The sequence below is a fragment of the Paenactinomyces guangxiensis genome, assembly GCF_016055185.1.
GTDB lineage: Bacteria > Bacillota > Bacilli > Thermoactinomycetales > Thermoactinomycetaceae > Paenactinomyces > Paenactinomyces guangxiensis.
The window spans coordinates 1-52,066 of record NZ_JAECVR010000024.1; the positions used below are offsets into that span (position 1 = coordinate 1).

At 47.0% G+C, this 52,066-nt stretch carries 48 protein-coding genes, 1 tRNA gene and 1 other RNA gene; 26 read left to right on the top strand and 24 right to left on the bottom strand.

The features are described from left to right. Window positions 1-154: 154 nt before the first annotated feature. The 4 genes from I8U27_RS17405 to I8U27_RS17420 all read right to left on the bottom strand — a co-directional run bounded on the left by I8U27_RS17405 (window position 155) and on the right by I8U27_RS17420 (window position 4,569). Window positions 155-1,522, bottom strand: coding sequence for a GGDEF domain-containing protein (locus I8U27_RS17405; RefSeq protein ID WP_181754190.1), 1,368 nt, complete (start codon window positions 1,520-1,522; stop codon window positions 155-157). A gap of 39 nt (window positions 1,523-1,561) precedes the next feature. Then, complete coding sequence (locus tag I8U27_RS17410; protein ID WP_181754192.1) at window positions 1,562-2,656, bottom strand: dihydrodipicolinate synthase family protein; 1,095 nt, start codon at window positions 2,654-2,656, stop codon at window positions 1,562-1,564. 2 nt (window positions 2,657-2,658) lie between these two features. Beyond that, window positions 2,659-3,675, bottom strand: a complete 1,017-nt coding sequence (locus tag I8U27_RS17415; RefSeq protein ID WP_181754194.1) for an NAD-dependent epimerase/dehydratase family protein — start codon at window positions 3,673-3,675, stop codon at window positions 2,659-2,661. Between the two features lie 279 nt (window positions 3,676-3,954). Next, window positions 3,955-4,569 carry a DedA family protein gene (locus tag I8U27_RS17420; RefSeq protein ID WP_181754197.1) on the bottom strand — a complete coding sequence of 205 codons (615 nt, stop codon included), beginning with the start codon at window positions 4,567-4,569 and terminating at the stop codon, window positions 3,955-3,957. A gap of 319 nt (window positions 4,570-4,888) precedes the next feature. Between I8U27_RS17420 and tadA the strand changes: the two genes are divergently transcribed. Then, on the top strand, window positions 4,889-5,389 hold the full coding sequence (gene tadA / locus I8U27_RS17425) for a tRNA adenosine(34) deaminase TadA (RefSeq protein ID WP_181754199.1): 501 nt from the start codon (window positions 4,889-4,891) through the stop codon (window positions 5,387-5,389). A 131-nt stretch (window positions 5,390-5,520) separates the two neighbouring features. Further along, window positions 5,521-5,613, top strand: a tRNA-Ser gene (locus tag I8U27_RS17430). Window positions 5,614-5,688: 75 nt separating this feature from the next. On the opposite strand, the gene I8U27_RS17435 is transcribed toward I8U27_RS17430, so the two are convergent. From I8U27_RS17435 to I8U27_RS17455, 5 genes are all read right to left on the bottom strand, one after another. Continuing rightward, window positions 5,689-5,865: a hypothetical protein gene (locus I8U27_RS17435; protein WP_232345618.1), complete on the bottom strand. Its 177-nt coding sequence runs from the start codon at window positions 5,863-5,865 to the stop codon at window positions 5,689-5,691. Between the two features lie 168 nt (window positions 5,866-6,033). Then, complete coding sequence (locus tag I8U27_RS17440; RefSeq protein ID WP_181754201.1) at window positions 6,034-6,705, bottom strand: ABC transporter ATP-binding protein; 672 nt, start codon at window positions 6,703-6,705, stop codon at window positions 6,034-6,036. 17 nt (window positions 6,706-6,722) lie between these two features. Next, on the bottom strand, window positions 6,723-8,165 hold the full coding sequence (locus tag I8U27_RS17445; RefSeq protein WP_181754203.1) for an ABC transporter permease: 1,443 nt from the start codon (window positions 8,163-8,165) through the stop codon (window positions 6,723-6,725). A 118-nt stretch (window positions 8,166-8,283) separates the two neighbouring features. After that, window positions 8,284-9,726, bottom strand: coding sequence for a sensor histidine kinase (locus I8U27_RS17450; protein ID WP_181754205.1), 1,443 nt, complete (start codon window positions 9,724-9,726; stop codon window positions 8,284-8,286). Then, window positions 9,719-10,381, bottom strand: coding sequence for a response regulator transcription factor (locus I8U27_RS17455; protein ID WP_181754208.1), 663 nt, complete (start codon window positions 10,379-10,381; stop codon window positions 9,719-9,721). Before I8U27_RS17455 ends, I8U27_RS17450 begins: the two co-directional genes overlap by 8 nt. Window positions 10,382-10,720: 339 nt before the next feature. Here I8U27_RS17455 and I8U27_RS17460 point away from each other — a divergent pair, with 339 nt between their 5' ends. The 3 genes from I8U27_RS17460 to I8U27_RS17470 are packed head-to-tail and all read left to right on the top strand — an operon-like array spanning window position 10,721 to window position 11,389. Next, the gene (locus I8U27_RS17460) at window positions 10,721-11,104 is read left to right on the top strand and encodes a cytidine deaminase family protein (protein ID WP_181754211.1); all 384 of its coding nucleotides are present in this window, start codon (window positions 10,721-10,723) and stop codon (window positions 11,102-11,104) included. 35 nt (window positions 11,105-11,139) lie between these two features. Next, complete coding sequence (locus I8U27_RS21435; protein ID WP_374057945.1) at window positions 11,140-11,196, top strand: hypothetical protein; 57 nt, start codon at window positions 11,140-11,142, stop codon at window positions 11,194-11,196. Further along, window positions 11,174-11,389: an aminoglycoside 6-adenylyltransferase gene (locus I8U27_RS17470; RefSeq protein ID WP_181754213.1), complete on the top strand. Its 216-nt coding sequence runs from the start codon at window positions 11,174-11,176 to the stop codon at window positions 11,387-11,389. The genes I8U27_RS21435 and I8U27_RS17470 overlap by 23 nt, the downstream gene beginning before the upstream one ends. A gap of 463 nt (window positions 11,390-11,852) precedes the next feature. Here the strand turns inward: I8U27_RS17470 and I8U27_RS17475 are convergent, their stop codons facing one another. Further along, window positions 11,853-11,999, bottom strand: a complete 147-nt coding sequence (locus tag I8U27_RS17475) for a hypothetical protein (RefSeq protein ID WP_181754215.1) — start codon at window positions 11,997-11,999, stop codon at window positions 11,853-11,855. Window positions 12,000-12,254: 255 nt separating this feature from the next. Between I8U27_RS17475 and I8U27_RS17480 the strand changes: the two genes are divergently transcribed. The 4 genes from I8U27_RS17480 to I8U27_RS17495 are packed head-to-tail and all read left to right on the top strand — an operon-like array spanning window position 12,255 to window position 17,630. Then, complete coding sequence (locus tag I8U27_RS17480; RefSeq protein WP_181754217.1) at window positions 12,255-12,998, top strand: SDR family NAD(P)-dependent oxidoreductase; 744 nt, start codon at window positions 12,255-12,257, stop codon at window positions 12,996-12,998. Between the two features lie 21 nt (window positions 12,999-13,019). Further along, window positions 13,020-13,604 carry a TetR family transcriptional regulator gene (locus I8U27_RS17485; protein ID WP_181754219.1) on the top strand — a complete coding sequence of 195 codons (585 nt, stop codon included), beginning with the start codon at window positions 13,020-13,022 and terminating at the stop codon, window positions 13,602-13,604. Beyond that, window positions 13,565-16,291, top strand: coding sequence for a PEP/pyruvate-binding domain-containing protein (locus I8U27_RS17490; RefSeq protein WP_181754221.1), 2,727 nt, complete (start codon window positions 13,565-13,567; stop codon window positions 16,289-16,291). Before I8U27_RS17485 ends, I8U27_RS17490 begins: the two co-directional genes overlap by 40 nt. Then, window positions 16,284-17,630: an MFS transporter gene (locus I8U27_RS17495; protein WP_181754224.1), complete on the top strand. Its 1,347-nt coding sequence runs from the start codon at window positions 16,284-16,286 to the stop codon at window positions 17,628-17,630. Before I8U27_RS17490 ends, I8U27_RS17495 begins: the two co-directional genes overlap by 8 nt. Before the next feature lie 125 nt (window positions 17,631-17,755). Here the strand turns inward: I8U27_RS17495 and I8U27_RS17500 are convergent, their stop codons facing one another. Further along, the gene (locus tag I8U27_RS17500; protein WP_181754226.1) at window positions 17,756-18,022 is read right to left on the bottom strand and encodes a hypothetical protein; all 267 of its coding nucleotides are present in this window, start codon (window positions 18,020-18,022) and stop codon (window positions 17,756-17,758) included. 338 nt (window positions 18,023-18,360) lie between these two features. Between I8U27_RS17500 and I8U27_RS17505 the strand changes: the two genes are divergently transcribed. Further along, a complete protein-coding gene (locus tag I8U27_RS17505; protein WP_181754228.1) occupies window positions 18,361-19,731 on the top strand; it encodes an MATE family efflux transporter in 1,371 nt (456 codons plus the stop codon). Between the two features lie 65 nt (window positions 19,732-19,796). Here I8U27_RS17505 and I8U27_RS17510 read toward each other — a convergent pair whose 3' ends face one another. The 10 genes from I8U27_RS17510 to I8U27_RS17555 form a co-directional block, all read right to left on the bottom strand. Further along, on the bottom strand, window positions 19,797-20,708 hold the full coding sequence (locus I8U27_RS17510; protein WP_181754230.1) for an ROK family protein: 912 nt from the start codon (window positions 20,706-20,708) through the stop codon (window positions 19,797-19,799). 170 nt (window positions 20,709-20,878) lie between these two features. Then, window positions 20,879-21,442, bottom strand: coding sequence for a GNAT family N-acetyltransferase (locus tag I8U27_RS17515; RefSeq protein ID WP_181754232.1), 564 nt, complete (start codon window positions 21,440-21,442; stop codon window positions 20,879-20,881). A gap of 348 nt (window positions 21,443-21,790) precedes the next feature. After that, on the bottom strand, window positions 21,791-22,414 hold the full coding sequence (locus I8U27_RS17520) for an NUDIX hydrolase (protein ID WP_181754234.1): 624 nt from the start codon (window positions 22,412-22,414) through the stop codon (window positions 21,791-21,793). 217 nt (window positions 22,415-22,631) lie between these two features. Continuing rightward, the gene (locus I8U27_RS17525) at window positions 22,632-23,333 is read right to left on the bottom strand and encodes a lytic polysaccharide monooxygenase (RefSeq protein WP_181754236.1); all 702 of its coding nucleotides are present in this window, start codon (window positions 23,331-23,333) and stop codon (window positions 22,632-22,634) included. Window positions 23,334-23,889: 556 nt separating this feature from the next. Beyond that, the gene (locus I8U27_RS17530; RefSeq protein WP_181754238.1) at window positions 23,890-25,698 is read right to left on the bottom strand and encodes an IucA/IucC family protein; all 1,809 of its coding nucleotides are present in this window, start codon (window positions 25,696-25,698) and stop codon (window positions 23,890-23,892) included. A 24-nt stretch (window positions 25,699-25,722) separates the two neighbouring features. Further along, window positions 25,723-27,102 (bottom strand): lysine N(6)-hydroxylase/L-ornithine N(5)-oxygenase family protein, encoded by a 1,380-nt coding sequence (locus tag I8U27_RS17535; RefSeq protein WP_181754239.1) that lies wholly within the window; start codon window positions 27,100-27,102, stop codon window positions 25,723-25,725. Beyond that, complete coding sequence (locus tag I8U27_RS17540; protein ID WP_445164674.1) at window positions 27,086-27,628, bottom strand: GNAT family N-acetyltransferase; 543 nt, start codon at window positions 27,626-27,628, stop codon at window positions 27,086-27,088. Before I8U27_RS17540 ends, I8U27_RS17535 begins: the two co-directional genes overlap by 17 nt. Window positions 27,629-27,671: 43 nt before the next feature. After that, entirely contained in the window at window positions 27,672-29,531 is a 1,860-nt protein-coding gene (locus tag I8U27_RS17545) for an IucA/IucC family protein (protein ID WP_232345620.1), read from the bottom strand. Further along, window positions 29,521-31,023, bottom strand: a complete 1,503-nt coding sequence (locus I8U27_RS17550; protein ID WP_198065898.1) for a pyridoxal phosphate-dependent decarboxylase family protein — start codon at window positions 31,021-31,023, stop codon at window positions 29,521-29,523. The genes I8U27_RS17545 and I8U27_RS17550 overlap by 11 nt, the downstream gene beginning before the upstream one ends. Before the next feature lie 5 nt (window positions 31,024-31,028). Continuing rightward, window positions 31,029-32,417 carry an aspartate aminotransferase family protein gene (locus I8U27_RS17555; RefSeq protein ID WP_181754241.1) on the bottom strand — a complete coding sequence of 463 codons (1,389 nt, stop codon included), beginning with the start codon at window positions 32,415-32,417 and terminating at the stop codon, window positions 31,029-31,031. Window positions 32,418-32,598: 181 nt separating this feature from the next. Here I8U27_RS17555 and I8U27_RS17560 point away from each other — a divergent pair, with 181 nt between their 5' ends. Continuing rightward, on the top strand, window positions 32,599-33,210 hold the full coding sequence (locus tag I8U27_RS17560) for a GNAT family N-acetyltransferase (protein ID WP_181754242.1): 612 nt from the start codon (window positions 32,599-32,601) through the stop codon (window positions 33,208-33,210). Between the two features lie 32 nt (window positions 33,211-33,242). Continuing rightward, on the top strand, window positions 33,243-34,235 hold the full coding sequence (locus I8U27_RS17565; RefSeq protein ID WP_181754243.1) for an alpha/beta hydrolase: 993 nt from the start codon (window positions 33,243-33,245) through the stop codon (window positions 34,233-34,235). Between the two features lie 24 nt (window positions 34,236-34,259). Here the strand turns inward: I8U27_RS17565 and I8U27_RS17570 are convergent, their stop codons facing one another. Further along, a complete protein-coding gene (locus I8U27_RS17570) occupies window positions 34,260-34,829 on the bottom strand; it encodes a nitroreductase family protein (RefSeq protein WP_181754244.1) in 570 nt (189 codons plus the stop codon). Window positions 34,830-35,292: 463 nt separating this feature from the next. Here I8U27_RS17570 and I8U27_RS17575 point away from each other — a divergent pair, with 463 nt between their 5' ends. Further along, entirely contained in the window at window positions 35,293-35,781 is a 489-nt protein-coding gene (locus tag I8U27_RS17575) for a hypothetical protein (protein WP_232345622.1), read from the top strand. A gap of 402 nt (window positions 35,782-36,183) precedes the next feature. On the opposite strand, the gene I8U27_RS17580 is transcribed toward I8U27_RS17575, so the two are convergent. Further along, window positions 36,184-37,554, bottom strand: coding sequence for a YjiH family protein (locus tag I8U27_RS17580; RefSeq protein WP_181754246.1), 1,371 nt, complete (start codon window positions 37,552-37,554; stop codon window positions 36,184-36,186). 440 nt (window positions 37,555-37,994) lie between these two features. Here I8U27_RS17580 and I8U27_RS17585 point away from each other — a divergent pair, with 440 nt between their 5' ends. After that, complete coding sequence (locus I8U27_RS17585; RefSeq protein ID WP_181754269.1) at window positions 37,995-38,741, top strand: ABC transporter ATP-binding protein; 747 nt, start codon at window positions 37,995-37,997, stop codon at window positions 38,739-38,741. A gap of 94 nt (window positions 38,742-38,835) precedes the next feature. Here I8U27_RS17585 and I8U27_RS17590 read toward each other — a convergent pair whose 3' ends face one another. Continuing rightward, entirely contained in the window at window positions 38,836-39,822 is a 987-nt protein-coding gene (locus I8U27_RS17590; protein WP_181754248.1) for a poly-gamma-glutamate hydrolase family protein, read from the bottom strand. A 259-nt stretch (window positions 39,823-40,081) separates the two neighbouring features. On the opposite strand from I8U27_RS17590, the gene I8U27_RS17595 reads away from it, so the two are divergent. The 12 genes from I8U27_RS17595 (at window position 40,082) to I8U27_RS17650 (ending at window position 51,865) form a co-directional block, all read left to right on the top strand. Continuing rightward, window positions 40,082-41,398 carry an ArsB/NhaD family transporter gene (locus I8U27_RS17595; RefSeq protein ID WP_181754250.1) on the top strand — a complete coding sequence of 439 codons (1,317 nt, stop codon included), beginning with the start codon at window positions 40,082-40,084 and terminating at the stop codon, window positions 41,396-41,398. Window positions 41,399-41,561: 163 nt separating this feature from the next. Continuing rightward, complete coding sequence (gene pxpB, locus I8U27_RS17600; RefSeq protein ID WP_181754271.1) at window positions 41,562-42,290, top strand: 5-oxoprolinase subunit PxpB; 729 nt, start codon at window positions 41,562-41,564, stop codon at window positions 42,288-42,290. Then, window positions 42,287-43,288 (top strand): 5-oxoprolinase subunit C family protein, encoded by a 1,002-nt coding sequence (locus I8U27_RS17605; RefSeq protein WP_181754252.1) that lies wholly within the window; start codon window positions 42,287-42,289, stop codon window positions 43,286-43,288. Before pxpB ends, I8U27_RS17605 begins: the two co-directional genes overlap by 4 nt. A 14-nt stretch (window positions 43,289-43,302) precedes the next feature. After that, window positions 43,303-44,067, top strand: coding sequence for a LamB/YcsF family protein (locus tag I8U27_RS17610; RefSeq protein ID WP_181754254.1), 765 nt, complete (start codon window positions 43,303-43,305; stop codon window positions 44,065-44,067). Window positions 44,068-44,367: 300 nt separating this feature from the next. Continuing rightward, complete coding sequence (locus I8U27_RS17615; RefSeq protein WP_181754256.1) at window positions 44,368-45,471, top strand: hypothetical protein; 1,104 nt, start codon at window positions 44,368-44,370, stop codon at window positions 45,469-45,471. Window positions 45,472-45,599: 128 nt separating this feature from the next. Continuing rightward, an RNA gene (ffs, locus tag I8U27_RS17620) (signal recognition particle sRNA large type) lies at window positions 45,600-45,866 on the top strand. Window positions 45,867-46,002: 136 nt separating this feature from the next. Then, on the top strand, window positions 46,003-47,463 hold the full coding sequence (locus I8U27_RS17625) for an ATP-binding protein (protein WP_181754258.1): 1,461 nt from the start codon (window positions 46,003-46,005) through the stop codon (window positions 47,461-47,463). A gap of 238 nt (window positions 47,464-47,701) precedes the next feature. Next, window positions 47,702-49,411 carry a DNA polymerase III subunit gamma/tau gene (dnaX, locus tag I8U27_RS17630; RefSeq protein ID WP_332310910.1) on the top strand — a complete coding sequence of 570 codons (1,710 nt, stop codon included), beginning with the start codon at window positions 47,702-47,704 and terminating at the stop codon, window positions 49,409-49,411. Window positions 49,412-49,425: 14 nt separating this feature from the next. Continuing rightward, the gene (locus I8U27_RS17635) at window positions 49,426-49,737 is read left to right on the top strand and encodes a YbaB/EbfC family nucleoid-associated protein (protein ID WP_181754260.1); all 312 of its coding nucleotides are present in this window, start codon (window positions 49,426-49,428) and stop codon (window positions 49,735-49,737) included. 29 nt (window positions 49,738-49,766) lie between these two features. Continuing rightward, window positions 49,767-50,363 (top strand): recombination mediator RecR, encoded by a 597-nt coding sequence (recR, locus tag I8U27_RS17640; protein WP_181754262.1) that lies wholly within the window; start codon window positions 49,767-49,769, stop codon window positions 50,361-50,363. 131 nt (window positions 50,364-50,494) lie between these two features. Continuing rightward, window positions 50,495-51,493 carry a CPBP family intramembrane glutamic endopeptidase gene (locus I8U27_RS17645; protein ID WP_181754263.1) on the top strand — a complete coding sequence of 333 codons (999 nt, stop codon included), beginning with the start codon at window positions 50,495-50,497 and terminating at the stop codon, window positions 51,491-51,493. Between the two features lie 96 nt (window positions 51,494-51,589). Continuing rightward, complete coding sequence (locus I8U27_RS17650) at window positions 51,590-51,865, top strand: pro-sigmaK processing inhibitor BofA family protein (protein WP_232345624.1); 276 nt, start codon at window positions 51,590-51,592, stop codon at window positions 51,863-51,865. Window positions 51,866-52,066 lie beyond the last annotated feature (201 nt).

Here is a 52,066-nt window from a genome sequence, read left to right on the forward strand (position 1 = left end):
TGGGTTTCTTAAGTTTTGCCTTTTTTAGATAACAGGGGCTTTATAATTTCCAATTTCCCTGTTTCAATGGCTTGACATATTACCGCAGGACTTTTCTGCTTGAGATAGCTTACATCAGGAATCCCGCGGCCTCTCCCCAGACTGACCAATACTTTTATTCCGGGGGTGTCATGTTTTGGTCATAAAAGTTTTCCAGAAAGGTCAACCGGTAGATCTGCCTGGGTCTCCCTTTGGTAGATATTTTTTCAACACCGACAATTTCAACTAATTTCGCGTCCATCCATTGCAGCAAAATCCGATGGGTACTGCGCAGTGTCACGCCAATAATGGAAGCTAACTCCTGGGCTGTGAAATCTGTCTTTCCCTGACGGGCTACCTGAACCATCAGCTTATTGAGATATACGGCACTCATCCCTGCTTTTTCCGCTTTCTCCAACAACTCGGTATCAGTGACCGCCAGTTCATAGACCATGGGAGGGCCCATTTCTACCGGACCGATGACGCTGCGGTCTTCACGCACAATAAAACAGACATGGCCGCCCAATTCCCTGGATTGGCGCAGCGCCAGCCGGGCGTGCGTGCCGGCTTCATTCGCCGACTTCCCAAAACCCATGCCCATGCTTAACGAAATGCCAAATTCTTTTTTTACATCTTTAAGCAGGGGAATGGATTTATATCCTCTTGTTTCCCGTTCAAAAATTCCCCGGGTCGTAAAAAACAAGTATTCGTCCCCGCCCAGTGCTGTCAAATGGCCGTCCAGGCATTGAACGTAATCGAGGAGCATCCGGTGAATATCCAGCTTCAGCTTCTGGATCTCATGTTCGGAGATCAGCCGTTCCATCACCCGGTTCAAATCATCAATGTGAATGATGCCGACCACAATTTGCGATTCCTTGTTTCGTCTCGTCTCTGTAGACAGGAGGGCCCGCTCCAGTGAAACAATGATATCCTGTTGAGTTGGAATGACCCATTCATTGGGGATGTTACAATCTGACAACCGCTCAGACACCGATTTGATGCCGGTTAATACCGCATCACACCCGCCCTCTGTAAATTGGTTTTGATGGAATTGGAAGATTTCTTCAATCGGGGCATGAGAAGAGCCGTCAAAATAGGAGATCTGCACATCCGACTCATCCAGGTCGGCAAAGCTTTGCTCCACCAGTTGCTTGGACAGGCTATCCAGCGATACTTTCTTTACAGACAAACTTTTTTTGAGCCGATACAGGGAACGGATCAGACCGGCTCCTGTCAACGGGATATAGTGCACCGGGATTCGGAAGTCGAGATTGCCTTTGACCTCCCGATAAGCATGATATTCGGCAATCAGCAGAACCTCTGCCTGATCCATCAGTTCCTGCGCAAGGTGACAAACTTCTTCCCTTTGTTGGTACACCTTAAAAACCGGCTGAAAAGAGGGAAACGCTTTGATGGTATCACGTATTTTTTCCACCAGCAGTCCGGGGCCGATGACGCCGATGGCAATCCCTTTGTTACTTAAGATTGACAATGACGGTGACATAAGAATGTTCCCTCCGGTCTTGCCAGCAGTCCAGAAAATCTATGCTTTTTGACCTGCATCCCTGTTTCTTTGCGAAAACCACTGTTCTTTGTTTTGGGCAACAAAGCCATCATCATTTAAATGCGGATAATCGCGGTAAACACGCTCAATTTCTTCCATTTGTCCCGGAGATAACTCTTCCTTAGGATTTAAACACCAGCGTCCTTCCAGCAATCCCTGGCGGCGGAGAACTTCATGGATTCCGGCGATGCAGCCTGCAAAACGATTGGCGGCGTCAAAAAATGCGGCGTTACAATCTGTCACTTCCACTCCCAGTTTCAGCAGGTCCGGCGGAATGGGTTGTTGGTTATCCCTGATCTCTTGAATTTGTTCAAACAACGCTACCGCTTTTTTTGTCCAGACCGCCCAGTGTCCAAGCAAACCGCCTGCGATTTTCTTTTCTACCCATTTTCCGTCCACACGAAAACGATAAGTAGTAAGCAGGTCAGCTACAATATTGTCGTCATTGCCGGTGTAAAGGGCGATTTCCTCACATCGTTTTGAATGGCAGACGGCCCGCACTACATCCAGCGTTTGGTAACGGTTGAAAGGAGCGATTTTAATTGCCATGACTCCCGGAATGTCGGCGAACGCTTTCCAGAAATCAAAACTGAGATTTCTCCCGCCGACGGAAGGCTGAAGGTAAAAGCCGAATACAGGAATAATTTGAGCGATTTTTTCCGCCCGCTGAATCAGATCTTCTTCAGACCAGTGCAGCAACCCTCCCACGCTTACCAAGCCAAGGTCATAACCCAGACTGGCCGCTAATTCCGCTTCCCGAAGGGCCTGTTCGGTCGGTCCGCAGATCCCGGCTACTTTGAGAAACGGCCGTTCCAACCGTGCATGATCTACTTCCTCAGCCGCCAGGCGCAACACCGGTTCCAAAAGTTGATGATCTCTGATCTCAAACTGTGTGGTATGGACAGCCACCGCAATCCCCCCGGCCCCCGCTGCGATATAATAGCGTGTCAAAGCCCGCTGCCTTTGTTCATCCAGCTCTCTTGCCCGGTTCAAAGCGAGCGGGTGAGCCGGAATCACCATTCCTCTGTGCAAAGCGTTCTTCATTTCCGGTTTCCATTTCTTCCAGCCATTCATCGTTAAAACGCTCCCTTTCGTTCCTGAAAGTGTGTCGGCTTATCCAGTGTTTCTCCCCCGGCAGCCACCCAGTCCGCGGTCCATTCGATCATTTGCCTGAGGGTGACTCTGGGGTAGCCGAACAACCGGTGAGACTCAGACGCATTGCTTAACAAAGCAGTCTTTTCTTCAGAGTGAATAAATTCCGGTTCTATTCCAAACTGTTCTCCAAATTTCTTCGCCAGCCAGCGGATGGAAACCGTCTCCGGGCCGGTGACATTTAAAATGCGGGGAGGGCTGTCACATATGGACAGAGAACGCAGTGCATATTCATTGGCATCGCCCTGCCAGATCACATTGACATGTCCCATTCGCAGATCAATCGGCTTTTTTTCAAAGACGGATCTGGCAACTTCCAGGAGCACCCCATACCGCAGATCAATGGCATAGTTCAAGCGGAATTGCACCATCGGAATCCCGTACTTGCGCGAAAAATATTCAAAAACACGTTCCCGTCCCAAACAGGATTGTGCATATTCCCCGACGGGGCCGGTGGGATGATCCTCGGAAGTACCTTGCATAGCTACAGGAGTCAGCGGATACACATTTCCGGTTGAAAAAGAGACCATGCGGGAATGGCGGTACTTTTCGGCAACCCGCCCCGGTAAATAAGCATTCATCGCCCAGCTGAAATATTCCCTTCCTGTTGTGCCAAATTTATTTCCGGCCATATAAATCACATTTTTTACGTCCGGCAATGACTCTAACTGCTCTTCATTCAAAAGATCGGCTGCAATGGTTTCAATCCCGTCTGACTCCAGTATCTGCCGCAAATTTCCGGATGAAAAACGGGAAACACCGATCACCTTTTTTTGTACTCCTGCTTCATTCAGTGCGTTTTTTGCCAATCTTGCCAGACTGGGCCCCATTTTGCCGCCAACGCCGAGAATGAGAATATCCCCGTCTAAGTCAGCCAGGGTCTTCACCAATCCGACTGAAGGTTCAGCCAATTTATTCTCCAGCTCTTGAACACTATTCATCCATTCCACCTGCCCCTCTCTTGTATATTTTCATCTTATTTCCTGCTACAATAAAAGACAAGTCTATAAAGTGTCTTTAATTCATTTAGATTGAATCATACAAATATACGTTATTTTTTCCTCCATAAGCCCTTCCGGGGCTGATGATAGCCGTTGAATCTGTGCAGCTCTGCTGGATGCTGAGGATGCGTACGAAAAAAGGCATCTGGTTCTCTGTCCAACCAGATGCCTCTCTTTTTTGCTTTGGGAGAATGGGGCATAAGAACGACCCGCTGTCTTTTAAGCTTTTAAAGAACGAGCCCGGCGAACATACCAGATTGCGGCCAGGATAACCAGAATACCGATAATCACAATAACAATATCCTGGTAAACGCTCATATATTCCAGCACTTTTGACCACGACTCGCCAAGGGCGGCTCCCACATTGACCAGGATCACGTTCCAAATCAGTGAACCCAGGGTGGTAAACAGCAGGAACAACAGAAAGTTCATTTTTGCCATACCCGCAGGAATCGAGATTAAACTGCGCACAATGGGAACCATTCTGCAAAAAAATACAGTCCAGATGCCGTAACGGTGAAACCAGGCATTTGCCCGATGGACATCTTCTTTTTTTGTTCTCAGCCAACGCCCCCAACGGTCAACAATTCGTTCCAACCGTTCCACACTCAGCAACCTTCCAATATAGTAGAGGGCGATGGCCCCGACAACGGACCCCAGAGTTGAAGCAATCACAACACCCGTAATGGTTAAATCAGACCTTGTCGTCATAAAACCGCCAAAAGATAGAACGATTTCCGACGGGATCGGCGGAAATAAATTTTCTAATGCAATCATCAGAAAAATACCAAAATATCCAAACTCCTCCATAAACTCAGTAATCCAGTTTTCCATATCCATTCCTCTCCCAGATAGCTTGTCCTTGAGTTGTTTTATTGCCGAATCCGGTGTGATCCATTTTACTGGAAACATTCCGGATCATCAGCCGTGTGAACAACCATTTCCCCTTGTTCAATTAACTATGTAATTCTCAACTCATTATGTATCCCTTTTTAGTCTAGCATCATTTACTCATAAAAGTCTGTATAAAAATCAAACTTTTTGCAGGCCTTCTAAAAACTTTTTCATGTGTCAGAGGTATTTTCCCTGAAGGCGGACCGCTTTTTGTTTACCGGGGAAATGGTTATAATGAAGCGAATGGGGGATTGATCAGATGAATCACGAATTTTATATGCATGCAGCCCTTGAAGAAGCCAGATTGGCCGAGGCGATCGGAGAAGTACCGATTGGGGCTGTCATCGTCCATGAAGGAGAAATTATCGGACGGGGCCACAACCTGCGCGAAAGCAATCAAGACCCAACCGCCCATGCAGAAATCATCGCCATTAAGCAGGCAGCCGGACAGATCGGCGGATGGAGGCTCAACCACTGCTCCTTATATGTCACCCTGGAACCCTGCCCCATGTGCGCCGGAGCCATTTTACAATCCCGAATCCAACAGGTGATTTACGGCACGCCAGATCCCAAAGCCGGTTGTGCCGGAACATTGATGAACCTGCTGGACGATGAACGGTTTAACCATCAAACAGAAGTGGTCACCAACGTTCTCAAAGAAGAATGCAGCGCCATTCTCACCAACTTTTTCCGCAGCCTGCGCACTAAAAAGAAGTTGTTGAAACAACAGAGCAAACAACAAAACCCAACCGGACCATAACCACACAGCCCCCTGGATGGGGTCCGTATAAATCTTTAGCCGTGTATGCGAGGATGTTTTTTTCCTTGACTTTTCGGGCTCTTTTCTATATGATTATGTATTGTTCAGATATATTTTTTATATATCGTTGTGGAGAGGTGTCCGAGTGGTTGAAGGAGGCGGTCTCGAAAACCGTTGTACCGGGTTAACCGGTACCGTGGGTTCGAATCCCACCCTCTCCGCCAAAATCAAAGGGTTTCGCGATTGCGGAGTGCTTTGGGAGGCTGAAAAAGGGGTGATTGCAAACAAAATGCAAGCCTTTAGTCAACTAAAGTGTTTTCCGTGATTTTACTCCCGAATAAGAAGTCGTCCAATTTGCGGGCGGCTTCTTTTTGCATATTGGGCATCACATGAGAATAAGTGTCCATGGTGATGGAGATAGATGAATGTCCCAATCGTTCAGAAACTTTAACCATCAAAGCCCTCGATAAAAGCATTTATCGCTCCCGTCATAAACAGGTTGATGAAGAAGACCGAGAGGAAGCGGAGGGGATTTTATGCCTGTCATTCAGGGACAAGGGCGATAAAAAAATCCGCCCCTCGTTCCGGGCGGATGCAACATAGAATCGGGAAAGGTTTGCATGTTACGGGTATCCTCACTTCGGTCAAGCGACGACAAACGTTTTTTTCCTTAACCAGATGGCGGTATCTGACTGGTTGGCAATCTCATTGGAGTGGGTCACGGTAATGATGCATTTGTTCTCCTGATGGGCCAGTTCTTTGAAAATGTTGATGATTTCCAGCGCCGTTTCTTCATCCAGGTTGCCCGTTGGCTCATCGGCGAGGATGAGATCCACGTTGCAAGACAAAGCCCTCGCGATGGCGACGCGCTGTTGCTGTCCGCCGCTTAACCGCAGGACATTGCGTTCCGCCTCTTCTTTGGTCAGGCCCACGCGTTCAAGCAGTTCCAATGCCTTGACCTTTTTATTGGCCACTGTGGTTTTGCGAATCTCCATCGCGGTAACCACATTTTGCAAAGCGCTCATATACGGGAGCAAATTGTAGTTTTGAAACACGATCGCCACTTTTTCATTGCGATACCGCTCCAAGCCCAGTTGCTTGATATCTTGCCCCTCATAGAGGATACGGCCGGAACGGGGAGAATCCAAAGCGGCGGCAAGGGAGAGGGTGGTTGTCTTGCCGGATCCCGACGGGCCGAGGATCGTGTAAAACTTGCCGCGCGCAAAGGCAAAGTCGACCGATTTGAGAATGGTTGCCGAGGCCCTGCCTTGGTCATAAGCATAACTCACCTTGTCAAACTGCAAGATCGCACTCATCTGATTTTCACCTCCTTTTAATCGCTTTTCGTCAAGATCATTTTGGGGTGCAAGCGCATAATCGAGATCGACGGGATCAGTGTGGCGACCATCGCGATCAATAGACCGACGAGGGCGAACTTGCCCATTTCCGCAGGGGTGACACTTACATCGAGCTGGTCGATGGGTTCCGCATCGATGTTTTGTTGCGGTGCGCCTGGACCCATGCGAATCATTCTTTGCATCGGTTGTTGCGCTTCCTGTTCTTTGGCCGTGGCGATTTCCTGTTGCACCAGTTTGTCTCCCGCCGCTTGGGCGATGGCGTTCCCCGTAAAGACGGACAGGCCAAAGGCCAGCATGGCGACAACCAGAATCTCCGTCAGGAATTGGCCGACGAGCTTAATGCGCTTTTCACCAATGGACAGCAGGACACCCATCTCATATCGGCGCTCTTTGATGGAGGACATCACGATCAGCCCCAGGATGACGCTGCCTGCGATGGTGACGAGATAGATGATGAGATTGGAGAAAGAGGCCACGTTTTCAATGGGTCCCATCATTTGCTGATAGACGGAATCATTGGCGTCCAGCATATAGGTGTCAAAATCGACCGATGTTTTTTGGGCGGCTTCTTTAAATGACTCGATATTCTTTGGATCATCGAGATAGTATACGGCGGAGTTGAGATTGAATTGCCCCTCTTCGCCATTCGCTTTAAGCGGACTGACGACCGTGTAGGGAGCATAAATGGTGTTGGAGGGGTTCGTCACGGCCATGCCCGCCATGTCGCTGGTGTTGGTGGTTTGATAAATGCCCACAATATCCAACTCGGCTACGCTCCCCTCACGCGCGCCATCCACCTTGATCTTGTCGCCCACTTTCAGCTCGTTTGCTTCAGCCAGCTGCTTTTCGATCACGGCGACCGATTTGCCGGCATCACTTGGTTGGATGCCGCGGCCCTCCACGATCTTATCGGTTCCGTTGTTGAACCCTTCCAACAAGTCGGTTGTGCGGACTCCGTTTAACATGATGTTGGGCTGAATCCCGATTGCCATGCCGCCTATAACCATTCTGGTTCCCTGTGCCGAGTCGCCCGACGCGGAGTCGTCCGTTTCCACAGGGTTGAATCCGTTGGCGACGGCGGGCGCGTTGGATAGATAATTGTATGCCCGCACATGATCCAGCGAGGTCAGTTGTTGGGCATCTTTTTCAGAGAGCGGCGGCATCTTCAAACGCATGCCTCTTTGCCCCATTTGCCCGTTTGCGGACTGTTGGCTGTTCATGATTTTTTCCATGTCCGGTTGCAAAGTGACGCTGCCGCCCAGCTTTTGGCGCGCCAAATCCCCCGCCTTTTGGGTGGCGGACTGGATGGCAAAACCGGCCAAGACCAGGTTGGCAACGATAAAAAAGATGGCTAAGATGACGAACGCTTTCCCTTTTCGCGTGATGACGCTCAATATCGCACGCTTGACAAAATTCATATGTGTCGTTTCCCTCCTTTGGCTGTATTCATGGTAAAAGTGTTGTGTGGAGTTTGGATGAAGTTGCGGTGTGCTGTGGATGGAATTGTCATGGCAAAAAAAGAAGCCCGGCTGGGCTTCAATCGGGACTTGATGAGGCGGGAAAGCGAATGGTGAACAAGACCCCGCCTTCGTCATTGGTCAGCTGATAAGGAAAACGGTGGACTTCCAAGATGCGCTTCACAATGAACAAGCCCAGCCCGCTTCCTCCGGTGCTGCGGTTCCGCGATTTCTCCAACCGCGTGAATGCTTGGAAGAGGCGTTCTATCTGGCTTTCCTCGATATGTGTCCCCGTATTGTGGACGCGAAGGCAGAACCCATCATCCGTGTCCGTTAGCGACACCGTGACGGTCGCTTCTTCCGGCGCGTATTTGATGGCATTATCGATGACATTGGAGATGGCTTTTTCCAACCATGTGGAATCCGCTTTGACGTTGACGGCGGGTTGGATGTCAGTTTGCAGGTTGATTTGTTTGCTGCTGCTGAAGTAATCGAATCGTTTGATCACCTTTTCCACCAAATCCGACAGGGAAATCGGCTCCAGTTTTAAGGACATCCCGACCATTTCCAACTTGGACAATTCCAAAATCTCGTTAACCAATTCCCGCAACCCTTGCATAATTGCATAAGAGCGTTGCAGGTATTTGTCCCTGTCGCGGTAGGCCCCGATATTATGAATCATGCCCTCCAACTGGCCCATGACCGCGGTGATCGGTGACTTCAGTTCATGGGAGATCGTCGCGAGGAATTCCCGCCGCTTGGCTTCCTGTTCCCGCTCTCGTTGGATGTCATCTTTCAGCTGGGCGTTGGCCTTGGTCAAATCCGACATCGTCGCTTCCAGATTGCGGGACAATTCGTTGAGGCTTCGAGATAGCTCGCCGATTTCATCTTGGGCCCCTTCTTCGCACTTCTCACTGAAGTCGAGTTGCGCCATGCGTTTGGCTACGCGATTGATGCGCAAGAGGGGTTGGGAGATCACTTTGGCGTAAAGCAATGCTCCGCCGAGTGAGATAAGCAAGATAATCAGGACGACATAGGGCATGAACATAAAGATAGCATCAGACGCTTCGTCGATCGGTTGCAGGGTTGCGCTGATGAAGGCGATATAGGTTCCATCCAGAAAGGTGAGCGGTTTTTGGGCCGTATAGATGCGTTCTTTCGTTTCGCCGGAGCGGAAGCGTACTTGCAGGGAGGGAGCCAACAGATCGGCAGGCAACCGTTTGAGTTTGATATAGGCGGGCGGATGATAAATCACGTTTCCTTGCAAATCGACAATCAGCAATCCCACATTGTACTGTTCGGCAAAGGTGTCCAACGTCTCTTGCGCCTCGGTGACCGGGATGGAAGCGACTTGGGCCTTCAGCACATTGAAGCCGTTTTCCAACCGGTTCGTTTTGTATTGATAGTAATAGGAGGGAAGGAGGAAGTAGAAGAGCGAGAAAATGAGTAAGGCCGAGACGAACAATAACAAGCTGGTGATGAGGAATATTTTGCCGGTGATGCCTTGTCTCAGCTTATCCATCAATTTTATATCCAATCCCCTTTACAGTTTGTATATATGGAACCCCCAATTTCTTGCGCAAGTTTTTGATATGCGTATCGACGACACGTGGATCGCCGTAGAAGTCGAAGCCCCAGACCTGATTCAACAGCGCTTCACGGCTTAACACTTTGCCTCGATTGCGCATGAGCGCATGCAGGATTTCAAATTCCTTGGTTGTCAAATCCATTTTTTGCTGATGGACAGTCACTGTATACCCGTCGACATCCAGTTTCAGCTCTTTATAGTGAAGCTGCTTGGGCGGTTGCGTCTGATGCGCGCGCCGCAGCACGGCTTCCACGCGTTTAATCAGCACATTGAAAGAAAACGGTTTGGTGATATAGTCGTCTACGCCCAACTCAAACCCTTTGATTTGATCAGGTTCTTCCCCCAGTGCGGTGAGCATGATAATCGGCACTTGCGACTTGGCGCGGATCATCTTGCAGACGCTGTGCCCATCCAGATTGGGGAGCATCACATCCAACATGACCAAGTCATACGGTTTTTTTTGATGCATGCGAATGCCTTCGAGCCCATCGCTGGCGACATCGACTTCATAATTCTGCGACTGCAGAAATTCCCGTATCAACTCTTGAATATCCTGATCATCTTCGACAACCAAGACAGAATAAGACATTTGTCAGTTTCACCTCTTTATCGCAACAATTATAACGTGTTCGCATGGAGTTTGTGTGAAGGGGCGTCTTCCACTGGTTTACCACGTTTCATACTGATGGAAAACCGGATAGGTTGAATGGTCGACAGGAAGCAATTGGCTTGCGGGTGTTTCGGGCGTGATTGGCGTACGGATTCCATCATCCCGTGAGCCAATTTAGGGAAAAGTGGAGAACAGCTTGATTTTTTTTGGCGCTATTCAAACAAAAACTTTAAATTACGGGGGTTGAAAAAGGAATAAATTCTCCTGATATTGAATTAAAAAAATTAGGTGATTAATGAATAATATGGAGTAAATAATATGACATTTGATGAACTCTATAACAAAGCAAAATCTGTGATAAATCCACGAAAGCTATCGGAATATGCTATTGCCGGAGGAGTTGGAGCTGCTATTCTTTCCGAGAGTGGAAATGTCTATACAGGTGTATGTATTGACACTGCATGCTCCATGGGTTTTTGTGCAGAACATTCTGCTGCGGCTGCTATGGTAGCTCAAGGCGAAAGCCGTGTGTTAAAAATGATTGCCGTTGGCGGTAAAGGCAATATTATACCGCCATGTGGTCGGTGCCGTGAATTTATAAGCCAGATTCATAACGATAATCTGGAGACAGAAGTAATGGTTGATGAAGGTGTGATTGTTACCATTAAACAACTGATGCCATATGATTGGCGTAAAGCGTAGATTCTAGGTGAATAGCAATGAGAAGCGATAAAGAAATGATTGATTTGATATTAGGAGTAGCCCAAAAAGATGAACGAATTCGTGCAGTATAAAGAAACCTATTCCGACGGCAACTATGATAATGTGTGGAATTCTATATTTGTCACCTGTGAATTGTTTCGGACTTTAGCTAAAGATGTAGCAGAGTATTTTATGTATACTTATCCAATTGATGATGATACAAACATGACGGAATATCTTAAACATGTAAGAAAATTACCCGTTGATGCAAAGGAAATATATTAAAAGAACTATAGATGCTAATATTCAACTAGGGTATCTCCTGGGTTCTCTTTACTTGTGAACTCAGATAAATTAAGTTCGATTACGCCATCTAATTCCTGTAAACAATTGCCGAATCTATACCTGGCAATAGGTCCGATGGTTTCAATCAGTTCAAATTCAAGACAAATAGCCAATATATTACCCCGGCTATTTTCAAAAAATCCTGAAAATGGAGGGCTGATTAGAATTTTAACCTAAATACGCACTTATCGTTAATGAGCGGCCGGATTAAGGGGATCACTTACAAAGTAGCCGAAATTGGTGAGGTCATCATTTTACGCGGCGTTTTCAAATCGGCAAGAATCAGTGTTAAAGACCTATTAAAAGTTCATTAATCAACATCCGATCCGTTGCCCTGGATGCTTCGGAGGGGGGCGTTTTTTATCCCATATCTTGTGCCGGTTGTTCAAAAAAGGTGAACTCATTAGAGATCCTGTACCCCTAATTCCGTCTGCTTCATTTCCCCTCTGGTGAGCAACTCCACTTGTTTCGGCGTCAGTTTAATCCGTTTGCCATTGATCACCAGGGTTACCGTTTGCTGATCCATCCCGTGTTCCCCTTTCTTTTTCACCCTCCTTTCTATGCTAAATCGGAAACATTAAGTTCTCTTATACGTTTCGTAACGTCTTTGTAAAATCTTTTTTGAATATAGTGAGGAATAATTCCGTAAACGGGATTATTGGATTTCAGATTCTCATACAAATACAAATACGTTCGTCTTGATATGAGACTTGATCTACTGTTGAAGGGTTTTATATACTCATTTTAAACAGTCATTTAAAATGAATATTTATAATGAATACATAATTAAAAGGAGCGAAAAAGGATGAATGGAAAAGTTGCCATCGTAACAGGGGCAAGCCGGGGGATTGGAGCAGCTACGGCAAAAATACTGGCGGAACGCGGAGCAAAAGTGGTTGTGAATTATGCCAGGAATGCAGGGGCAGCAGAAGCAGTGCTGGCATCGATCCGGGAAAAAGGCGGAGAAGCAATAGCCATACAGGCAGATGCCAGAAATAGGGAGCAAATGAATCACCTTGTGGAAGAGGCGGTAAAAGCATTTGGAACCGTGGACATCCTCGTTCATAATGCCGGCATGAACTTTGTAAAGAAATCATTTGAGGATATGACATGGGATGAATTTATTCAAAAAACGAATGATGAACTTCAGGCTGCTTTTGTGTCTACAAAGGCGGTATTGCCTTATATGAAGGAGCAGAAATATGGAAGGCTGGTTTATGTATCCAGTGGTTTAAGTAACCATCCGGGACCTGATTTCATTTCACATGGCACATCAAAAGGGGCCCTGAACAGTTTTGTCAGATATATTGCCCAGGAGCTGGGGCGTCAAGGCATAACAGCAAATATCGTCTCTCCGGGATTGGTTGAAACAGATGCGACTGCTTCTATACCTGAACAATTTAAACAACAACAAGCGGCTTCCCTCCCGCTGGGCCGAATTGGCCAGCCTGAGGATATTGCAAAAGCCATAGCTTTTTATGCCAGCGATGATAGTGCCTACCTGACAGGAAGTTACCTGCCCGTCAGTGGTGGAGGGGAAATGAGATAGTCTGTAGAGGATTGATGGCAAATGGGCAAAAGACATGTGGATCCAAAAATGAAAATATTGATTGCCGCCAAAAAAATGTTTGCTAAAAACGGTTTTGAAGGAACGACGGTGTATCAGATTTGTAAAGAGGCAGGCGTGAATGTAGCCAACGTTTCTTACTACTTTGGCGGGAAGGAAAATCTCTTTTTCGCGCTTTTTGATGTTTTTTATCCCAAAGATGACATGCTGCGACCCGAAGAACAATGGCAGGACCCCCTGGAAGAGCTGTGCCTCATTATTGAAAAGGTTATTCGGTTTAAATGGGAAGAGCCGGAATTGGCAGCCATCGTCCAGCAGGAAATGACATTGCAAAGTCCAAGGCTGGAAGGAATTTTGCAGTACACAAAACCGGTTTGGGATCAGGTGCGCCGGATTTTGGAGCTTGGGGAGCAAAAAGGAAAGTTTCGGTTCGGCTCGCTTGATTATACGCTTTTAATGGTCATGGGAGTGGTCTTGTTTCCAAAGGCTTATCCGTCTCATCAGCTTTTGGTCACAACGGAGTCTAAATCTGTGGAAGAAGTCATAGAATGTACCTTGGCTTTCATTATGGAAGGTTTGAAAGCATAGGAGCTGTCCGACCGGTTCCTTCCGGGCAAAGCGGAGTAGATGAAGGGAAACACGCCACAAATGAGCAGTCCGTGACAAGTCTGGCCCATGTTGTGATGTCATCTGAATTTGACCGATACTGCCCGGTTGGAAAGAGGAAGTTCGCTCCGCAAAAAGACAGAGAAAAGGGAGAGATGATGATGTTCACGATCCCGTTTCAGATCGCCTGGCAACATGAAAAAGCGGTGGGGTCCAAAGCGAAGAACTTGTCCTTCCTGATGAGCCGCCAATTGCCGGTGCCTGATGGATTTGTAATAACCATGGAGGCGCTGTTGCGCACGCTCGATGCCGGTCGGCTCCATTTGGATGATGGGCTGGGGTTGGCGGAGAAGTTGAAGAAGGCAGAGATTCCGGATGAGGTGAAAAAGGAAATCAAGGCCCGGTTTGACCGATTGGGGGAATCGTTTGCCGCGGTTGCCGTCCGCTCCTCTTCTGCGGCAGAAGACATGGAGGGCGCCTCGTTTGCCGGACAATATGAGAGTTACCTCAATGTGACAAGCTTTGCAGACTTGCTTGCGAAAATAAGGTTGTGCTGGGCGTCCATGTTTACGGAGCAAGTACTTGTGTACCTGGACAAGATGGAAATCGCCGTCACTGATTTGTCCATGGGGGTTGTGGTACAGGGACTGGTTTATTCCGACGTTTCCGGCGTGATTTTCAGCGCCAATCCGATCACCAAAAACCCGCATGAAGTGGTGATCAATGCCAGCTATGGCCTGGGTGAGGCGATTGTGTCTGGAATGACCACGCCCGATCTGTACATTGTTGATAAAAAGAGCGGGGAATTACGGAAAGAGCGCGGTTTGAAAGAGGTGAAAATCATCGCCGGCACCACGGGCACCCAAACGGTGGAAACGGCAGCTGAGGAACAACGGCGGTTTTGCCTGACCGACAGCCAGGTGCGGGAGTTGGAGTCTGTTGCCCGGAAGGTGGAGAAAATTTACGGGCATTCGGTTGATCTGGAATTCGGTATGCAACAAGGCAGGATCTATTTGTTGCAGGCCCGTCCGATTACCACGGCGGTGTCAGAATTCCAATGGTCGATCCTGTTGAATGAGGAGGATAAAAAAGACCCGTTTTGGTTTCATGATGAAACCCATCTGCCCGGTCCCAAAAGCCCCCTGTTTGCCTCGTTTATGATTCCCGCCTTTGTACACGGTTTCAACACGGCGTTTGGCCGGTTGCAAATTCCGGTGGGGGAAACCCGGATCAAATTATATTTAAATCATATATACCAATCAATGCAGCCATACCGGGGGGACATGGAGGAGTGTCTGGTGAAACATCAGGAGATCGTGCGTCCGTTGTTCCCGGTTATCAAAAAGCGGATGATGGAAGCAGTTGAACGGGAATTAATGCCGGTTTACGACCGGTTGGACCAGGACCGCCTTACTGAACTGTCCCTGGCTGAGGCGCGCGCAAAAGTGGAAGAACTGTTCCGGTTCTACCAAAAGGCATGGGAAGTACACTTTGATGTGGTCGGTCCTTACGGCGCCGTTTTTAAACTGTTGGAGCGTCTGCACGAGCAGTTGACGGGAAAAAAGGACCGCCTGTTTGTTCAAGAGTTGTTGGTTGGTGTGATGAACAAATCGCTGGAAACGGACCGGGAGCTTTGGAAATTGGCGGAGCGGGCCAAACAGCAGCCGGAAGTGTTGGCTGCTTTCCGGGAGGAATCGGCGGACCGGCTGGCCGACCGGTTGGGCGAAAGCGATAGCGGGCAAACCTTTTTGTCCGAAGTGCGCCGGATGTTGGACACTTACGGGTACCGCAAGAAAAACACGCATGAATTCCTGGGTGAAACCTGGATCGAAGATGTCTCGATCCCGCTCAGTCATATTCAAACCTTTCTGTATACTGAATATGACTTTGACCGGGAGCATGCCCGCGTTGTGCTGGAGCGTGATCAAAAATACCGGTCTTTTCTTGACGGCCTGCCGGATTGTGAGTTGAAACGCCAATTTATGCAAGTGTATGAGTGGGCGCTTGATGCGGCATGTGTGGGGGATGACCACCACTTTTACATCGATGCCATGATTTCTGCCAAATCGCGCTTGTTCCTGTTAAACGTGGGCAACACGCTGGTGAAGCACGGAGTTATGAAAGAGAATGAGGACCTTTTCTTCCTTTACTATGACGAGCTGTTGCAAGCGCTGGAACACCCGCGGGACTTAAGGAGACTGATTGCGGAGCGGAAGGAGGAATTTACAGGCAACCAGAACCGGGACATTACCCCCTGTTTCGGTAAACCTTCTCCTGAGTTAATGGAAAATCCGCAATTTGCCGAAATATTGGGTTCCCTCCGGACTGCGGAAGAGGATGATAAGAGCGGAAGGCTTACTGGGTTTGCCGTGTCGCAAGGCACATACACCGGCAAAGTGAAAGTGATCCGCAGTGAGGAGGAGTTTGGCAAATTGGAAAAGGGGGAAATCCTGGTCTGCAAAACCACAACACCTACATGGACCATTCTTTTTTCGAAAGCGGCCGCTGTTGTCACAGATGCCGGGGGCATGCTTTCCCACTCAGGGATAATTGCCCGCGAATACAGATTGCCAGCCGTCGTCGGCACCAGAATTGCGACGGTAAGGCTGAAAGACGGCGACAAGGTGACTGTGGACGGGACGAACGGAACGGTGACGATTCATGACTAGGGGCAGAGAGCTTCTTTTAATTGTGTCGTTGTTGGTGGGGACGATTTTGGTCCCCATCAATTCCACCATGATCGCAGTTGGATTGTCGGCCATCTCCGCCTATTTTCATGAAAATTTGGCCGCTATTTCCTGGGTGGTGACCATTTACCTTATCGTCATGGCTGTGACGCAGCCGATTGCCGGAAAACTTGGTGATCTTTACGGCAACCGGCGTATCTATATGTGGGGGCTTGCGCTATTATTCCTCTCCTCAATCGCGTGCGCCTTTTCGTTTAACTTGCCCTGGTTGATCGCCTTTCGTTCGGTTCAGGCCATCGGCGGTGCCCTCGTTGCCCCAAATGCCAGTGCGATTATTCGCCACGCCGTATCCAAAGAACGGATGGCCAAAGTATTCGGACTGTTTGGGATGGGGATGGGACTGGGGGCGGCGATCGGGCCGCTGTTGGGTTCCACCTTAATCAGCCTGTGGGGATGGAAATCGATCTTTTGGGTGAATGTGCCCTTTCTCGTGTTCGCCATCGTCACCACCTGGCTGGTGTTGCCCAGGCATGATGAGCAGAAGGAGGCGTCACTCGACTGGCCGGGTTCCGTTTATCTGGCGGTCAGCTTTACCCTGCTGATCTTGTTGACCCATCCGCAAACAATCGTTCGATATATAATCATAGGAGTTTTATTTGTATTCTTCGCGATCCTGTTTGTGTACAGGGAACTTCGTGCCAGTCACCCGCTGATTCAATTTTCGCTGTTCAAAAACAGCACTTTCACCAGTGCCAACTTATCCATTTTGCTGAGCAATTGTGTGATGTATACCACCTTGTTGGCCATGCCGTGGATTCTGGAGTCCGACTTTCGGCTCTCCACCGGGAAGGTAGGGCTGGTCATGTTCGTTTTCTCCATCTCCATGTCTGTCGCCGGGTGGATCGGAGGTCAGTTGGCCGCCCGGTGGGGCAACCGCAAAATGATCACATTATCTTTTTTCGTATCTGTTATCGCGAGTGTCCTTTATTGGTCGCTACATTTATCGATGTCCATCCCTTATCTTCTCTTTGCACTTTTTGTAGGGGGACTGGCAGGAGGGCTTGGCAATTCTGCCATGCAGACAGCGTCCTTGCAATCAGTCAGCAAAGAATTGTCCGGAACGGCATCCGGCATTTTTTCTACATTTCGTTACTTTGGCAGCATGATTTCTTCCACGCTGGTCAGCCTGTTCGTGGGACAAACATCGTTGTTCGTTGTTTTGTTGGTGGTGTCGGCTGCCGGGATACTCGTTGCCAGGGGCGTGAAACCGGAATGGGACATTGAGCAGGCAACACGCCTGGGGGTGAAAAAGGGGAGTTAGCACCAACCACTGGTACCGGCATATGAAAACACGGTTCTGCTAAAGGAGGTGACGGCTTTTTTGAAGAAGGGATGTTCTCAAAAAACGAACCATCTTGCAAGATACAAGGTGGCTTCACATGAATCTTAATTGCCCAGGATTGTTTCAATTTTATCAATCATCACCCGGGCTTTGAAATAATACATATTTCTTCTGAACCTTTCCGGATCAAATTGGTCCATCAGCTCCCCCACCTGTGGATCTATTTGCTTTAATTGATTGCAAATGGGAAGCAATTCTTGTTTATAGGCTCTAAACTTTTTCCGATTGATATTTTTGGCAAGCTCCGGTCTTTCAACCAATGACTTTAACACGCGGTCCATTTTGTCTATGGTTTTGAGGTACTGATTCATGAGGAAGCGAATTCGGTTATTTTGCTTGATAACTATCAATACAGCGGATCTGTACAAGAAACAAACAGGTTCAGGTTCATAGGAACTATACAATATATATGAGGATAAATACCCGGAAGATATTGCAAAAGTTTGTTCACATCAGGTATGATTTCTTATAAATGGACAACTGGCTGACAAACTTCTAATCTTTAGTAGAATAGATTCTGCCTGTTTCAATGATAAACAGGAAGTCGTCCGTGTTTCGGGCGGCTTCTTTGTGTGTTTGGTCAACTTATGAAATGTATCTAGGTCGTGATTGTTTTAAAAGGTTAAATACACCTAAAGGAATGAAAGATATGCATCAAACCTACTCGTTACGGGAAAAGACTCGCCAATTTTTTGTGATCTTGCTGCCGATTCTTGTTACACAGCTCGGTCTGTATGCGATGAGCTTTTTTGATACAATCATGTCGGGTCATGCCGGTTCGCACGACCTGGCGGGTGTCGCGATTGGTGTCAGCATCTGGACTCCGGTATTTACCGGCTTAAGCGGAATCTTGCTTGCTTTGACACCCATCGTGTCTCAGCTGACCGGGGCCCGCCGGAATCACGAGGTCCCTTTTAAAGTGATACAAGCTGTTTATCTGGCACTGGCGATAGCGATTGCAGTTATTCTCTGCGGGGCGTTAGCACTCAATCCCATTCTGGACAGAATGGGATTGGATCACCAGGTCCGCCAGATTGCAAGCCAATTTTTGATTGCCCTTTCCTTTGGGATCATTCCTCTGTTTGTATACAATGTAATCCGTTGCTTTATTGATGCGCTTGGGCAGACAAGAGTTACGATGATGATTACCCTCATTTCCCTGCCAATTAATGTGCTTCTTAATTATCTGCTGATCTTTGGCAAGTTTGGGTTTCCGCGTCTCGGCGGTGTCGGGGCCGGCTATGCATCAGCCATTACCTATTGGTGCATCATGTTGATTGCTATTTACGTTGTTGTTCGCAGAAAACCTTTTTCAGATTATCAGGTGTTTCAGCAATTTTATCGTATTTCATTTGCTGCATGGAAAGAACAGCTTAAAATTGGAGCGCCGATTGGCTTTGCCATTTTCTTTGAAACAAGTATTTTTTCAGCGGTTACATTGCTGATGAGCCAATTTAATACGGCAACCATTGCCGCCCACCAGGCAGCTATGAACTTTGCCTCCTTTCTGTATATGGTGCCAATAAGTATTTCAATGGCGATCACGATTGCCGTTGCCTTTGAAGTTGGTGCAAAAAGATACGATGATGCGGCCAAATACAGCTATCTCGGGATTGGTATTGCAGTGATGATGGGGCTTTTCTGCGCGGTCGGATTATTTATTTTTAATGAACAGGTGGCCTATATGTATACGGCGGATCAAGAAGTGCTTCAGCTTACCAAGCAGTTTTTGTTGTATGCGATCCTGTTCCAGCTGTCTGACGCGGTCGCAGCGCCAATCCAAGGTGCACTCAGGGGTTATAAAGATGTGAACGCAACCTTTATGATGGCATTTGTTTCGTACTGGGTATTGGGATTGCCGACTGGATATATACTGGCAAATGTTACGCCATATGGCGCGTTCGGCTATTGGATTGGATTGATTGCGGGACTCGCTTTTGGGGCTGTTTTTTTGTCGGGCCGCCTGGCAAGAATACAGCGTCGCCATAAAAGCCGAACCGGGCTGACATCTCAGTTATAAACGGTTTCTAATAAAAAACAGGAAGGGATTTGACAACAAATCCTCTTCCTGTAGGTAAAATGATTTTACTCAGCCCGTTGCTGCATATAATGATAAAGTGCACCAAGCAGGTTGGCGTCGTTTTTGAAATGACACACTTCGATTACAGGTCTCACTTTGGCAAATTTCACGCGGGATAACAACAAAGCCAGCCTTCTTTCAATCTGTTCAATAAAGTCGTCCCGAGTGCTGATTGCGCCGCCGAGAATAATTTTTTCCGGGTCATATACATACTGGAGATTGAAAATTCCGTGCGCCAGGGTAAGATAAAACTGGTCAACCGCCTTTTGCGCCCGCACATCTCCATCCTCTGCCATAGCCAAAATTTTTTCGCCGCTCAGTTCGTGGACGCTTAATCCTGTTTCTTTTGCCACACGGCGAACAAGTGCACCGATTGAACCAATTTTGCTCCATGTTTTACATTCAACATTTCCATTTTCACTATGAATATCCATAATCATGTAGCCGAATTCCCCGCCGTGCAAATGTGCTCCTTTATGAATTTTGCGGTTTTTGACAACCGCTCCGCCAATTCCTGACCCTACCACAACAAACAATACATTCTGACTGTGTTTCGCTGCTCCCTTCCAGAGTTCACCAAGGGCCGCGCAGTTTGCATCATTCTCCAACTCCACCGGGAGGCCTGTTTCACCCTCAAATACCTTTTTAAAATTAGGGCCGTGAATGCACGGAAGAGCGCTGCTTCCCCCGATCACACCGCTTTCGGAGTCAACCCCGCCCGGGCAGCTCATGGCAATCCCGGCAATTTCGTATCTTTCTTTAGCCCGGTTGATCACCGCAAGCAGGTCATCTTTAAACTTTGCAAAATCGTTTCGTTCGGATGGAAATTTTCCTTTTTCCAAAAAATCCCCTGATTCATCCATGACGGCGTGTTTGACACTGGAACCGCCAATATCAAATACCATATAGCGATTCATGGTTTTTCACTCCTGACTATGAACGACGCGCTCATTTGTCCCGATATTGCCCTTGGCGTGAAGAAGCGGAACACACATCAACCGTATAACATTCACTTGCCCATGTTCCCGATTATTATACCATTTCAAAATCACTAACCGGTAAAATCAGAACTGCTCATGCCCAACAGTCATTTTATATTGGATTCATGTTCATCCGTTTCATTAATGATGGCGAGCACCTGATGGTCTTCCCATCTTCCGTTTATCTTCACGTTTTTCTTTGCGATGCCTTCTTTATGAAATCCCGCTTTTTCCAATACCCTCATTGACCGTGTGTTATGTGGCATAACCCCTGCCTCGATCCGATGAAGCTTCAATTCATTAAATGCATAAGAGACTGCCAGACGGACAGCTTCTGTCATATATCCTTTGCCGTTATGGTTTTTATCCAGATAATATCCGATAAAACAACTTTGCAAAGGTCCGCGCAATACTTCTGAAAGTGTAATATTTCCGATTAATTCGCCGGTTTCCGCCAGATAAATGCCAAATAAGTAATATTGATCCAGATCTTTCATTTTATTGTTTTTCCTGATTCGTTCCCGTTGACCTTCCAGTGTGTAGAAAGCATCATCACGTAACGGTGTATATGTTTGGAAAAAGTCCCGATTTCTCAATTCCAGACGCAACAACCCTTCTGCATCGGAGTCTTCAAGAATTTTTACAAAGATGTTGGTGCCTTTCATTTTCATCCGGGGTTCCTCCTTTTTGGCTGTTAATAAAAAAACACCACAGGCATTCCCTGTGATGTACACACCATGATATGTAAACCACAGGAAAGCGACCTGTGGCATTCGATCCCGCTTATTCCTGCTGGGATTCTAATCAAAGGATGTCAGGCCGCTTGCAATCCAAATTTGGACAGACTTCTCCCGTGATCAGAATCTTGAAAGAAAACGGCAGTCGAGTACCCAATTCCTTTGGACAAAGATCCTAGTGATCTCTTTTTCATATGAGTACCCTCCTTCCGTTGTTTTTCATTTATAGTCTATCAATTTTGATTCTGATATACAAACGATTTTATGGTTCCCATTCCCCGGTCATTCAATTGTCTTTTTGATCAATTTGATCACAGTCTCAAAATATGTATTTTCATGTGAAACAAAGCTGTTTTTGCCTGCCATCCGATGCAGGGGAATTTTTTCTCCGGCCTGATTCAATTCAAACCCTGCAACCGGAATTTCTTCTTTTTCTCCTGACCATAGTTCACAAAAGGCATTGAATTCAGCTTTTACAATTCCTGAAACTTCTTCTTTTTGGAGTTTGTAATCATTGATTGTTTTTTTATACGGATATAAGAAAACGTTGCATAATTCTTTATCAATAAAGTCCTCTTGTATGATACAATCTTTGATCACACCCAAAGGGACCAGCTCGTCATACGATACATCCATGCCCAGTTCTTCTTTCACTTCCCTTATTCCGTCACCGACTGTTTCATGGGCTAATATATGTCCGGCAACTGTAATGTCAAACAGGTTGGGAAAATCTTTTTTTAAATCACTGCGGATTTGAAAATAAATATAATCAATCCCCTTTTCTCTGCTGACAAACCAACAATGGAATGTTTCATGCCAATACCCGATCCTGTGTACTTCCTCACGTGTAGCCACCCCTGTTTGATTGCCATGTTCATCAAAGATTTTAAGTGTTTCATTTTCCATTATTTATTCCCCTTTGTTTTTAGAAGTTTTATCAATTGTAACATGAAGTTTTTTTTCTGATTCATCAAGCAAATGGATATAAGAAGAGAGGTTAACACGGGACAGATCAGGTTTTGACAGCGCTTGCAAAAAAAGAGACATCACTCCAGGATGTCTTATTCGCCGCCAGGGAATGGGGCAAAATCGTATTACGACTTGTTTTCTGCTTCATATTCTATCATTTGATGGAATTGATAGAACTTAACAGATTGATAATGCTTGGCATTTGTAACCCGAAAACCACATTGGGTTGAGCAGCGGGAGCCTGTACATTTGAAATGCTGTTAACCAGATTAACATCAATCGCCTGATAGAAAGCATTGCCGGTATCCGCAATTTCCCAGACGCCCAGAATCACATGGTAACCGGTACGGTCCGTCGGCACGTTACATGTATGAGTTACCGTGTTCGGCGGCCTTTTCCCGCCGTCGTAGTAATAGCAGAACTGTTCAAGATCGGCGCGGGCCAGTGGCTTGTCAGGGTTCCAGCCTTTCTTGGTAATGTAGTATTTCCATTCTTTTGTGCTGTGGGGTGCGGTTAGATACCATTTAAAGGTGTTGCTGCCTCCTTGCATGGTGACTTTATGCCAGCGATCCGCCGTTTGTACGTTAAGCTCCGGGAAACGGCTGGTGCCGGCGATTTGTCCATCCGGCGGACCGGATTGCGGGAATGATCCCGGCCCTTCTACACTCTGCGGTTCCCACTGGATCTGGCCGCAATTCTTGTTTATCCCCTGCTTGCACAAATAAGCGCGGCTTGCCGGTGACTCAATATAACCGTGAGCAGAGGCGCTCTCGGCGAACACCAGCATACCGGCTCCAGCCAGAAGCATCACCCCGCAAGCTGCAACCATTTTGCACCAGATACTTCGCAGTGCCATTGGATCGGCCTCCTTATCTGTAAATATTAAATATTCTATATATTATCATTTTATTATATATTGGTAAAGTTGTCTAGACCTTAATACATAATGAATAGAGATGTGTATGTGGGTTGAAAGATTGATTGAAAAACATACAGAAAGGATGTGCTTTTTTCGTGAAAGTGTGTAACTAAGGGGGGAGGCAGAATTCTGTCTCACTCCTGATCGGCGCCATGCAAGGAAGTGGAGATGGCAGCTCTAAAAGCTGCACAAGGGGCGTAGGCATTAGGGCAGGGAAGCGTGGGCAAGGAAGAGTTGCCTCACTTTTTCCCTTGATCCGTTTTTTCCGCTGGGTCGCTCGCCAAAAGGTCGCTCCCCAGAATTCTGCTTCCCCGGTATGATTTAAGCTTTCATGCCAAGGTTGTGTCACCCCGGTTCTGAGCAAGTCGTGATCTGGTTTTCTGCTTTTTACCAACTGTCTAAAAATGGCGTTGGGCAACCTACTCTTGCTGAACGTGGTTAGAGTGGGTTGCCAATGCTGTTTCGGTTGCAATTCAATCGCCGCTTAAAAACATTACACTTGTTTAAGGGATACTGCTGCCAGCGCGTTATTTACCTGCCCGTATTCAGACGCGTGCGGGCGGTCGTCATCGTCTGAATATCCGTAATCCAACATGCGGTTGCGGTTGAGGCAGAGTTTCGTAAACCTGGGTTTGAGCAAATCAAACAGTTGGTACCGCTCTTTCAATTCCGGAAAGCGCTCCTGATACTGAAGGATCGAAGTACGAACCTTCTGCCAGAATGCAGGTTCCGGATATTGATGATGGATTTCCAACAAGTTGGACAAATAACGCATATGGCATATAAACAGGCCGGTAAAAATAAATTGGCAAAGTCCTTCCGGCGGCTCACTGCGAAGCACCTTTTTCAGATCACCGGGTAATCCGGCCAGCTCCGGTAACGGATGTTTGCTGACGTTGACATCGTCAACAAAATCTTTCATGGCCAGGCGATGGGGGACAAAGTCCTTTAACACAAGGATGGTGTTTTGACCGTGAGGTGAAAAGACGACACCATACCGATATAAATAATGAAGCAGCGGAGGCAGCACTACATCGAATAAGTGGTTCAGCCATTCTTCCAGATCCAATCCCGACTTCTCTGCCAGTGCGGAAACAAATGGCTTTCCGTTTCCGTCTATGTGTAAAAGAGAAGCAAGCGTGATGGGCTTTTCCCCTTCATCTAAGCAGGAATAGATACTTTCACGCCAGATGCACCCTAACATCTCCAGGTACTGATAGGGGGCACCTTCAAGTTTTTCATAGTAGGGATGGTCAACATTGAGGCTGGCAATTTCACCGGGCAGGATCATGCGGCACTCATCCCGCAGGAAAGTGTCTTTTTCCCAAATACCCTTAATGTATTCGGTGATTTTGGGGGCCAGGACGGTTCTTTCTCCGGGCAGTCCCCGATAAACCAGTGTATTTAAAATACTCATGGGCAATTTAACATGGTGTTTGTTTTTGTGACTGGTATTGACAAATGTCCGTATCGATTGTTGCGGCAGATACCAATCTTCTCCTTTGCCAAGGGGAATGATATATTTCCGGGCGAGTTCTTCGGCAAAAAAAGGTACGATATAGTTATTCCATTGCCATTCATGGACCGGGAGCAGGTAATAATCGCCGGCGTTTAACCCCTGGCCGGATAATGTTTGTTTAAAGCGGAGATAAGTTTCGTCACCAAGCTCCCCACGTACCAATTCATCATGATTGATGTTTGGTACGGCGTGAAATTCCGCCCGCTCCTTGTGAACAGCCACCCATGCAAATTGGACCGGCTTTTTTTGCTCGGGAGCATACGCCAGATAATCATCATAACCAAAGCCGATTCTCCCTTTATTGTAGGTAATCCATGGATGTCCTTCCATTTCCCCTTCAAGCTCTGCATAATCCAGTTCTGTCAGGTCAACATCCCGGTTGTGTTTTTTCTCTAAAATATGGGCGTCCGCAATCAACGTTTGATTATACTCCCGGATCAGATGGCCGGCTGTCATGGAAGTCATGCCAATGGTACTCCGGAGATCGAGGAGAAACTGGATCGGATTGACGGCTTTTGCGGATGAGCCGTCTTGATGGCGCCTGATGGTTTCAGGGAAAACCCGGTAACTGTCAAACAGGCGCTTTTTTGCCCGGAATGTATATGCAACCCCGTTTTGCAGCGCCAGCTGGTAAGAATCTGCCTCATCGTTCGTTTCAATCTTTTCGGGAGTAATAATTTCTTCATACATAAATTCCGAAATCATTTTTGTTAACAGATTTAAGGAGACTGTTTCCCATGTCTCTGGGTGAAAAGCGTTGTGAAGGGATAGGGTACTGTTCATGTTCTGTCACTCCTCTGCATTTGCTTAGCGTAAAAGGCTTGTCTGCTGAAGGAAAGCAGCAGGTTCCTGCTCTGATTCCGGTACACCAAATTGCTGGTATACATTGCGGTCATGAACCGGGTAAATATCCCGGCCCGTCAACGTATTGATGATGACCGAATTACGGTATGCTCCCAATCCCAGGTCAGGAGCGCCTACCCCATGAGTGTGCAATTCACCGTTTTGCACAAAAATCATGTTGTCCGTATCTTCGTTTAAAGCGAGCCTGTAATCGGACTGAACCACATATCTGCCCCCGGAATCCCAGCGAATCAAAGAGGATAAGCCGGAGATACATTCGGGTATCCTGTGCTGATACCCTGTAGCCAGGATCACAACCTCGCTGTCATGCGTGAATCGCTTTGCTTGTTCCCGGTGCAGACAATGCAAACGGTATGTGGGATTGCCTTCTGTTTTCAGCGGCTGAATCTCTTGTACTTCCGTTTGAGCCAGCAGACGGGCAGGGATTTCCTGTTCCCCCACTGTCCGCTCATAGAGAAGATCATAAATATCCGCGATTGTTTTTGCGCTGATTCCCTTATATAACAAGTCTTGTTGACGCAAACGGTTATCTCGTTGATGCTGCGGCAGGGAGTAGAAATAGCTTGTGTAATCCGGGGAGAAATGCTCCAATCCCAGCTTTGAATACTCCATCGGGAAAAATCCGTCTGATCTGGTGAACCAGTCCAGCCGATATCCGTATGATATTTGCTCCTGCAACAGGATATAAAATACTTCTGCGGCACTTTGGCCTGAACCAATCACTGTAATGGACTTTGCTTTTCGGCAACGGTCCAGACGGTCTAAAAACCGGGCCGAATGGAATACATCCTCAGCAGGAAGCCCTTTAAAACGCGGGTGTAGATGAGGAACACTTCCCACTCCCAACACCAGATGCCTGGTCCGGTACACCAGAGTTTCCCCGGTATGAGTGTCAGTGGCTTCAACTTGGAAATAGCGCCTCCGCTGGTCATGAATCCACTCAATGTGTGTGACCTTCTGCCCGAAACAGCAGATATCCAGCTGCTCCGAAACCCACTGGCAATAATGGTTATACTCTCTGCGCGGGATATGAAACCGTTCCAGAAAGTAAAAATGGTACAATCGATTCCGTTCTTTTAAGTAGTTTAAAAAACTGTAACGGCTGGTGGGGTCAGCCATGGTAACCAGATCGGCCAAAAAAGGAACCTGCAGGGTGGTGCCCTCGATTAACAGCCCCGGGTGCCAGGCGAAGCGGGGTTTTTGTTCCAGAAATAAAGCTTTGACCTCCGGAGCCCCGGCCAGCATGGCGGCAAGCCCGAGATTGAATGGCCCCAGGCCGACACCGATCAGGTCGAGGATTTCTTTATCACTTTGCGTTGCCATGATTCCAACTCCTTAAAAATGGCTCCCGGTAGCAGTACATCAGAGCGGCACGTTTATCCGGAAGATCAATTGCTTTTTGAAACTCAAATCCGCACTTTTTAAAGATATGGATCATTTTTTCGTTTCTGATGTCAGGTTCGGCCACCACTTTTTCCGTCCTGTTATGGTGGAACAGCCGGCGGGTGATTGTCCTGAGCAGGGGGGAGGCATATCCTTTGCCCAGAAAAGCAGGCGGGCCGATTAGCAAATGGACTCCCTGGTCATCAGGGTGAAAATCATAATATTGGGCCAGAATGTCATCCTTCACCCAGTAGGTCTCCCAGTAACTCATCGGAGTCCCGTCAAGCGAACCGATATAAAGAGTCTGATGCGGGTCCGCCAGGAACTTGCGCAGATGCTCCCGATATTTTGCAAAGGGAATATTTAAGTTCCAGTAGGGGATGACATGGGGCTCATGCATCCATTGGTGAAGCCTTTCCAGATCACGTTCCAAAGTCACCGGACGGAACGAGATCCGCTTCCCGATGGCCGGGTCAAACATTTGAAACCCCTCGGCGGTTTGCGGCGATTCAGGATGTTGCCATTTCATGGGCCGACCTCACCTCTTTTAAGAACGGATTGGGTATATGTACATATACCGATTGGCTTTCCATCGGTCCCGTTAATTCATCCAGATCATACAGGCGGGTCAATAAATTACCTTTGCATGGAAGTGTTTTTTCTTCCAGCAGGCTTGTGATCAGAGCAGAAGGTTCCCTGTTATCCGGTTTCAGTTGTTGCAAGAAGCTTCGCAACACCTCCAGCAAGTCGCTTTCCCTGGCCAGGCCGAATACTCCAAAAGCATTGATCAGCCCCAGCAGATGATTGATAAAGAAGTAATAGCGAAGCCGCTCATCAGCTACTGCGTCAGCACAGCGTGTCTGGCTTTTCTCGTTGATTCCCGGCAGGATGCGCTTCAATTGCGGGAAGGTGGACTCGCAGTAGTAATAGCCCTGGTTATCGCGATAGTAAAATTGCCGGGGATATCCTTCGCAAAGTTGCACCAGACTGTTTTGCTGGTGGGCTTCCAGAGCAATTCCAAACTTTAGATAAAGCCACATCACGGGTTTAAAAGAGAGTTCCAGATACTGGCGGAACCAGTCTTCGCTCACTTCCTGAGTGGTACGGCCTTCCTGACTTGCCAGATCAGTAATCAGATTTGCCAGGCGCGGCTGATAACCGGGCATTGCATCCTGACATAATCCGGCAATGAGTGTCACGTTTTGGCTGTTTTCACCCATAAAGGGATTTTCGCGAAGGACCAGTTCAAAGCCGGACTCTTCCGATCCGGGTACAGCTATTGTGATAAATGCCGGATCTTTGATAATGTGGAAATCCGGAAATCGCTCTTTTAACTCTTTTCCAATCTCACTGTCCAGAATCCGGGCAACCTCGACTCCCCGTTCCAATTCTTTATATTTGTTTAGGCGTACTGAGTTGGTAATCTTTATATTCACAGAGCATTTAAACATAAAGCGGGACTCAGGATGATACAAGGTGCGCAAAGAAGAAGTGGGATAATATTCCCTTCCCTGAATACCCAGATCGACAAGTAATCCCTCTTCCATCAGCTTCCGAATCTCCGGTTTCCGCAGTAAATACTGGGCTTGTACCGGATGAACGGGAAGGATGGAGGTTTCATCCGCCTGGCAGTATTTCTTTTTAAAACTTTCGCTGATTTCCGGATCAGACAGGATTTCCTCTTTGATCAGTTGTGTTGTCTTTTTGGGCAGATTTGACTGCTCCCGGACAATGGAGCGGTGCGCCTGGAAATAATGCAACGGGAAGCTCCCTTTCTGTTCGGGAGAACAGACAGATTGTTCAATATCTGAAAGGCCCTGGCGGCTTTTGGGCGTGGGATGCAAAAGATGCCCGAAGATTAAGGACTGTTCCGTGCCCAGGAAGTCAAAGTGAGTGTCATATAACGCATGCGCCTCCTGTTGCCGGTTGGAAACGTAGGACTCAATATGCCGGCAGCTTTGTATCACACGGAAGATCAACTCATCCGGATACGAAGAAATGCCGCGGGATACTGATAATTCTTTGATGATGAGCGTGACCAGGGTAACATAATCCAACTCGTTCGGTATTTCCGATCCCCCGCTGAAGTAATACAGCGGGAAACAGAATAAATGCCGGTCAGTTAAAGACCAGTATTTAACCGGAGCAATGATTTCCATCCGGTGGTGCGGCAGATCACATACGACAAAATGATCTGCCCGGACAGCAGAAACCTCCGATAAACCGGGCTTTATTTCATATAGTTCTTCTCTGGGCAATAATTCATAGTTGCCTGTTTCCCGGAGATAACAGTTCAAAAAGCTTTGCATGCTGGCCTGTTCGGCGATTTTCTTCGGCATTTTCTCAATGTCTCTCCTTTCATGCTTCATATTGGGAGCCTGCCTGTTTCACTTGATCCAGAATACATTTCACATCTGACAGCGTGATGCGCGGATTGAGCATGGTAAGCTTTAGGCAATACATCCCGTTAACCTTGGTTTGGGCCAGTACAACCTTTCCACTGTGAAGCAATGAGCGGCGAATGGCGCGGTTGATTTGATTTTGCCTGGGAAGCTGTTCAGACCCCTCCGTCTTCTTGCAGGGAAGATAACGGAATACAACCGCATTCAGACTGGGATGGGGATTGATCAGTTGCAAACGCGGGTCATCAGTAATCATCTGCGCGGCTGCCTGAGCGATATCCAGGGTGTGATCAATCATCCCGGCAAATTGTGAATGCCCGATCACCTGCATGGAAACAAACAGTTTCAGCGCATCAAACCGCCGGGTTGTCTGGATCGATTTGCCGACCAGATTGGGGACTCCCAGAAGCTCATCCTCTTCCGGATTTAAATAGTCTGCATGTGATTTCAGTAAATCAAAGCAGGTGGCATCTTTGACCAGGAAAGCACCGCAACTGACCGGCTGGTAAAATAACTTATGAAAATCCACGGTGATCGAATCTGCGGCTTCAATCCCGTCTAATTGATGTTTGTGTTGATCACTTAGGATTAAAGCTCCTCCATAAGCAGCATCTACGTGCAACCACAACCCAAATTGGCGCGCCCGGATTGAACACTCGTGTAACGGGTCAATGCTGCCGAAATCGGTTGTGCCTGCTGTCGCCGCCAGGGCAAAGGGCATCAGTCCCTGTGACCGGAGATAATGCAACTGTTGATCCAGGTGGTGCAGACATATGCGGAAATTCTGGTCTGTACGGATCTTGATGACGGCATTTTCCCCCAGACCTAATAATGCTGCCGCCTGCTTCACGGTAAAATGAGCGGCTTCTGAGCATAAAATGCGCATTTTGTTTGCCTCTGCCGGTAAACCTTTCTCCTTTACATTCCAGCCGAGCCGTTCTTTCAAAAAACGGTCTCTGGCTAACAATAATCCCATCAGATTGGACTGGGTCCCGCCGCTGGTAAATACTCCGTCACCACTCCGGCCGTCGCCATAAAACAGGCGGCACAGCCAGTGAACAATCTTTTCTTCTAACATCGTTGCGGCTGGGCTTTGATCCCAGGAGTCCATCGATTGATTGGCGGCGCTGATCATTGTTTCCGCGGCCAACGCGGCTGTAAGCGGAGGACAGTGAAGATGAGCGGAGCAAGCCGGATGATGGACCGCGACAGAATGTTTCAGAACGGCTTCCCCTATATATTTCAAGACATCTGTCAGATCCTTGCCTTTCTCCGGACAGATTTCTTCCGTTTCCAGGAGAGAGGCCAGTTCTTCAACCTGAATCCCGCTAAAAGGCTGTGGTAAGGTAGCGAAGTTTTTATAGAGTACATCCTGTGCCAGATTTATGGCCTGGCGGTATGAACTCCACGCTTCTGCAGAGCCGTTTAAAAAATGCGCGCAAAATTTGGATTTTTCCATCACGTTCATTCCTGTTTATTAACCCTCCATGATGCGGTCTGAACCATTTTCTTCTCTGCAGCCTGCACAGCTTCTGCAAAGATATGGCAAATCTGATCAACCTGTTCCGGTGTGATAATCAATGGCGGCAAAAAGCGGACAACACTTCCGTGGCGGCCTCCAAGTTCCAGAATTAATCCTCTGTCAAAGCATTCTTGCTGAATTTGGCGGGCCAGCTTCGGATCAGCAGGATAACTTCCAAGTGAGTCAGGCCGGAGCCGGGTATTCACGATTTCCACTCCAATCATTAATCCTCTGCCGCGGACGTCCCCGATCAACCCGTAATCTTTTTGAACCGCTTTGAGATGGGACATCAGCCGTTCCCCCATGCAAGAGGCGTGTTCATCGATCCTGTTGTTACGAATAAAACGAATGGTGGCGAGACCGGCGGCCATGGCCATCTGGTTTCCACGGAATGTGCCGGCATGTGCTCCGGGTGACCATTGATCCAGCGATTCATCGTATATCACTACGGCTAAAGGCAAAGAGCCGCCAATGGCTTTGGATAAGACCAGAACATCGGGAACGATTCCGGAATGCTCAAAGGCAAACAATTTTCCGGTTCTACCCAATCCGGTCTGGACTTCATCCACGATCAGAGGAATCTCACGCCGCCGAGTCATAGTGCGAATATTGCGCACCCACTCATCCGGGGCGGGAATGACTCCGCCTTCGCCTTGCACGATTTCCATAATCATGCCTGCAGGAGTGGTGATCCCGCTTTCCGGATCGTTCAGCACATGCTCAATATACTGGCTGCAGATCTGTTCGCCCGTTTTTCCGCCTTGCCCGAAAGGACAGCGGTAGCTGTATGGATAGGGAAGAAAATGGACATCAGACATCAACCCGGAAACAGGCTCTTTCGGACCCGTATTTCCTGTCAGACTCAGAGATCCGTGTGTCATCCCGTGGTAAGCTCCCTGATAGGAAAGGATACTGCGGCGTCCGGTTGCTGTTTTCACGATTTTGAGCGCCGCTTCTACTGCATCTGCACCGGCGGGCCCGCAAAATTGAATTTTGGCTCTGGACGCAAATTCTTTTGGTAAGCTGTTAAATAATTCTTCCACAAACTCTTCCTTCACAGGAGTGGTGATATCAAGGGTATGCAGAGGAAGTTTCTTGGTCAGGACTTGCTGGATCGCCTCGATAACAACAGGATGGTTATGGCCCAGAGCCAATGTCCCTGCCCCGGACAGACAATCAAAGTAAGTTTTTCCCTCAACATCTTTGACTGTAATGCCCACAGCTTCCTTGATCGCAATCGGAATGCGGCGGGGATAGGAACGGGCGTTAGACTCCCGGCGTTCCTGACTGGAAAGATAATGCTGATTGTTTAATACCTGGGCTGGACTCATTGATTACGCCTCCTGATAGATAATGATAATCATTATCAATATTCGGCACTAATATATCATTGAACGATTAGTCTGTAAACAGTTTTATCAAAAATAACTAAAAAATTAATTGCTATTGATAATCATTTTCATTTATTATATGGGTGTATAAATGTACAGAAAGAGGTGGCATTTAAGCGTAATGAGAGAAACGAATCGTTCCCGGAAAAGCAAAGATCTTCTGTTTTACTCTTATGTCCCCGACCTTCAACAAACAATCTCTGTGAGATATCTGTCATACGAGAAGGATTTGCTCCTTCTCCATGAATGGATGCAGTCTCCCCATATTGCTCCCTTTTGGCAGTTAAATATTCCATTGGAAGAGTTTAAATCATACCTGACCAGATCCTTAAATATGCAGCACCGGACGCATTACCTCGTTTTTCTGGATGATATGCCGGTCAGCTATATGATGTCTTATGTAGTAAAAGAAGAGCTGATCCGAGATTACTATGAATATGAGGAAGATGATATCGGCGGACATTTCGTCATTGGACCCCGATCATTTTTAAGTCCGGTTTATATTATCCCTATTGTCCGCAGTATGATAACGTATTTATTTAAAAATAGAGGTGTAAACAAGGTGGTTGTAGAACCGGACGTTCGGAATCGAATTGTGGTCCCTGCTTTGAAGCAATGCGGATTTAAAGATTGCGGCCGTATCCAACTACCACACAAGAAAGCTTACTTGATGGTTTGTGACCGGAATGATTTTAGCCACTGGCAGCCCATTAACTGCTATGATGCACACTGATTTCATAAATAAGTTGCAAATGGTGAAAGGATATGGCAATTGACATTCAAGTACAACAGGTCTTAAACAAGATTTATACGAGAATGAGTGAATTAAATCATCCGCCTTTGGAACAGTTAACCCCCGGCATGTCCCGCTATTATTTTCAAGAGGGAAGGAAATTTTTCGCGAGAGTGCCAGTGGCAGGGGTTCGGGTGGAAGATCGACGGATTTCCCGAACCGCCCCCGATTTGCCAATCAGGATTTATTCACCGGACGGACGGGGGCCGTTTCCGGTACTTGTATACTTTCACGGGGGTGGCTGGGTGCTGGGAGACCTGGACAGTTCAGATGATATATGCCAGGCCATCGCAAAAAGATCCCATTGTGTTGTCATCTCGGTCGGTTACCGTCTTGCCCCGGAACATAAATATCCCGCCCCCGTTCACGATGCGTTTGACGCGATTTGCTGGGCCTTTGAACACATTGAACTTCTGCACGGCGACCCCATGCGGCTGGCCGTAGGCGGGGAGAGCGCCGGTGCAAACCTTGCGTGCGCCGCCGCGCTTAAGGCGAGTGAAATCAAAAGCCCGCCGCTTTTTTGCCAGCTTCTGATCACCCCGGTGACACATTATTCATTTAACACAAAATCATATCGTACAGGCGGAAGCCGAAATTTAACAAGGGAACGAATGATTTGGTTTTGGCACCATTATTTGCAGGACCCTGCACAGGGATTAGAGCCGTATGCCTCACCGTTACTGGTTAAAAATCCGGGCAACCTGCCGCCGGCCTTGATTGCGACGGCTCAATATGACCCATTGAGAGATGAAGGGGAGGCGTATGCAAACCTGCTTCGCAAACATGGAGTGAATGTCACCTATTTTTGTTTTGCAGGATTGGTGCACAGTTTTGTTCACATGGCCGGAAATGTGGAATTGGCCAAAAAAGCGTTTGAGAAAATAACAACTGCCTTCTTTCAAATGTTGCACATGCCGGAAAGAAGGGGCATTCCACGTCGTTCCGTCCCCTCTTTACAACGGTGATTGACCAGCGAAAGTAAAAACGGATCAATCATTCCAAATCGTTAATATCTCATTTAAGGGTGTGCGCTCTTTTGCCCGGGGAACCTGGTCAAAGTAACCGATCAGCAGCAGACCGACCACTTTTTCCTGTTCCCGGATGCCCAGTTCAGCTTTGATCGGTTGTATCACCTCATCGTCATATGTTTTCCAAACCATGCCAATCTCTTTTTCCCAGGCCAAAAGCTGGATATTATGGATCAATGCTGAGGTGGCGCACAGATCATCCTCCCATTGGCGGCGCTGATTGCTCTCTTCCATGATGACAAACAAATATACAGGGATGGTTTGTAAATATTGCTCCAGTGCTTTTAACCCCGCTTCGGGCAAATGAGAATAGGCTTGCAGAGCAAGTTTAATCACCCGTTGTCTTCCATTGCCGTAAACAAGAATAAACCGCCATGGTTCTTTTTGATTGTGAAAGGGAGCCCAGATGGCGGTTTGCAAAATCTCCTGAAGTTCTTCGGGCGGAACCGGATCGGAACGGAACTGGCGGATGGTCCGGCGTTCCCGTATAAGATCGGCGAGAGAACGGGCCCCCCGGTTTCTTTTGCTCATCATTGTTTCCCTCATATTCGCATTATTGATAATGATAACTATTATCAATAATTATATCTCTTTTTTTGCCCGGAGCAAATCTAAAATATCAAATAAGGGGAAAATTGATAGTATAACAGTCATCATCACTAAAAATTAAACTGGAAGGAAGCGGATCCATTCAAATGAGTATCCCATTATCAGAGATCTCTCAGGCAATCAGTGCGTACGCTGAAAAGTTCCGGAGTTCAGATCTGCAATCTCTACAGCCGCTAGCTGGGGAGGCAGAATCTTGCCATCCTTTTCACATACTTTCCCAGAAAAAATTTATTTACTAAAAAATAATCCTCTATGCCAAAGTGCGGTTCAAACAAAGTTTAACTGATGTTAAGCTTTTATTTTTTTGCTATTAAGGTAGCCTGTATATGATAAGTGAAAGGTTATGGTTAAACACTTCAACTTGATAAGGGTGGTACCTAAACATATGAAACGGCTTTGGCGTGTGATGAAGAAGTCTTTTCCTGCTACATTTCGTTTTTTCCTGGGCTTACAGTTTCTTATCTACGGGTTGGCGAAAATCGTAATCGGTCAATTTGCCGCTATTGAACCCACGCATAAGATCGCCGGCTTACATCCGGACCCGGAAGGATTTGCTTTAGCCTGGACATTTTTTGCTTATTCCCGAACCTATGAGATTTTGATTGGGATTGGTGAAATAACAGCTGCGCTTCTTATTATGATCCCCCGTACCTCAACTTTGGGTGCGGCAATTTATTTCCCGATTGCTGCCAATGTATTGGCGGTAAACTATTTTTATGGCGTGGGTGTAACTGATTTAAGTCTGGTTCTTGTTATGATGAACCTTGTTCTATTATGGGTGGATCGTAAGAAACTGCTGATGATCTTTTGGAAAACAAATCAGATTGAACGGCATCTCCTGGAAATGAAAAAGAAAGGTGAACAGGCGGCATGACTCCATATGTAATCATGTTATTGGCAGGTATTTTCATCGTGACTACGATCTATTATCTCTTTCAAGATTTTCGTATGGAAAAAAGAAGAGACCAATCTGCCAAATAGAGTTTTGTATTTGGGGCAGAGATTTTGGAGTGCTCCTTTCCCGGGTTATTGTCGATATTTCCCGGAAAATAATTGAAGGCAGAACCCATTCCTGTCATCATTTGCCGAAATGCGACCGCACTTGCTTTTATCTTCCAAGGGGTCAGGAGGTGAATCAGGCTTAAGGTACCAGAATCAAAATAAAGAATCGTCACTTTAAAGTTTGAGACGATTCCTGTCAGCAAATGGAGGTATATTCTTCTTCACTCCATGACAAAACCCCCGCCTTGCTTCAAGTTTTGGCGGGGGTTGTTGATTAGAATATGAGGTGCGCCATTAAAGCCACAATCGGCAGGGAAATCAGTGTGCGCAGCAAGAAAATAATCAGCAGATCTTTAAAGTTAACAGGCACTTTAGAGCCTAATAACAGGCCTCCAACTTCAGACATATAGATCAGCTGGTTCACGGAGACACAAGCGATCACAAACCGTGTCATCTCGCTTTCGATGATGCCGCTGCCGATGACAGCGGGGAGAAACATATCTGCAAACCCGACAACCATCGTTTGTGCAGCTTCACTTGCCTCGGGGATTTGCAACAGTGACAGAAGCGGAACAAACGGTGCACCGAGCCATTTAAATACCGGAGTATACTCGGCAATAATAACGGCTGAGGTTCCCAAAGCCATTACGATTGGCAGGACACCGATCCACATGTCGAGAACATTTTTCATACCGTTTATAAATAGTCGGGAGAACCGATTTTCGTTGGCCCGATCTACTGCTTGCTGAATACCCCATTTCCAGATTGAGGTATTGGCAGGAACCGTTTCATTTAGGCTTCCAGTTGATCCGTCATAGTTGGTATCCGCTTTGCGGGAGAGTGGTGGAATTCGCGGCAGGATAATCGCTGCCGCAAATCCGGCCAGGGCAATGGTCAGATAGTATGGTCCAAACAAATGCCCCAGTTTCACCTGTTCTAACACAACAATCGTAAAGGTAATCGAAACAACTGAGAAGGTGGTACCGATGACGGCTGCTTCCCGTTTCGTGTAAAAGCCGTCTTCATATTGCTTGTTGGTGAGCAACACACCAACCGTCCCATCCCCCAGCCAGGAAGCCAGACAGTCGATGGAGGCGCGTCCGGGAAGGGTAAACAGCGGCCGCATCAGTCTGGTAAACAAAGTGCCAACCATCTCCAGCAGGCCAAAATCCATCAATAAAGGCATAAACAGACCGGCAAAGATAAAAACGGTGATCAGAACGGGAATCAGGCTTGTGAGCAACATTGCACCCGTGTTTTCCGACCAGATCCATTCGGGCCCCCAGTGAAAAAGAGTAAGGACAGCAAAGACGGAGCCGAGCACACGAGTGACTACCCACAAAGGTTTTACATCAAACAGATTTTTGAAAAATGGCCGGTCCATAATAAATGCAGGCCGTACCCATTTGGCGATCAGAGTGAACAGAACAGTCACCAGCATCAATCCTGTCGCAATAGCCGGCAAGAAGTCGGCAAGCTGTTCTTGCAGCCAGTTAGCCAGCAGTGCAACCGGGATTGTCATTTTACCTTCAAACTCAATCGGGACCATGAATAAGATAATGCCGATCAAAGAAGGAATAATAAATTTTAGATAATTCATAACAGGGGGCGTCTGTGGCAGCGTCTGTGTCTGTGGACTTTTCATAAATGATCAACACCTTATTTGTTAGTATAAATTTGATATTATGAAAGCGGATTCATCCCTATTGTAGTATAAACACGGAGCAATGTTGATAATAAAAAAATTGATAAAAAAACCAATTGTATAATTATGATTCGGTGGTTCTAAAGCCCTTATTATTCTGCATAGATAATGTATTTTTATAATATACGTCTAATAATATAACACATGTTTTTTTCAAACACAAAAAAATAAGGATAGTAAACTTTGTCAAGATGGTCCCGGATGAGCCACATGTATTTTTTGTTTTCGTCAGCTGCTTCCGAGTCAGTAGGAAGGGTTGCTGCTTGAATCTGACTAACTTTTTATCCCCTGTTTATACTTTGTTAATTTTTTTGTTATTTGCCGTAGATATTCGTTGTTTACAATCAGACTCAAAGATAAAGGGGGATCATAAAGTGGGAATGATTTTGCAGACCAAACATTTGGTAAAAGAATACGGGACAGGGGATACACGTTTTTATGCGTTAAATGATGTAAATCTGCAAATTGGGGCAGGGGAATTTGTAGTGATTATGGGCCAGAGTGGTTCCGGAAAATCCACCTTGCTCAATATGCTGTCAGGATTAGACCGGCCCACTTCCGGTGAAATCATCCTGGACGGGATTCACCTCAACCGGCTGAATGATGCGGAGCGTACACTGGTACGGCGTGAAAAAATCGGTTTTATTTTTCAATTTTTCAATCTGATCCCTGTGTTAAATGTGTTAGAAAATGTAACACTGCCATTGAGGTTGGGGGGTGAAAAAAACAAAAAATGGGAACGAAGAGCGAAAGAGTTATTGGCCATAGTAGGATTGAGCGACAAGTTAACCTCCCGCCCCGCAGAACTTTCCGGAGGGCAGCAACAGAGGGTGGCGATTGCGCGCGCGCTCCTCTCCCGTCCGGCCTTGATTATGGCAGATGAACCTACGGGAAGTTTAGATTCAAAAACTAGTAAAGATGTGTTGGAATTGCTGAAATCGTGCTGTTCTCAATTTAACCAGACGATCGTGCTGGTAACGCATGATGCACAGGTAGCCTCTTTTGCGGAACGGGTGTTGTTTATGAAAGACGGAAGACTGGCAGACGAATTGTTTATTCATCCGGATGAGTCCTTAAGAAGCCAGCAAATTGCCGAAATTTACCGGAGAATTGAAATGATCGCTTGATAGTGATTCAAATCCTCTGTTTTACTGGAAACCGATTCGGAATACAGGAGCTAAAAACGCCGATGCCCCCTTAAAAAGGAGTCATCGGCGTTTTTTAATAATGTAATCCGGCATAGACATAAGAAGAGAGTTTAGAAGTATTGACGATTTGGATTTTATAGTAGCCGCTTGGCAGCCCGGTCAACTGGTGTTTAATAAGCCCTTCTCTAAAGCTGCTTGTTTTGGTCCGGGACATGACCAGGCGGTTATTCTGATCGTAAACATTAAAGCGAATGGTGACGGAATCGTTAGTGTTGTTAGGATTTTGAACTCCAAGGATATAATCGGATTGATCCAGATAAAATAATTTTCCGCCATTGATCCAGGTTGAGGAAGTGAAGTTATCGTAATTAAAATCAAATACCCTTTCATACGGGTTTGCATATGCCGCGGAAATCCCTTGTCTGACAGCTGTTACAAAATCTTCAAATCGCTCTGGTTTACTGGACAGTTCATCGCGTAATCCTCTGGTTAACTCCATTTGTACACCGGCATGAGTCCTGTTCATATTACAAATATTTTTAGGATTTGTGCCGGCATATTCAGGTGGAGTTGTTGGTGCAATCTCAAAATTTTTTTCAGCTAACTTTCTGGCGATTATTTCTTTTAAGTAATGGTTGTTGCCACCCATGTAAACGATTTGCGTGTCCACCCCGGCCGCACCATGTACGGAAACCACTTTGTGGGCTCTGGCTGCCATTTTAACGGCAGCAGGTTCATCAAAGTGAGTGGAGGTGATGTGAAGGTCACGATTTTCTCCCGCTGGTTTTTTTCCTTCAAACAGATAAAGGTTGTAATTGTCCCCGGCGATCCCTTCAGCTATTTTTGAAGTTCCGGGCTCGATTCCCCCGCCATGGATTGCCATAACAGTTACATTGCTTGAGTTTGAACGGGTCCGGATGACATAGTCTTCGCCGATTTGTTCATTGGCTGCCAGTTCCTCATAATTTTCATATTTGTCAGCAGCGAAGGAAACGGAAGGGAAGCAGAAAGAAGAGACAGTTAAACATAAGGAAGTGATTATCATTAGTTGTTTCTTCATTTAAAAACTCCTTTTCATTTAAACAACAATATGTGGTTAGTATATCAGTAGATATAAAAAAGAGCGATAATCAGGAGAAATGACAATATTTATTCAAATATGCCTAACAGCAATGTTCAGGAATCAATCCGGTGCGAATCACAGGATGCCTGAACCTTCCTTTTCATTTTTTTGAATGTTTTCTGTATCATCGGCCCGGGCTGTATAGATTGTATGAATTGGGGGAGTCTGTCATCTAGGGGATTCCCTGTTTATTTTTATGAAGGAGCTGAGCGGTTTGGAACAATCAACATGGGCCATTATTATATTTTTAGCTGTATATGCCTTTCTGATCACTGAAAAAATCAGCCGGAGCGTAGTCGCCCTGGCAGGGGCTGTCATGATGGTCATCGCAGGTATTTTGGATGTTGAGGCAGCTTTTACGCATTATATTGAGTGGGATACGATCACATTATTAATTGGAATGATGATACTGGTCGGAATTACCAATAAAACGGGCGTATTTCAATATATTGCAATAAAATCGGCTAAAGCCGCGGGCGGCAATCCGATTCGCATCTTAGTGATTCTTTCATTGCTGACGGCTGTATTATCTGCTTTGCTCGACAATGTGACAACGGTGTTATTAGTGGTTCCCGTTACCTTTTCCATTACAAGGATCCTGCGGGTCAATCCGGTTCCGTTCTTAATTTCAGAAGTGGTTGCATCCAATATAGGGGGAACGGCCACCTTGATTGGCGACCCTCCCAATATCATGATTGGGTCAGCCATCAAACATTTGACATTTGTCCAGTTTATTATTCACCTTGCCCCGATTGCGGCGGTTATTCTGATTGTTATTTTAGTGCTATTGTATTTCATTTACCGGGGACAATTTCATGCAGCGGACAGTATGGAAAAACTAAATGAAATCAATGAACGAGATTATATCCGGGAACCCTTATTAATGAAAAAGTCGCTGGCGGTACTGGCGTTAACCATGCTCGGGTTTGTTCTCCATTCTTTTATCCATATTGAGGCATCTGTCATTGCAGTTGCCGGAGCGGCGATATTGATGTTGATTGGGCTGCGTGAAAATGAGATTGAAGAAGCGCTAGATTTTGTGGAATGGCAGTCTATTTTCTTTTTCGCAGGCCTGTTTACACTGGTAGGAGGATTGCAAGAGGTTGGGGTGATTAAGAATTTGGCTGCTCAAGTATTAGAGATTACAGACGGAAATATTCCGCTGGCATCCATTCTCATCCTGTGGGGATCAGGGATTATATCCGGAGTCATCGATAATATTCCGTTCGTGGCAACGATGATCCCCTTAATACGGGATATGGCAGCTGGATTAGGGTATTCCATTGCTTCTCCGGAAATCAATACTCTCTGGTGGTCTCTGGCACTTGGCGCCTGTTTGGGAGGAAACAGTACCATTATCGGCGCTTCTGCCAATGTGATTGTAGCCAGTTTAGCGGCCAGGGAGGGAAAAGGATTCAGCTACTGGGAGTTCTTCAAAATTGGCGCGCCTGTTACATTTGTATCTTTAATCATGGCGACCATTTATGTTTACTTTAGATATCTGACCCCCTGACAAGAGTCTATGCCCTGAACAAGGAGGGGGCTTTTTATGTTGTTTTCCTGCTATAGTATAATAAAAGCCTTAGCCTTGAACCGGTGAGAGCAAGCGGGAAGGCCGGTTATAACGGAGGTGGGAAAATCTGGAACATAAACCGAATGGGTCATTTTCTTTTGCCATCTCTCCGCTTGGGGATACGGCTGTCATTCTGGAAGCGGGAAAAGATATTAATGAAGAAACACATCGCAGAGTCCATGCTTTAAGCTCCTATCTTGAGGAGAACCCATTTCCCGGATTGATCGAAATTGTCCCTGCTTTTACCACTGTCACCATCTATTACGATCCCGCAGTTATTTGTAACGCTCCGACAGTTGCAACTCAGCGCAATGGAGCCGGTTCCCGTCCGGCCCCTTATCAGATGGTCTGTTCTTATCTCTCCCAGGCGTGCAACCGGTTAGGCCGCATCGGCACTTACCAGCCAAGAACGGTTGAAATTCCGGTCTGTTATGGTGGAGAATGGGGACCTGACTTAACTGAAGTAGCGCATCAAAATAGCCTGACGCCGGATGAAGTGGTTGAAATCCATACACAGCCTGACTATCTTGTATATATGATTGGGTTTGCACCGGGCTTCCCTTATCTGGGCGGGTTGTCAGAGCAAATTTCCACTCCGCGAAAAAGTTCTCCCCGTTTGTCCATTCCGGCAGGCAGTGTGGGGATTGCCGGGTCACAAACAGGTATTTATCCCATCTCTACTCCCGGTGGCTGGCAAATCATTGGACGTACTCCTCTCGCTTTGTTCCGTCCCGTTGAAAATCCGCCAAGTTTGCTGCAAGCAGGAGATATGGTTCGTTTTAGAGCCATTTCCCCGGAAGAATTTAAAAATTGGAAAGGGGAGACGGCATGAGTATCAAGGTTATTCATCCCGGGTTGCTGACCACTGTTCAGGATCAGGGGCGTCACGGTTTTCAAAAGTACGGGGTGATTGTTGGCGGAGCGATGGATTCGTTTGCCATACGTATGGCCAATCTGCTTGTCGGAAACGAGGAAGGGGAAGCCGCACTGGAAGTAACACTCCGGGGACCTGAACTTCAATTTCAGGATGATCTGCTGATCTCGATCTGCGGCGGTGATCTCTCCCCTGCAATTAACGGAGTTCCTGTTCCCGGATGGCGTCCTGTTTACGTCAAAAAAGGGGGAATCCTCCGCTTTGGAGCTTGTGTTTCCGGCTGCCGGGCTTACCTTGCTGTGGCTGGTGGACTGGATGTTCCGAAGGTGATGGAAAGCCGGAGTACCTATTTGCGTGCGAAACTGGGCGGCTTTCGAGGGAGGGCTCTGCAAAAAGGTGATCATTTGCCTGTGCAGCCACCTCCACAGGCCGCTGAGAAAATCAAAGCCCGGCTGTTTCCGGCGGACTCACAACCATTTAAAGCGGCTGGCTCTTTTTTAAGTTTAGAGGTGCTTCCCGCATATCGGAATCATCCTGTGGTCCGTTTTATCCGCGGACGTGAATTTGCCCTGTTTGCAAAAAAAAGCAGAGAAGCTTTTACTTTTTCCCCCTATACAGTAACGCCGCAATCTGACCGGATGGGGTACCGGCTGAAGGGTCCTGCGCTTTCGTTAACAGAACCGGCCGACTTGATTTCAGAAGCAGTTTCAGCCGGGACGGTACAGGTTCCGCCGGACGGGAATCCCATTATTCTGATGGCTGACAGGCAAACAACGGGAGGATACCCTAAGATTGCCCAGGTTGCCAGCGTCGATCTGCCGGTGGTGGCTCAGGTCAAGCCCGGTGAAACCATTACCTTTCGGGAAATATCCCTGGATGAGGCGCAGATGTTATATCTGGAACGTGAAGCCGAAATTGCGTTGATGCGGAAAAGCATTTCTCTTTATCTAAAATGAGGAGAGTGAACAAAATGTATTCCGTAGATTTAAACAGTGACCTGGGGGAAAGCTTTGGTGTGTACCGGCTGGGAAATGACGAACAGATTCTTGACATTGTTACTTCAGCCAACATTGCCTGTGGCTTTCATGCCGGTGATCCTTCGACAATGAAAAAAACAGTCAGAATGGCCCTGGATAAAGGGACCGCGATTGGTGCCCACCCGGGCCTGCCTGACCGGTGCGGATTTGGGCGCCGCGAGATGGCGATTACGCCGCAAGAAGCGTTTGATATGGTGATATATCAAATTGGTGCCCTGGCTGCTTTTGTAAAAGCCGAGGGCGGGCGAATGCAACATGTGAAACCGCATGGGGCTCTGTACAATATGGCAGCTGTCGGCAGAGCCCTTTCCGAAGCGATTGCCGAAGCTGTTTACAGGATAGATCCGGAATTGATCCTGTTTGGCCTGGCAGGCAGTGAGTTGATTAAAGCTGGTGAGAAACTGGGGCTTCGCACCGCCAGTGAAGTTTTTGCCGACCGGACTTACCAGCAGGACGGAACACTCACGCCCCGAAGCAGGGAGGATGCTTTCATCCATGATCCGGAACAGGCGGCCGCGCAGGTGATTCGGATGGTGAAGGAAGGTAAAGTTCGTTCGCGGCAAGGCACAGACGTTCCACTCACGGCTCAAACTATTTGTATCCACGGAGATGGTCCCCGGGCACTGCAATTATCCCGCCGGATTCGGCAGCTCCTGATTTCGGCCGGTATTTCCATTCAGCCGCCGGGGGAAGGATAAGCTTCCGGATGATTCCCGGAGATCATGAGAGGAATCCTGTTTCTGATGCGCCCATTTCAGGGTCTGCCCATTGGTTTTGTATCAAAATTAAATTTAACAGCAAACAGATCGGTCAATGCCTGTAATGAACGGGTGTTTACTGATCTTTTTTATTTGGAGTGACTTGCGCTTTTGATTCAGCAGCAGACGAAAGTTTCGCAATCTTTGAAAATAGGTGTTGAAAAAAATTCCCAAAAGGATTAATATTTAAACACAAAAATTTCCAATTTGGTTATTGGTACATTTCGGAGGTGCTTTGCAATGTCTAAAAGAGCGTTAAGGCGTTTGATTGCCGTAACTGTAATCGCAAATCTTGTATTGGGGATATTCCCGTTCCTTTCCTTTGCAGCAGAGAAATCCCTGAGGGGGGACTTTAACCTGACCAGCATGTGCCGTCCGGATGATTTTACTGCCGGGCTTCGCGTTACGAACCATTCAAACAAAGATCAAGCCTACACACTTGTCCGTCTGGGGAGCAACGAAAAAATCGAAGGAGTTGTGAAGGCAAACAAAGAAGCGCTTGTAAAAGTCAAGTGGAGAGGTGCAAATGACACATGGAAGCTGCAGATCGATGGACACTCTTTTATCAAAGCGATTGGCAATAATGGCAAATGCGGAACCGGGAAGCCTGACCGTGCCCTTTTCAATCTCATCAGTAACTGCCGGATTGACGATCAATCGGCACAATTTCGCATCCAAAACCGTTCGGACAAGGATTATAAGTATAATCTCGTTCGCGTGGGTGGTAATGAAAAATACGAAGGAGTGGCAAAAGCGGGGCAAGACTCAGTGGTCAAAGTAACTTGGACAAGCCCCGGCGATACATGGAAACTGGAAATTGCCGGCCATACATTCACGAAAACTGCGGACAACAACATCAAATGCAAAGCTGCAGTAACGCCGCCGCGTGCAGACTTCAACCTGATCAGCATGTGCCGCCCGGATCATCTCAAGGCAAAGTTTCGCATTCAAAACAAGGCCGGCAAGGATTATGATTTCACCCTGACCCGCTTTGGAGACGGAAAACAGTACAATGGTACAGTGAATGCTGGCAGCGATGCCTATGTAGAAGTGCCGTGGAGCAGTTCCAAAGATACCTGGAAATTGTCGATTGGCGGACATGCTTTCATAAAAGTTGCAGGTGACAACAAAAAGTGCAAGACAGATCAACCACCGGGGGATGGAAGCAACGGGAACAATGAAAACAGCGGTAACAACAATGAGGGTAATAACAAGGAAGGTAATAACGGAACAGGCGGACCTTTACCCAAAACGGCTACCGATTATATAATGAATTCTCTGCTCGGTTTGGGAATGTTTGCTCTCGGTGCTTTCGCCCTCCAATTGCAAAACAAATCCCTGTGATCAGATTAGCCACATTTCAATTTGCGGCAGGTCCCTGAAAGACGGATACATAAGGCGAGTAAAACTTTGGTCAGGGAAATGGACCCAATCATTGATCCAAATGCCTGTTTTATGTTATATTAATAACACCGCGCTAGATGGGGAGGTAGCGGTGCCCTGTAGCCCGTAATCCGCTATAACGGGGTTGAATTCCTATCCGAGGCCCTTTCTGTGTGAGGTCTGGTCTGTTCAGACAGTGTTGACGATCGGGTCCTGCGCAACGAGTGCTTCTGAACCGTGTCAGGTCCTGACGGAAGCAGCACTAAGGGAGATTTCTCGTGTGCCGCAGGGGTGCCTGGTCTGAGTTGTCTGTACAGAGTCCGCTCAGGCAGATGGTGTCGGAGATAGGTGCGCGGTACATATGGTGAAGCAAAACAAACTGCCTTGGTAAAGCAAGGTGGTTTTTTTGTGTCCATTTTGAAAAAAATATTAAAAAATCGGGCTTGAGGAAGGAACAAGAAAATGAAGGTAGAATAAGGAAATTAGATCTATTTGGATGAAAATGTAAATGACACCGGGAAAATGGCGGTCGTAGGAAATGAAGGGGGTGGACAAGTGCCCATTGCGTTTCAACTCGACATGAACTTCAACCGATTAAGGCATTGGATGAAGCGTTTTTCCCGAGCAGTGATGATCGTGGACGATCATGGTGTCATCCTGGATGTGAACAATCCTTTTCAACGGCTTGTCCAATTAAAAAATCATGAAATTAAAGGGAAATCATATATGCAGTTTTTAACCATCCCTGAAAAGCTGGAGCTGGGAAGGAAAAATGTGCAGTGGTTGAAAGGAAAGCTGCGATGTGGCGATGCGAATATGATTAAAACGGAGATACAGATGCTAGCCGGGAATGATGAACACAGGTCTTACCATGTGCTTACATTTTACCCCGTCACTCCTTATGAAACGATCGCCGCCCAGTTGATCTCAAATATACATCTAGGTATCGTGTTGTTGGACCATTGTCAAAAAGTGATCGAGATAAACCAGGCGGCAAGTGAGTACCTGGGAATTGAAAGAGTTTCAGCGCTGGGCCGGACACTCCCGGAGATTTTTGCAGAGACGGGTGACGGGCAACCTGATGCGGATCGGCTCTGCTCTTTTTATTCCTTGCAGGAAGAACGGCGGTGGGTTGAGGTGAAATGGAAAGGAAAAGGGATTACCCGGAACTTATCCATGACGGCACACCCGGTCTGCGACAGGGATCAGGAATGTAAAGGTTATTACTTGATCATAGAAAATGTAACTGAAGTTCGCGCCCTGGAAAAGCAGGTCCGGCGCAATAACCGGCTGGCGACAATTGGTCAGATTGCAGCCGGCACCGCACATGAGATCAGAAATCCTCTTACCTCGATTAAAGGCTTTTTGCAGGTGATCGGACATAAACTGAGAGAGAACAACCAGCTGAAAGAACATGGTTACATTGAGATTATGCAGAGAGAAATCAGCCGCATCAGCAACCTTGTGGGTGAGTTTTTACTGTTAAGCAAGCCGCGGGATGTTCATCTGCGGACAGTTAATGTTTGCCAGGTTTTAAAAGAGATTCTGCCGCTTATTAAAAATGAAGCCCTTTTACATAATGTCACTGTTAACATCGAGAGACGGCTTTCTTCCCTTCCCATGGTGATTGCGGATGGGGAATTGTTAAAACAAGTGTTTCTCAACCTCTGCAAAAATGCCATTGAAGCCATGCGGGACGGCGGACTGCTCACCATACGGCTGGGGCTGCAGGAACCGGAAAATAAGTTTGTTGTGGATATTGTTGACGCAGGGCCGGGCATTCCTTCCCATGTTTTGGAACAGATCTTTGACCCCTTTTTTACGACCAAGGAAAATGGGACTGGTTTGGGTCTGCCCATCTGTAAGCAGATTTTAAATGAGTTTGGAGGCCGGATTGATGTTACCTCCGACGAGATGGGCACCACTTTCCATGTTCATCTGCCCCTGGTCTGATTTGGAAAAAAGACGGACGGCTTTGAAAGCTCTGGAGAGTCTGATTGTGCAAGAGAGAACAATAAGGCTGCAGGTGAGAGTGGTGCAATCAGCCCGACGATTCCCAACATTTTTATCATACTCACCGGAATAGAGTCGGTTCGGAAACCGGCCTTTTTTGTTCCCTGCTTTGGAAAAAACGCTTCAGTGTAGTATGATAAGAGAGATAACTATCTTTGCCCCTGATGGGGATGTTGGGGTGTTGGCTGTGTCCTATCAGGCATTGTATCGGGTGTGGAGACCACAGCGATTTGCGGATTTAGTCGGTCAAGAACATGTGACACAAACGTTGATGAATGCCTTGAGAGAAGGGCATCTTTCCCATGCCTATCTTTTTAATGGCCCGCGTGGAACAGGGAAAACAACTGCGGCTAAACTTATGGCGAAAGCTGTCAACTGCACCCATGGTCCGGCACCCGAGCCGTGCAATGAGTGTGACGCCTGCAGGCGAATCACCGAGGGCGCTATCATGGATGTGGTTGAAATTGACGCCGCCTCCAACCGCGGGGTTGATGAAATTCGCGAGTTGCGGGATAAAGTGAAGTATGCTCCGACAGAAGTCCGTTATAAAGTGTATATTATTGATGAAGTACACATGTTAACAACGGAAGCTTTTAATGCTTTGCTTAAAACGTTGGAAGAACCTCCGGCACACGTTATTTTTATTTTGGCGACCACTGAGCCTCACAAACTTCCTCCAACAATTATCTCACGCTGTCAGCGATTTTCCTTCCGGCGGTTTTCCTTTGAGCAAATCGTCAATCGACTCAAAGTGATCTGTGAATCCGTGCAGATCGCCTTTGATGAACCTGCCCTGTATGCGATTGCCCGTGCGGCTGACGGCGGAATGAGAGATGCTTTGAGTTTGTTGGATCAAGCTTTGGCGTTTGGCGGGGATCGTCTGGATGAAAGAGTTGTCCTTGCGGTCACTGGTGCAGTTTCCCGGGATATTCTGTTTCAACTTTTACAGGAGATCGCCGGGCAGAACATCGCTGCGGCCCTGAAGGTTGTGGATGAGTGTATCATGGGGGGGTTAGAGCCGGAAAAAATGATGCAGGACCTTACCCATACTTGCCGTGATCTCCTCTTGTTCAAGACCGCGCCGCAACTGACGGAAATTCAAGGGAGTATCATTGGCGGCCCCGGCAGTCAGCTGGCGGAAAAGCTGTCTGTCAGTCAGTTGAGCGATATGTTAGATCAACTGATTCATTATCAACAACAGATGAAGTGGGTGGCTCACCCGAAAATTTTATTGGAAATGGCGATCATACGCCTTTCCCAGCCTCAGGCTGCTCCAAACGGTGTTTCTTCAAATGAGATTGGTGATTTGTGGGGGCGGGTACGGCATCTGGAGCAAACAATCGAAAATTTGTGCCAATCCCCGCCTGTTTCCCAGGTAACAACGAGTCCTGCCGAGCCGGAGACGACACCAATGGCAAAAGGTGCGCGGAAGCGGCCAGCATCCGGCAAACCGACAACCATTCGCGGCGATTGGTTACATCAACTTTCGGCCGAACGTCTGGAAGAGGTCAAGAGGGCCTGGCCGGAAGTTTTACATCGTATCAAAGAAGAAAAAATTACTGTCCATGCCTGGCTGATTGATGGAGAGCCTGTTGGAGCGACGCAGGATAAAGTAATTGTAGCTTTCAAAAGTAAAATCCATCGTGATACGACCGAAAAAGAAGCGAATAAGACACTGATCCAGCAAGTACTGGGTCAGGTTTTGAGAAGACCTGCCACCTTACAAACACTGATGTTTGCAGAGTGGAATGAAATACGGGCAAAAACCGGTTCTGATTCATCTGCCGGGGGAAACAGTCGTGCCCGGCCGGAGTCTCGGGAAGATGATGTGGTGAATAAGGCAATTGAGTTGTTTGGAAAAGACCTTGTGGAAATCTCAAAAGGTTAAAGGGGAGTATAGGAATGAAAAATATGAACCAAATGATGAAACAAGTGAAAAAAATGCAAGCGGAAATGGCAAAGGCTCAACAGGAACTTGAGAAAAAGGAAGTTGTGGGTACCGCAGGAGGCGGAGTGGTCAAAGTAACCATGAACGGGCATAAACAATTGCTTGGAGTGGAAATCGAACCGGACGTGGTAGATCCTGACGATGTAGAAATGTTGCAAGATCTGATTACCGCCGCATTTAATGAAGCCATGAAGCAAGTGGACGAATTGGTCTCGAAAGATTTAGGTAAATTTACAGCCGGTATGAATATACCCGGTTTATTCTAAATTAAGGTTTTTACTAGGGGTGGCTGACCGTGTATGTGCCTGAACCGATATCGAAACTGATTGAAGGTTTCATGCGCTTGCCGGGCATTGGACCAAAGACGGCTCAACGCTTGGCGTTTTTTGTTTTAAGTATGGAAGAAGATGATGTATTGGATTTAGCAAAAGCACTGGTCAGGGCGAAGAGAGATTTGCGTACCTGCTCTGTCTGTGGAAATATTACGGATCAAGACCCCTGTTATATTTGTACAGATAAAAAGCGCGACTCCTCAGTGATCTGTGTTGTACAAGATACAAAAGATCTGATGGCGATGGAGCGGACACGAGAGTACAATGGGATGTATCATGTTTTGCACGGGGCCATTTCACCAATTGAAGGAATAGGGCCGGATGAGCTCAAGATTCCTGATTTACTCCGGCGGTTGGGCGATGAGACTGTCCAGGAGTTAATTTTGGCTACCAATCCCAATATTGAAGGGGAAGCGACTGCCATGTACCTGTCCAAGCTGGTTAAACCGTTTGGGCTCAAGGTAACAAGGATCGCACATGGTCTTCCTGTCGGCGGGGATTTGGAGTATGCTGATGAAGTTACTTTAACCAAAGCTTTAGAGGGAAGACGAGAGGTTTAGTCTCCATCTTTTTCGCATAGAATGAAAGCGGCACCTTCTTCTGTACAGGAGAGCAGTGTCGCTTTCAGCTTTTTTAGCGGAAAGCTGCCTCAAAGAGATTGAACAACTCCTAAAAAGATAGGTGGAGAAGAATGAAAGCAATTTCTCTTGCCCGCTCGTACTGGTTGAGCAGTGAACCCGGCCCCCGCCGAATTGACCAGATTCGCAATAGGATTGCCTGGGTCTGCTGCATTTGTTTTTTCTTTATGGTGCCCCTGGAATATGCTTCTTTACAGTGGCTGAGAACGGAGCGCGGAACCTGGCTGATTCTGCGGGCACAAGAAGCAGATTCTTTAACTGTGGTGCTTTCTTTTGTGTGGTCGCTGCTTGTTTTAGGAACGACGGTTCTGTTCCTGATCACGGGATGTTTGAGCCGGTTTGCTTATGAAAAGAGAAGCAGAAACAGCCGGCTCCATGTGTTGGATCTTGTTTATTACACAGCCTGGATACAAACTCTCACCATGCTTGTTTCCATTATCTTTTATCTCTGGCCGAATGGAGCTGAGAGTGTCTGGTTGACAGTGATTGATCCTTACCTTCCACATATGTGGATGCTGTTGGCTTCTCTGGTCCTGTTTCAACATAAACTTCGAGACCTGGGTTTTGGGAAAACAAATACCCGTTTTTGGCTGCTGGTTCCGGTTATAAGTGTGCTTGTATATGGTTTGGTTTATTTTTTCCTGGACCGCTGGGTGACAGAGCCGGTAGCGCACTTTTTCTCTTTAGAACTTTCTTCGTGGCGCGAGGAAAGTATCAGCCAGGATGTAAGGGTGGCTCGGGAAACGGGCTGGGAGGCCAGTCTCTGTCAATTGGTGATGCTGGGGATGATTGGTCCTGCAGCCGAAGAAATTTTATTCCGGGGAGTTTTACAACAGATGATAACCCGCTGCCTGGGAGTGGCGACTGGGATTATCCTATCCGCAGCTCTGTTCGCTTTATTTCATGTGGATGTTGCCCTGCTGGGTCCACTGTTTATATTAGGGCTGATTTTGTCCTGTTTCAGGGTCTGGTTTAACAGCTTATGGGCTCCTGTTCTCTTTCATATTTTGAATAATTCAATATCTGTCATCCTGGAATGGGTTCAGGTATAAAGCTTTTGAAAAAGTTCCTGAAAATGGAGTACCGGTTCTAATCTCATCCTCCGTTTCATAGTTTTTAATAGCTTGTACCATGATAGGAGGATGGTTATGTTTGAGATGAAATGGTGGTTGATCACAGGGTTGGGGGGTATTTTGTTTTTTATGGCGATCAACCGCTCTGTCAGACAGCCGCTTAAATGGATTTGGTATGGCCTATTATATACAGCGGTTGGAGGAATTGTTTTGTTTATTATCAACCTGTTTGGCCAGTATATCCATTTCCATATTCCGATTAACCCGGTTACCGCTTTGATTGCCGGTGTATTGGGGATCCCCGGCTTACTGTACCTGGTTGTGGTGAAGCTCGTCCTGATGGGGGGATAAAAATAAAATAAAAAAGTGTTGACACAGCATATTAAAGGTGATAGTATCTTATTTGTCGCCGCGAACAAGAAGGTTTGCAAAGCGGCTGACACCAAAATGAAGCAAAGTGTTCCTTGAAAACTAAAGAGTGATTACACGACCTGTTGATTCTTTTTGAGCAATCAAACTTCATGGAGAGTTTGATCCTGGCTCAGGACGAAC

Excerpts from the sequence above, each read along its gene's own strand:
- I8U27_RS17405 (WP_181754190.1), bottom strand. The coding sequence starts at position 1,522 with ATGTCACCGTCATTGTCAATCTTAAGTAACAAAGGGATTGCCATCGGC.
- I8U27_RS17410 (WP_181754192.1), bottom strand. The coding sequence starts at position 2,656 with ATGAATGGCTGGAAGAAATGGAAACCGGAAATGAAGAACGCTTTGCAC.
- I8U27_RS17415 (WP_181754194.1), bottom strand. The coding sequence starts at position 3,675 with ATGAATAGTGTTCAAGAGCTGGAGAATAAATTGGCTGAACCTTCAGTC.
- I8U27_RS17420 (WP_181754197.1), bottom strand. The coding sequence starts at position 4,569 with ATGGAAAACTGGATTACTGAGTTTATGGAGGAGTTTGGATATTTTGGT.
- tadA (WP_181754199.1), top strand. The coding sequence starts at position 4,889 with ATGAATCACGAATTTTATATGCATGCAGCCCTTGAAGAAGCCAGATTG.
- I8U27_RS17435 (WP_232345618.1), bottom strand. The coding sequence starts at position 5,865 with ATGCTTTTATCGAGGGCTTTGATGGTTAAAGTTTCTGAACGATTGGGA.
- I8U27_RS17440 (WP_181754201.1), bottom strand. The coding sequence starts at position 6,705 with ATGAGTGCGATCTTGCAGTTTGACAAGGTGAGTTATGCTTATGACCAA.
- I8U27_RS17445 (WP_181754203.1), bottom strand. The coding sequence starts at position 8,165 with ATGAATTTTGTCAAGCGTGCGATATTGAGCGTCATCACGCGAAAAGGG.
- I8U27_RS17450 (WP_181754205.1), bottom strand. The coding sequence starts at position 9,726 with ATGGATAAGCTGAGACAAGGCATCACCGGCAAAATATTCCTCATCACC.
- I8U27_RS17455 (WP_181754208.1), bottom strand. The coding sequence starts at position 10,381 with ATGTCTTATTCTGTCTTGGTTGTCGAAGATGATCAGGATATTCAAGAG.
- I8U27_RS17460 (WP_181754211.1), top strand. The coding sequence starts at position 10,721 with ATGACATTTGATGAACTCTATAACAAAGCAAAATCTGTGATAAATCCA.
- I8U27_RS17470 (WP_181754213.1), top strand. The coding sequence starts at position 11,174 with ATGAACGAATTCGTGCAGTATAAAGAAACCTATTCCGACGGCAACTAT.
- I8U27_RS17480 (WP_181754217.1), top strand. The coding sequence starts at position 12,255 with ATGAATGGAAAAGTTGCCATCGTAACAGGGGCAAGCCGGGGGATTGGA.
- I8U27_RS17485 (WP_181754219.1), top strand. The coding sequence starts at position 13,020 with ATGGGCAAAAGACATGTGGATCCAAAAATGAAAATATTGATTGCCGCC.
- I8U27_RS17490 (WP_181754221.1), top strand. The coding sequence starts at position 13,565 with ATGTACCTTGGCTTTCATTATGGAAGGTTTGAAAGCATAGGAGCTGTC.
- I8U27_RS17495 (WP_181754224.1), top strand. The coding sequence starts at position 16,284 with ATGACTAGGGGCAGAGAGCTTCTTTTAATTGTGTCGTTGTTGGTGGGG.
- I8U27_RS17500 (WP_181754226.1), bottom strand. The coding sequence starts at position 18,022 with ATGAATCAGTACCTCAAAACCATAGACAAAATGGACCGCGTGTTAAAG.
- I8U27_RS17505 (WP_181754228.1), top strand. The coding sequence starts at position 18,361 with ATGCATCAAACCTACTCGTTACGGGAAAAGACTCGCCAATTTTTTGTG.
- I8U27_RS17510 (WP_181754230.1), bottom strand. The coding sequence starts at position 20,708 with ATGAATCGCTATATGGTATTTGATATTGGCGGTTCCAGTGTCAAACAC.
- I8U27_RS17515 (WP_181754232.1), bottom strand. The coding sequence starts at position 21,442 with ATGAAAATGAAAGGCACCAACATCTTTGTAAAAATTCTTGAAGACTCC.
- I8U27_RS17520 (WP_181754234.1), bottom strand. The coding sequence starts at position 22,414 with ATGGAAAATGAAACACTTAAAATCTTTGATGAACATGGCAATCAAACA.
- I8U27_RS17525 (WP_181754236.1), bottom strand. The coding sequence starts at position 23,333 with ATGGCACTGCGAAGTATCTGGTGCAAAATGGTTGCAGCTTGCGGGGTG.
- I8U27_RS17530 (WP_181754238.1), bottom strand. The coding sequence starts at position 25,698 with ATGAACAGTACCCTATCCCTTCACAACGCTTTTCACCCAGAGACATGG.
- I8U27_RS17535 (WP_181754239.1), bottom strand. The coding sequence starts at position 27,102 with ATGGCAACGCAAAGTGATAAAGAAATCCTCGACCTGATCGGTGTCGGC.
- I8U27_RS17545 (WP_232345620.1), bottom strand. The coding sequence starts at position 29,531 with ATGAAGCATGAAAGGAGAGACATTGAGAAAATGCCGAAGAAAATCGCC.
- I8U27_RS17550 (WP_198065898.1), bottom strand. The coding sequence starts at position 31,023 with ATGGAAAAATCCAAATTTTGCGCGCATTTTTTAAACGGCTCTGCAGAA.
- I8U27_RS17555 (WP_181754241.1), bottom strand. The coding sequence starts at position 32,417 with ATGAGTCCAGCCCAGGTATTAAACAATCAGCATTATCTTTCCAGTCAG.
- I8U27_RS17560 (WP_181754242.1), top strand. The coding sequence starts at position 32,599 with ATGAGAGAAACGAATCGTTCCCGGAAAAGCAAAGATCTTCTGTTTTAC.
- I8U27_RS17565 (WP_181754243.1), top strand. The coding sequence starts at position 33,243 with ATGGCAATTGACATTCAAGTACAACAGGTCTTAAACAAGATTTATACG.
- I8U27_RS17570 (WP_181754244.1), bottom strand. The coding sequence starts at position 34,829 with ATGAGCAAAAGAAACCGGGGGGCCCGTTCTCTCGCCGATCTTATACGG.
- I8U27_RS17575 (WP_232345622.1), top strand. The coding sequence starts at position 35,293 with ATGAAACGGCTTTGGCGTGTGATGAAGAAGTCTTTTCCTGCTACATTT.
- I8U27_RS17580 (WP_181754246.1), bottom strand. The coding sequence starts at position 37,554 with ATGAAAAGTCCACAGACACAGACGCTGCCACAGACGCCCCCTGTTATG.
- I8U27_RS17585 (WP_181754269.1), top strand. The coding sequence starts at position 37,995 with ATGATTTTGCAGACCAAACATTTGGTAAAAGAATACGGGACAGGGGAT.
- I8U27_RS17590 (WP_181754248.1), bottom strand. The coding sequence starts at position 39,822 with ATGAAGAAACAACTAATGATAATCACTTCCTTATGTTTAACTGTCTCT.
- I8U27_RS17595 (WP_181754250.1), top strand. The coding sequence starts at position 40,082 with ATGAAGGAGCTGAGCGGTTTGGAACAATCAACATGGGCCATTATTATA.
- I8U27_RS17605 (WP_181754252.1), top strand. The coding sequence starts at position 42,287 with ATGAGTATCAAGGTTATTCATCCCGGGTTGCTGACCACTGTTCAGGAT.
- I8U27_RS17610 (WP_181754254.1), top strand. The coding sequence starts at position 43,303 with ATGTATTCCGTAGATTTAAACAGTGACCTGGGGGAAAGCTTTGGTGTG.
- I8U27_RS17615 (WP_181754256.1), top strand. The coding sequence starts at position 44,368 with ATGTCTAAAAGAGCGTTAAGGCGTTTGATTGCCGTAACTGTAATCGCA.
- I8U27_RS17635 (WP_181754260.1), top strand. The coding sequence starts at position 49,426 with ATGAAAAATATGAACCAAATGATGAAACAAGTGAAAAAAATGCAAGCG.
- I8U27_RS17645 (WP_181754263.1), top strand. The coding sequence starts at position 50,495 with ATGAAAGCAATTTCTCTTGCCCGCTCGTACTGGTTGAGCAGTGAACCC.
- I8U27_RS17650 (WP_232345624.1), top strand. The coding sequence starts at position 51,590 with ATGTTTGAGATGAAATGGTGGTTGATCACAGGGTTGGGGGGTATTTTG.